This is a genomic window from Nitrospirota bacterium (assembly GCA_040757335.1).
GTDB lineage: Bacteria > Nitrospirota > Nitrospiria > 2-01-FULL-66-17 > 2-01-FULL-66-17 > JBFLXB01.
Genome location: JBFLXB010000027.1, coordinates 1 through 51323, shown reverse-complemented (window position 1 = coordinate 51323; position 51323 = coordinate 1). Strand labels below are relative to the sequence as shown.

At 65.1% G+C, this 51323-nt stretch carries 51 protein-coding genes, 3 tRNA genes and 1 other RNA gene; 16 read left to right on the top strand and 39 right to left on the bottom strand.

What is annotated here, in order from left to right:
- Window positions 1-972 (top strand): protein kinase (locus AB1451_13345; protein ID MEW6683883.1); only part of this gene is annotated, 972 nt, incomplete at its 5' end.
- A 306-nt stretch (window positions 973-1278) separates the two neighbouring features.
- Here the strand turns inward: AB1451_13345 and AB1451_13340 are convergent.
- Entirely contained in the window at window positions 1279-2061 is a 783-nt protein-coding gene (locus AB1451_13340) for a hypothetical protein (GenBank protein MEW6683882.1), read from the bottom strand.
- A gap of 107 nt (window positions 2062-2168) precedes the next feature.
- Here AB1451_13340 and AB1451_13335 point away from each other — a divergent pair, with 107 nt between their 5' ends.
- Window positions 2169-2441, top strand: coding sequence for a ribbon-helix-helix protein, CopG family (locus AB1451_13335; GenBank protein ID MEW6683881.1), 273 nt, complete (start codon window positions 2169-2171; stop codon window positions 2439-2441).
- Complete coding sequence (locus tag AB1451_13330) at window positions 2407-2772, top strand: type II toxin-antitoxin system VapC family toxin (protein ID MEW6683880.1); 366 nt, start codon at window positions 2407-2409, stop codon at window positions 2770-2772. The genes AB1451_13335 and AB1451_13330 overlap by 35 nt, the downstream gene beginning before the upstream one ends.
- A gap of 25 nt (window positions 2773-2797) precedes the next feature.
- Here AB1451_13330 and polX read toward each other — a convergent pair whose 3' ends face one another.
- Entirely contained in the window at window positions 2798-4525 is a 1728-nt protein-coding gene (polX, locus tag AB1451_13325; protein MEW6683879.1) for a DNA polymerase/3'-5' exonuclease PolX, read from the bottom strand.
- A gap of 44 nt (window positions 4526-4569) precedes the next feature.
- Entirely contained in the window at window positions 4570-5016 is a 447-nt protein-coding gene (locus AB1451_13320; GenBank protein MEW6683878.1) for a DCC1-like thiol-disulfide oxidoreductase family protein, read from the bottom strand.
- 71 nt (window positions 5017-5087) lie between these two features.
- Between AB1451_13320 and AB1451_13315 the strand changes: the two genes are divergently transcribed.
- Window positions 5088-6110: a hypothetical protein gene (locus tag AB1451_13315; protein ID MEW6683877.1), complete on the top strand. Its 1023-nt coding sequence runs from the start codon at window positions 5088-5090 to the stop codon at window positions 6108-6110.
- A 96-nt stretch (window positions 6111-6206) separates the two neighbouring features.
- Window positions 6207-7448 (top strand): FAD-dependent oxidoreductase, encoded by a 1242-nt coding sequence (locus AB1451_13310; protein MEW6683876.1) that lies wholly within the window; start codon window positions 6207-6209, stop codon window positions 7446-7448.
- 90 nt (window positions 7449-7538) lie between these two features.
- On the opposite strand, the gene AB1451_13305 is transcribed toward AB1451_13310, so the two are convergent.
- The 23 genes from AB1451_13305 to tadA all read right to left on the bottom strand — a co-directional run bounded on the left by AB1451_13305 (window position 7539) and on the right by tadA (window position 25445).
- Entirely contained in the window at window positions 7539-8447 is a 909-nt protein-coding gene (locus AB1451_13305) for an NAD-dependent epimerase/dehydratase family protein (GenBank protein MEW6683875.1), read from the bottom strand.
- Between the two features lie 74 nt (window positions 8448-8521).
- Window positions 8522-11611, bottom strand: coding sequence for an error-prone DNA polymerase (locus AB1451_13300; protein MEW6683874.1), 3090 nt, complete (start codon window positions 11609-11611; stop codon window positions 8522-8524).
- 6 nt (window positions 11612-11617) lie between these two features.
- Window positions 11618-13096 carry a DNA polymerase Y family protein gene (locus AB1451_13295; GenBank protein MEW6683873.1) on the bottom strand — a complete coding sequence of 493 codons (1479 nt, stop codon included), beginning with the start codon at window positions 13094-13096 and terminating at the stop codon, window positions 11618-11620.
- A 12-nt stretch (window positions 13097-13108) separates the two neighbouring features.
- Window positions 13109-13798: a hypothetical protein gene (locus tag AB1451_13290; protein ID MEW6683872.1), complete on the bottom strand. Its 690-nt coding sequence runs from the start codon at window positions 13796-13798 to the stop codon at window positions 13109-13111.
- 15 nt (window positions 13799-13813) lie between these two features.
- Window positions 13814-14446: a transcriptional repressor LexA gene (gene lexA, locus AB1451_13285; protein MEW6683871.1), complete on the bottom strand. Its 633-nt coding sequence runs from the start codon at window positions 14444-14446 to the stop codon at window positions 13814-13816.
- Window positions 14447-14546: 100 nt separating this feature from the next.
- Complete coding sequence (locus AB1451_13280; protein MEW6683870.1) at window positions 14547-15446, bottom strand: S1/P1 nuclease; 900 nt, start codon at window positions 15444-15446, stop codon at window positions 14547-14549.
- A 72-nt stretch (window positions 15447-15518) separates the two neighbouring features.
- Window positions 15519-15998: a universal stress protein gene (locus tag AB1451_13275; protein ID MEW6683869.1), complete on the bottom strand. Its 480-nt coding sequence runs from the start codon at window positions 15996-15998 to the stop codon at window positions 15519-15521.
- Between the two features lie 196 nt (window positions 15999-16194).
- Window positions 16195-16530: a GIY-YIG nuclease family protein gene (locus AB1451_13270; protein ID MEW6683868.1), complete on the bottom strand. Its 336-nt coding sequence runs from the start codon at window positions 16528-16530 to the stop codon at window positions 16195-16197.
- A 4-nt stretch (window positions 16531-16534) separates the two neighbouring features.
- Window positions 16535-16610 (bottom strand) — tRNA-Asn (locus AB1451_13265).
- 78 nt (window positions 16611-16688) lie between these two features.
- Window positions 16689-17276 (bottom strand): GTPase domain-containing protein, encoded by a 588-nt coding sequence (locus AB1451_13260; protein ID MEW6683867.1) that lies wholly within the window; start codon window positions 17274-17276, stop codon window positions 16689-16691.
- Window positions 17277-17291: 15 nt separating this feature from the next.
- Window positions 17292-17786: a roadblock/LC7 domain-containing protein gene (locus tag AB1451_13255; protein MEW6683866.1), complete on the bottom strand. Its 495-nt coding sequence runs from the start codon at window positions 17784-17786 to the stop codon at window positions 17292-17294.
- 98 nt (window positions 17787-17884) lie between these two features.
- A complete protein-coding gene (locus AB1451_13250) occupies window positions 17885-18148 on the bottom strand; it encodes a hypothetical protein (protein ID MEW6683865.1) in 264 nt (87 codons plus the stop codon).
- A 72-nt stretch (window positions 18149-18220) separates the two neighbouring features.
- On the bottom strand, window positions 18221-18505 hold the full coding sequence (locus tag AB1451_13245) for a pyruvate ferredoxin oxidoreductase (GenBank protein MEW6683864.1): 285 nt from the start codon (window positions 18503-18505) through the stop codon (window positions 18221-18223).
- 24 nt (window positions 18506-18529) lie between these two features.
- Complete coding sequence (locus AB1451_13240; GenBank protein ID MEW6683863.1) at window positions 18530-19210, bottom strand: 2-oxoacid:acceptor oxidoreductase family protein; 681 nt, start codon at window positions 19208-19210, stop codon at window positions 18530-18532.
- Window positions 19211-19219: 9 nt separating this feature from the next.
- A complete protein-coding gene (locus tag AB1451_13235) occupies window positions 19220-20116 on the bottom strand; it encodes a thiamine pyrophosphate-dependent enzyme (GenBank protein MEW6683862.1) in 897 nt (298 codons plus the stop codon).
- Window positions 20109-21311, bottom strand: a complete 1203-nt coding sequence (locus tag AB1451_13230; GenBank protein MEW6683861.1) for a transketolase C-terminal domain-containing protein — start codon at window positions 21309-21311, stop codon at window positions 20109-20111. The genes AB1451_13235 and AB1451_13230 overlap by 8 nt, the downstream gene beginning before the upstream one ends.
- A 295-nt stretch (window positions 21312-21606) precedes the next feature.
- A complete protein-coding gene (gene recR / locus AB1451_13225; GenBank protein MEW6683860.1) occupies window positions 21607-22200 on the bottom strand; it encodes a recombination mediator RecR in 594 nt (197 codons plus the stop codon).
- A gap of 130 nt (window positions 22201-22330) precedes the next feature.
- On the bottom strand, window positions 22331-22660 hold the full coding sequence (locus tag AB1451_13220; protein ID MEW6683859.1) for a YbaB/EbfC family nucleoid-associated protein: 330 nt from the start codon (window positions 22658-22660) through the stop codon (window positions 22331-22333).
- A 15-nt stretch (window positions 22661-22675) separates the two neighbouring features.
- Window positions 22676-24430 carry a DNA polymerase III subunit gamma/tau gene (gene dnaX / locus AB1451_13215; GenBank protein ID MEW6683858.1) on the bottom strand — a complete coding sequence of 585 codons (1755 nt, stop codon included), beginning with the start codon at window positions 24428-24430 and terminating at the stop codon, window positions 22676-22678.
- Between the two features lie 70 nt (window positions 24431-24500).
- Window positions 24501-24600: signal recognition particle sRNA small type (gene ffs, locus AB1451_13210), an RNA gene on the bottom strand.
- Between the two features lie 61 nt (window positions 24601-24661).
- Window positions 24662-24753, bottom strand: a tRNA-Ser gene (locus AB1451_13205).
- 130 nt (window positions 24754-24883) lie between these two features.
- Window positions 24884-24972, bottom strand: a tRNA-Ser gene (locus tag AB1451_13200).
- Complete coding sequence (gene tadA, locus AB1451_13195) at window positions 24939-25445, bottom strand: tRNA adenosine(34) deaminase TadA (protein MEW6683857.1); 507 nt, start codon at window positions 25443-25445, stop codon at window positions 24939-24941. The genes AB1451_13200 and tadA overlap by 34 nt, the downstream gene beginning before the upstream one ends.
- A gap of 116 nt (window positions 25446-25561) precedes the next feature.
- Between tadA and AB1451_13190 the strand changes: the two genes are divergently transcribed.
- Window positions 25562-26770 (top strand): MFS transporter, encoded by a 1209-nt coding sequence (locus tag AB1451_13190; GenBank protein ID MEW6683856.1) that lies wholly within the window; start codon window positions 25562-25564, stop codon window positions 26768-26770.
- Here the strand turns inward: AB1451_13190 and AB1451_13185 are convergent.
- Together AB1451_13185 and AB1451_13180 are read right to left on the bottom strand one after the other, a co-directional pair.
- Entirely contained in the window at window positions 26767-26952 is a 186-nt protein-coding gene (locus AB1451_13185) for a type II toxin-antitoxin system HicA family toxin (GenBank protein ID MEW6683855.1), read from the bottom strand. The two genes, AB1451_13190 and AB1451_13185, sit on opposite strands and share 4 nt — an antisense overlap.
- A complete protein-coding gene (locus tag AB1451_13180; protein ID MEW6683854.1) occupies window positions 26949-27173 on the bottom strand; it encodes a type II toxin-antitoxin system HicB family antitoxin in 225 nt (74 codons plus the stop codon). Before AB1451_13180 ends, AB1451_13185 begins: the two co-directional genes overlap by 4 nt.
- A 415-nt stretch (window positions 27174-27588) precedes the next feature.
- Here AB1451_13180 and rpsU point away from each other — a divergent pair, with 415 nt between their 5' ends.
- Genes rpsU through mutS form a run of 10 tightly spaced genes read left to right on the top strand, consistent with a single transcriptional unit; the run spans window position 27589 to window position 36146 of the window.
- The gene (rpsU, locus tag AB1451_13175) at window positions 27589-27780 is read left to right on the top strand and encodes a 30S ribosomal protein S21 (protein ID MEW6683853.1); all 192 of its coding nucleotides are present in this window, start codon (window positions 27589-27591) and stop codon (window positions 27778-27780) included.
- A gap of 7 nt (window positions 27781-27787) precedes the next feature.
- On the top strand, window positions 27788-28852 hold the full coding sequence (locus AB1451_13170) for a porin (protein ID MEW6683852.1): 1065 nt from the start codon (window positions 27788-27790) through the stop codon (window positions 28850-28852).
- Window positions 28853-28908: 56 nt separating this feature from the next.
- Entirely contained in the window at window positions 28909-29316 is a 408-nt protein-coding gene (gene acpS / locus AB1451_13165) for a holo-ACP synthase (protein ID MEW6683851.1), read from the top strand.
- A 2-nt stretch (window positions 29317-29318) separates the two neighbouring features.
- Entirely contained in the window at window positions 29319-30929 is a 1611-nt protein-coding gene (locus tag AB1451_13160; GenBank protein ID MEW6683850.1) for an NAD(P)H-hydrate dehydratase, read from the top strand.
- Complete coding sequence (locus AB1451_13155) at window positions 30926-31534, top strand: hypothetical protein (protein MEW6683849.1); 609 nt, start codon at window positions 30926-30928, stop codon at window positions 31532-31534. Before AB1451_13160 ends, AB1451_13155 begins: the two co-directional genes overlap by 4 nt.
- Before the next feature lie 2 nt (window positions 31535-31536).
- Window positions 31537-32034, top strand: a complete 498-nt coding sequence (tsaE, locus tag AB1451_13150) for a tRNA (adenosine(37)-N6)-threonylcarbamoyltransferase complex ATPase subunit type 1 TsaE (protein MEW6683848.1) — start codon at window positions 31537-31539, stop codon at window positions 32032-32034.
- Window positions 32024-32749 (top strand): uracil-DNA glycosylase, encoded by a 726-nt coding sequence (locus AB1451_13145; GenBank protein MEW6683847.1) that lies wholly within the window; start codon window positions 32024-32026, stop codon window positions 32747-32749. Before tsaE ends, AB1451_13145 begins: the two co-directional genes overlap by 11 nt.
- A gap of 14 nt (window positions 32750-32763) precedes the next feature.
- A complete protein-coding gene (locus tag AB1451_13140; GenBank protein MEW6683846.1) occupies window positions 32764-33252 on the top strand; it encodes an HIT domain-containing protein in 489 nt (162 codons plus the stop codon).
- Window positions 33249-33581 carry a LapA family protein gene (locus AB1451_13135; protein ID MEW6683845.1) on the top strand — a complete coding sequence of 111 codons (333 nt, stop codon included), beginning with the start codon at window positions 33249-33251 and terminating at the stop codon, window positions 33579-33581. The genes AB1451_13140 and AB1451_13135 overlap by 4 nt, the downstream gene beginning before the upstream one ends.
- Window positions 33582-33584: 3 nt before the next feature.
- Complete coding sequence (mutS, locus tag AB1451_13130) at window positions 33585-36146, top strand: DNA mismatch repair protein MutS (GenBank protein MEW6683844.1); 2562 nt, start codon at window positions 33585-33587, stop codon at window positions 36144-36146.
- A gap of 51 nt (window positions 36147-36197) precedes the next feature.
- Here the strand turns inward: mutS and AB1451_13125 are convergent, their stop codons facing one another.
- From AB1451_13125 to AB1451_13075, 11 genes are all read right to left on the bottom strand, one after another.
- Window positions 36198-36926, bottom strand: coding sequence for a DUF1499 domain-containing protein (locus tag AB1451_13125; GenBank protein ID MEW6683843.1), 729 nt, complete (start codon window positions 36924-36926; stop codon window positions 36198-36200).
- A 1-nt stretch (window position 36927) separates the two neighbouring features.
- Window positions 36928-37380 carry an EVE domain-containing protein gene (locus tag AB1451_13120; protein ID MEW6683842.1) on the bottom strand — a complete coding sequence of 151 codons (453 nt, stop codon included), beginning with the start codon at window positions 37378-37380 and terminating at the stop codon, window positions 36928-36930.
- 120 nt (window positions 37381-37500) lie between these two features.
- Window positions 37501-38268 (bottom strand): ABC transporter permease, encoded by a 768-nt coding sequence (locus tag AB1451_13115; protein MEW6683841.1) that lies wholly within the window; start codon window positions 38266-38268, stop codon window positions 37501-37503.
- Window positions 38261-39292, bottom strand: coding sequence for an ATP-binding cassette domain-containing protein (locus tag AB1451_13110; protein MEW6683840.1), 1032 nt, complete (start codon window positions 39290-39292; stop codon window positions 38261-38263). Before AB1451_13110 ends, AB1451_13115 begins: the two co-directional genes overlap by 8 nt.
- A gap of 149 nt (window positions 39293-39441) precedes the next feature.
- Window positions 39442-40098, bottom strand: a complete 657-nt coding sequence (gene msrA, locus AB1451_13105) for a peptide-methionine (S)-S-oxide reductase MsrA (GenBank protein ID MEW6683839.1) — start codon at window positions 40096-40098, stop codon at window positions 39442-39444.
- A gap of 10 nt (window positions 40099-40108) precedes the next feature.
- Window positions 40109-40483: a dihydroneopterin aldolase gene (gene folB / locus AB1451_13100; GenBank protein ID MEW6683838.1), complete on the bottom strand. Its 375-nt coding sequence runs from the start codon at window positions 40481-40483 to the stop codon at window positions 40109-40111.
- Window positions 40480-41148, bottom strand: coding sequence for a GTP cyclohydrolase I FolE (folE, locus tag AB1451_13095; GenBank protein MEW6683837.1), 669 nt, complete (start codon window positions 41146-41148; stop codon window positions 40480-40482). The genes folB and folE overlap by 4 nt, the downstream gene beginning before the upstream one ends.
- On the bottom strand, window positions 41145-41849 hold the full coding sequence (queC, locus tag AB1451_13090) for a 7-cyano-7-deazaguanine synthase QueC (GenBank protein ID MEW6683836.1): 705 nt from the start codon (window positions 41847-41849) through the stop codon (window positions 41145-41147). The genes folE and queC overlap by 4 nt, the downstream gene beginning before the upstream one ends.
- 91 nt (window positions 41850-41940) lie before the next feature.
- Window positions 41941-43392, bottom strand: coding sequence for a diguanylate cyclase (locus AB1451_13085; protein MEW6683835.1), 1452 nt, complete (start codon window positions 43390-43392; stop codon window positions 41941-41943).
- Window position 43393: 1 nt separating this feature from the next.
- On the bottom strand, window positions 43394-45130 hold the full coding sequence (locus tag AB1451_13080) for a hypothetical protein (protein MEW6683834.1): 1737 nt from the start codon (window positions 45128-45130) through the stop codon (window positions 43394-43396).
- Window positions 45121-51282: an invasin domain 3-containing protein gene (locus AB1451_13075; GenBank protein MEW6683833.1), complete on the bottom strand. Its 6162-nt coding sequence runs from the start codon at window positions 51280-51282 to the stop codon at window positions 45121-45123. The genes AB1451_13080 and AB1451_13075 overlap by 10 nt, the downstream gene beginning before the upstream one ends.
- Window positions 51283-51323: the final 41 nt, after the last annotated feature.

The window sequence follows — 51323 nt, the reverse complement described above, 5'->3', positions numbered from 1 at the left end:
GCGAAGCCCGCTGTTGGCCGTCGCTCATGTCAAACGTTCGGCTGCACAAAGGTAAAGCACGTGAGTAACGACCAACTCCCTCCCGTTCCGCCCCCTGTAAAGAGCGTCATTCCTCCGAGTCCAGGCGAAGTAATAACGAGCCTCGCGACGGGAACGACCTACACCATGGGCGAGAGCATCGGTGAGGGTTCCTTCGGGCTCGTCTTCGGGTGCACGGATAGATGGCGCAATGACCTTGCGGTCAAGGTGATGAAGCCGGTGCGCTCGTACGAAGAAGTCCAAGCGGCCACGATGGCCGAGGTCCAACGCCTCTTGCTGCTGCGGCACCCCCACATCACCTATGTGTACGATGCCTTTGAGTACCGTGACACCTTTTACATAGTTACGGAGCGCTGCTATTGTCCACTCACTCAGCTCTTTACCCTAGACAAATTCGATGGCTCAGTCTGGATCATGCCAATAGCCCGTTGTCTCTTACAGGCAGTCCAGTATCTCCATGTGAACCAGTATGCCCATCAGGACATTCACCTCAACAACGTCTTCGCGGCGTTTGCGCGAGACGAAATGAGTGCCGCGAATCCTGGGGCAATTAACTTTAAGCTCGGCGACTTGGGTGTCAGCAAGGTGTTTGGAGAACTGGACGCGGCGAATACTCTGGCCGAGTGGATGCGCCCACCAGAGGCTCTCGATCCCGAGGAGTACGGTCCGCTCGACCACCGAATCGACATCTATCACCTCGGCCTGTTGTTTCTACAGCTTGCGCACAGCAAGGAACTCCGATTCACCCGAGAGGAGATTCTCGCTGGCCGTCCTCGTGAGATGGCGCTGCAATTGTCGCCTCCTCTGAACTTCGCGCTAGAAAAGGCCCTCCGCCGACACGCCGCGTTCCGGGCGGGCAGCGCAGAGGAACTTTGGAGAGACTTGCAGTCCCCACCCGGTCTTCCTAACGCGACAGCACCAGGTGCGGGGTAACAAGCGTTTGCAGCCGACGGCGGCTAGCGAGAGAATGAGCCGCCGCGGCTGAAACGAAGTTCGGTCTCCAGCGTATAGGGGTCTTGGAGGCGAATTCTAACGAATTGTGCTCGGAATGTGCTCACGCCCACCGCTTTCCAGCCTATTCAGGCCTACTCAGGCCAAAATTGCCGGAAAGGGAAAACCCTTTGCCGGAGTTGGGCTTCCTGAGTTGGAGTGCTGTGGAGGAGGGTGCGTTCTGCCGAGTGTGAAGCAAGTGCTCTATCCGACTGATGCCACGCTTCCCGTTTCCTGTCTCTGCTTGGATTAGAACTCGTACGCGACGATCGTCTTCACCAGCAGATCGTCGCTGGCCTGGGTGAGGCCCACGCCGACGCCGAAATCCACGTCGGTGGGGCCGAGGGGGAATTTCGCGGCTGGAAATAGGTAGTGGGTTTGCGCATCCCACGGCTTCCAGTCGCTGAACTGGCCCAGCGAGCCGTAGAATTCCAGGCCGAGGCGGACCGGGCCCATTGGCGTGTACACCCCCGCGGCGTATTCGAACTCCACGCCCTCCTCCACGTCGGCGGTGCTGAAGGTCTTCTCGAAAATCGGGTTGATTCGCACGTTTACCGGCGCGAAGGTCTTTTCGAAGATCAGGCGCGTTTCCAGTTTCTCCGGTTGGTCGTACGCGGTATTGGGCATGTAGTACTCGAAGTACAAGGCGGTGTCCCAAAGCCGCTCGCCGGCTTCGAAAAGCCGGTAACGCGACACCACGGTGCGGAACTGCACGTACTCGAAACTCTCGTTCGGCGCGTCTTCGAAGTCCGCGTACGCTGCGATGGTCCAGCGGTCGGTCACGCCGTATTCCAACTCAACGGAGTGGCGGGACAGGCCCTCCTTGTCCACAGTCGTCGGCGGGCGACCCGCGAACTCGTACGACGCGCTGGACTGCAGCACGTGGTCGAACCAGTAGACGAGTTCAACGTCGCCCTGCGAAGGGGTCGCGTACCCGTAGACCTTGAAGCCGCGGGCCTCCGCGTCTGCCACACCGATAAACGGGAGCAGACCAATGAGCAACGAACCGCCGAGCCGATGATGTGCCTTCATAGATCCCCTTTCGTGGTGTCCGCGCGCGGGTCCACGCTGCGTATTGGCGCCGATGCAGACGGGCTCCGTCTTGACCTTTTGAGTCTCCTGGCTTGACTTAACATCTGATGACGATATATGATGACGCCATGCGGACGATCATTGAACTGTCTGAGAAGGCGCTGAAAGCGCTTTCGGAGATCTGCCTGCGAGAGAAGATCTCGCGCGCCGAGGCAATTCGGCGAGCGGTTGAGGCGTATACGAGCCGGAAGGCGCCACCCAGCGAAGAAGCCTTCGGCATCTGGCGCTCGCGCGATGTCGATAGTCTGGAATACCAGGACACTCTGAGGGCGGAATGGGTCGTCAGTGAACGCCGTCATCGATACAAACGTCCTCGTTGACTATCTCCGCGGCGTCGAGGCCGCACGGGCCGAACTGCAGCGTTATCGGGCGCCAGCGATCAGTGTGATCACCTGGATGGAGGTCTTGGTCGGCGCTCAGAGCGACGACGAGGACCGCCTCCTCCGAAGTTTTCTCGGTCGGTTCGAAATCCTACCCATCACGCAGGCCGTGGCGGATCAAGCCGTGCACATCCGACGCACCGACCGCCTTCGGCTTCCCGACGCGATCATCTGGGCGACGGCTCGAAGCCACGATGCCCTGCTTGTCACTCGCAACACCCGGGACTTCCCTCCCGACCACCCGAGCATTCGTATTCCCTATCAAGCCTAACCGCGGAGGAACGGGCATGCTCGCCCTACGCCCTGCCGCGGCCCTTCAGGCCTTTCAGGAACTCCCCGACCGACCGCGTGTTGAGCACGTCTGATTTCTTGACCCATCCCCGTCTCGCCACCGCAATGCCGTAGTGCAACACGCCAAAGTGGCTGGTGTGGTGAGCGTCGGAGTCAATGACGAGTTTCACGCCGGCTTCCACGGCTTTGCGCGCGTGTTCGTCCTTGAGGTCCATTCGATCCGGGAACGCGTCGATCTCCAGCACCGTGCCGGTGCGCTTGGCGGTCTTGATGACCTCGTCGATGTCGAGGTCGTAGGCCTCGCGCTTGCCGATGAGGCGGCCGGTGGGATGGAACAGGATGTCGGCGTTGGGGTTTTCCATGGCGCGGATCACGCGGCGGGTCTGCTCCTCCCTGGAGAGATTGAAGTGCGCGTGCACGGCCACGCCCACCACGTCGAGCATCGCCAGTGTCTCGTCGTCGATGTCGAGCGTGCCGTCCTTGTTGATGTTGACCTCCGCGCCTTTGAGGATCTTGATGCCGAGCCCCTTGGTGTTCGACTCGTCGATGGCAGCCATCTGCTTTCGCAGTTTCTTCTCGTCCGAGCCCTTGGTCATGGCGAGGCTCTTGGTGTGGTCGGTGATGGCGATGTATTCCAGGCCGTGCCGTTTGGCTTCGCGCGCCATGTCTTCGATCGAATTCGCGCCGTCGGTCCAGTTCGTCTGGGTCTGCACATCGCCGCGCAAGTCATCGTAGCCGATCACCTCCGGCAAGGTGCCGGCCAAGGCCGCGTCGATTTCTCCGGTGTCCTCGCGCAGCTCCGGGGGAATGTACGGCACCCCCAGCGCGGCGTAGACCTCTTCCTCGGTGCGCCCCGCGATCGACCGCTCGCCGTGGAACACGCCGTACTCCGACAGTTTGAGGTCCTTCGCGAGCGCCATTTTCCGCAACACGATGTTGTGCGCCTTACTGCCCGTGAAGTACAGCAGCGCAGCCCCAAAGCTCTCCGCCGGCACCACGCGCATGTCCACGTCCATGCCCGAACGCAGCTTCACGCTGGTTTTGGTCGGGCCGTGCGCGATCACGTCCGCGACCTCCGGCAGGCCGGCCAACGCGTCCATCACTCGCTGGGGCTCGCTGGACACCACCAGCAGATCGCCGTCCCCGATGGTCTCCTTGCGTCGCCGGATCGACCCGGCGACCTCCAGCCGCTCGACGCCGGGCACCGCGCGAAGTCGCTCAGCCAGCTCGCTCATCAGGGGCAGCGCCTCGCCCAACGGCACCCGACCTCCGCTCTGTTTGAGGAACGCGATGCCCCTGAGGATCTTCTGCTCGCTCTTCTCCCCGAAATGAGGGAGGTGCCTGACCTTTCCGGCTTTGGCCGCGGCTTCGAGATCGTCGATCGTCCTCACGCCCAGTTGGTCGTACAACGCTTTGATCATCTTCGGGCCCAGCCCTTCTATCCCGGACAGCGCTGTGACGTCGACCGGAGTTTTTGCGCGGAGCTCTTCGTAGTACGGGAGGCTGCCGGTGTCGATGAGGGTCGCAATTTTCTCGGCGGTGCTCTTTCCGACGCCGGGAATCTCCGCAACCGCCTTGAGCCCGCCGCGGTGGTAGACGTCGGCCAGCGGCTCGTCGAGCGATTCGATCGCGTGCGCAATCTTCTCGTACGCCCGCGGTCGAAACCTGTCGCCCTCCATGTCCAGGAACATGGAGATCTCCAACATGATCCGGGCGATGTCAGCGTTGGTCACGGCACATCCCTCGTCGGATTCATACCCCGATCGCCCGCAACGAGTCAACGTTCATCAACGAACCGATCCAGCACATCCGGCACCGGCACCAGACACTGGTCCAATCTGCCGAACCATCGATACCGGTTCCTCGCGACCCAGTCGTACACCCCGTCTCGGATGGGTCCGGGAATCACCCTCAGCAGAGAAACCGCCCGCCACAGGCCGCCCAGGTCCGCGGCCACGCGCAGCGCGGCCTCGGACTTGGTGAAATGGCGGCTCTCGTCCACCAACACAAAGGTTTTCAGCTCGTCCGGAGACAGCCCGACGCTCCGCAAGAGCCGCTGCCCCAATGGAGACTGCATGGACGCGAAGCGAAAGCGCTTGCGGCGATCGCGCTTGATGACGAAGAGGACCGTACCTGTGCACAATCGGCACACGCCATCGTATAGAATAAGCGGGGTCGGGACGCCCACTTGGACTTCCGACATCGCGCGTGGTGTGTTGGACACGTCGTCCTCCGGGCGGACAGCGGCAGCATAGCACAGCAGTCAGCGCGGACGCATGGAGGCCCAAAATCGCATTGCGTGACACAATCGAGGTCCCGGTATCCGTGACCACGTTCGCAAGCGGTCCGTCGGATCGCCCGAGTCGCGGGTTCGACTGGTGGCTGACCTCGTGCTCGTCCTGGATGGTCGTCGGTCTGTACCTGGACGGCTGGGCGCACCGCCATCTGCACGACCTCGACACGTTCTTCACCCCGTGGCACGGCGTGCTGTACTCGGGATTTGTGGCCTGTGCCGGCCTGCTCACGTGGCGACGCCTCCGATCCGGCACCCTCCCGCCCGGCTATGGCCCGTCGTTCCTTGGCGTCGGGATCTTTACGCTGGGCGGCGTCGGGGACCTCATCTGGCACACCCTCTTGGGGGTTGAGGTCGACCTCGACGCCCTCCTGAGCCCCACCCACCTGGCCCTGGCCGCCGGCGGGGCACTCATCATTTCAGGACCGTTCCGCGCGGAATGGCTTCGTCAGCGACGCGGGGCCCTCACGTTCAGCCAGGCCGTTCCGATGCTGGTCTCCCTGACGCTCGTGTGGTCCGTGTTCACGTTTTTCACGCAGTTCGCGCACCCGCTCGTGCACTTGTGGTCGGCAGGGCCGCCTCCCAGCGGTCCGTTTATGCCCCAGGCGCTGGGCATCGCCTCGATCCTGCTCCAGGCCGCGTTGATGGCCGGTGCGGTCTTGCTCGCGGTCCGCCGCTGGGACCTCCCGTTTGGCAGCCTCTCGTTGGTGATCGTGCTCAACGCCGCGCTGGTCGGCGGGCTGGAGAACCATCTCGGCTTTGTGTGGCTCGGTCTCGTCTCCGGCCTCATCGCCGACGCGTTATTGTGGACGCTCAAACCGTCGATCAGTCGCCCCACTGCGTTTCGCGTGTTCGCCTGCCTGGTTCCGGCGACGTTCTACGCTTTGTACTTCGCCGCGCTGGCCAGGGCCGCCGGCGTATGGTGGGCGGTCCCCATGTGGACGGGCTCGATCGTCCTGGCCGGCGCTGTCGGCTGGATGCTGAGTCTGTTGATTCTTCCGTCGACCGGCTCCCACCAAGCATGACACCGACCTGATCCGGTCGGGCTGCGGTATACTCACGCCTTGATGTTCACCAGCAGATGCTGACGTCACGAGATGTTTTCACGGGGCTGAGCGACCATGTCCGACACTCACGCGGTTGACTATCTGATCATCGGCGGCGGAATCGCCGGGACCACGGCGGCGGAGAGCATCCGCAAAAGAACTGCGGGGTCCGTCATGATCGTCACCAGCGAGGCGCATACGCTGTACTCCCGGGTGCGCCTGCCCGACTACGTGGCAGGGCAAATCACCCGCGAACGCGTGTTCATGAAGGATGAGCCCTGGTATCGCGAGCGGGGCATCTCGCTGGTGCGGGAACGCACGGTGCAGTCGTTGTCTCGGGCCGACCGATCCGTCCGCCTGAGCGACGGCTCGACCGTGCGCTACGGTACGCTGTTGTTGGCGATGGGCGGCGCGGCCCGCCATCTCTCGTGCCCGGGCGCGGACTGGGCCGGGGTGCACTATCTGCGGACCATCGATGACGCGGACCGACTGGTGTCTTCCATCTCGGCTGCGACCCGCGCCGTGGTCGTTGGCGGAGGGTTCATCGGCCTGGAACTGGCGCGAGGCTTCGCACAACGGGGGCGAGAGACCACGCTCGTCCTCATGGAGCCGCGCTTCTGGCCCCAGTTTTTCGACAATGAAGCCAACTCGATGGTCGAGAGCACCCTTCGGAACCACGGCGTCGACGTGCGCTATTCCGAGCAGCTTCAAGCGATCCGGGGCAATGGTTCCCTCCACGAGGCCGTGATGGCGACCGGCGCTTCCTTTTCGTGCGATATCATGGGCGTGGGGATCGGCATCGGCACGCTGCACCCGTTCATCAAAGACGCGGGGTTGGACATCCGGAAGGGCATCGTGACCGACGAGTACCTTCGGACAAGTGATCCGTACATCTTCGCTGCCGGCGACGTAGCCGAGTTCTTCGATGTGACTCGCGGCCAGAGCAACCAGATCGGAAACTGGTCCAACGCGATGGAGCAGGGAAAGGTGGCGGCATTGAACATGACGGGAGACGCCACGCCGTACCGGTTCGTCGGCAACTACGTGATCACCGTGTTCGGCCTCAGCGTGGGCCTCACCGGAGACCCCGCCGCGCCAGCGGGGACCGAAATCATCGCCCGTCGCTCACCCGAACGCGGAACCTACGCCCGCCTCTTCGTGCGCGACGGCGTCATCAAAGGCGCCGCGGTCCTCAACGCGCCCAAAGAAAACATCACGATCAGCCAGTTGATCAAACAGGAAATCCGCATCGACCACGTCCGTGCTCAACTCGCCGACCCGTCGTTCGACCTCAAGTCGCTGCTGACGACACCGTAGGACTCTGCTCTGAACGGCAAATCCCCCCTTGCCCCCCCTTTGGCAAAAGGGGGATGGGGGGATTTCGGGTTGATGGACAGGCTGCGGGCGCTATGCGCCAGCCTTATAAGAACGCCAGAGTGCTTCTGCTTCACCCACCAATGAACGATGTTTGGGCTCCCAGCCAAGCAAACGCTCCGCAAGCACCCCGGAAACTTGCTGGTCCAGTGCGAGCGCGTCCGCGAACGGGCCCATGCCTTTTCGGGCCTCGGCCAGGGGCGTAGCGATGACCTTGCCGCCGCATCCGGCGGCCCGACTCAACACCTCCGCGATCGATCGAACCGTGAGCCGCGACCCGTCGGTGGCGTTGAAGATGTGGCCCGCGGGCGCCTGCTCGACGACCCGAACGTAGAGATCGGCCAGATCGTCTCGGTGCACCATGGCCCAGTGGTTGCGTCCCTCACCGACGACGCGTACCGCGCCTTCTTTTTCAGCCGACGTGAACAGCATGGCCGTGATCCCCCCGGAGCCGCCGTATACGATGCCGGGACGAATGGTCCACGCCGTGATGCCACGCGCCATCCCGTTGTCGATCAGTTCTTCCACCGCGGGCCGCCACCCCACGATCTCAGCGGGGCGCTTGGTGGACCCGGACTCGTCCACGAACTTGCCCCCGGTATCGCCCAACACCCACACGCCGCTGGTGTAGACGAACCGCCGCAGCCCGTCCGACTGGGCCACCGCCTCCAACAGATACTCGACGAGTCGCCGGTCCACCACGCCCGCGTGCGCCGAGGCTTCGGCCGCAGTGTGGATGACCGCGTCGGTGTGTTTGATAACGACAGCGAGCGTCTCCGGGTGCGCGATGTCGCCCTGGACCGCCTTGGCCCCGAATCGCTCCACCAGCTTGGTCTTATCCGGACTGCGCGTGAGCGCACTCACGTCGTGTCCGGCCCGGCACAACGCCGCGACCACGGCATTGCCCACGTACCCGGTGCCCCCGGTGACGAAGATCTTCATGGACAGTCTCCTCGTGGGAAGGTACGCGCAGCATACTCGAACAGATCTGACGACTTCAATTCTGACAAGCCCTGCTAGTGAAAGTCATGAGAGGGGACTACCTCGTGGCCCACTGCCAGCGGTTTGACCCGGCGCGCCTTGATGGCCACCACGCCGTCCTGGTTCTGCAACACGCCCTCGACCCAAAGGAACGGTTCGGTGACCAGCACCACGCGGTCGCGCTCGAACAGGCGCGGCGTAAAAATGAGATTGGCGATGCCTGTCTCGTCCTCCAGGCTCACGAAGAAAAACCCCTTGGCCGTGCCCGGCCGTTGGCGAGCGATCACCATGCCCGCGGTCCGGACCCAGCGGCCGTCCGGGATCGCGGCCAGGTTCTTGGCCGCCACGACGCCATCAGTCGCAAGTTCCCTCCGGCAGAGACGCATGGGATGCGGGCCGATCGTGAGACCGGTGCCGCCATAATCAGCGCTCAATCGTTCGGCGGTCGTCATGGGAGCCAGCGGTGACGGATCGGCAGTGGGCTCGATCCCCTCCAACAGCGGCCCCGTGGACCGCGCCGCGCGCTCGGCCTCCCACAAGGCAGCGCGGCGCTCGGGGGCCAGGCCGTTGAGCGCGCCGATCTCCGCCAGCACCCGGAGCTCCGGGGGGCTCGCGCCGGTCCGACGCGCGAAATCCTCGATCGAAGCGAACGGCCGGCGCTGACGCTCCGTCTCGATCCTAGCACCGACCTCCGCCCGCAGGCCTTTGACGCACAAGAGCCCGAGCCGCACCCCGCCATGCTCCACGGTGCAGCGCCAGGCCGAGCATCGGACGTTCACCGGCAGCATGCGCACGCCGCGACGCTGCGCGTCTTTGACCACCGTGGACACGTGGTAGAACCCCAGGGGCTGGTTGTTGATCAGCGCGGCGTAGAACGCCGGGGCGTGATGCGTTCGGAGGTACGCGCTCGCATAAGCCAACAAGGCAAAGCTCGCGGCGTGGGATTCAGGAAATCCATACAATGCGAACGCGGTGATCGCGCGCACGATCTCGTCCTGCGCCTTCCCGGTGATCCCATTGCGGCTCATTCCGCTGCGCAGGGCGGTTTCGAGTTCCCGCATCCGGATCTCGGAGCGTTTGAATCCCATGGCCCGGCGCAGTTCTTCGGCCTGCCCGCCGGTGAAGCCCGCCGCCACCATGGCGATCCGCAACAGTTGTTCCTGAAACAGCGGCACGCCCAACGTGCGTTTAAGAATCGGCTCCAACGACGGGTGGGCATAGGTCACCGGCTCGCGTCCGGCGCGGCGATTGAAATACGGATGTGCCATCTGCCCCACGATCGGCCCGGGCCGGATGATGGCCACCTGCACCACCAGGTCGTAGAAGCGCTCGGGTTTCATCCGCGGCAGCGACGCCATCTGCGCCCGGCTTTCGACTTGAAACAGTCCGATCGTGTCGGCCTTCTGGAGCGCGGCATAGACCGTGGGATCGTCCGGCGGCAGGTGCGCCAGGTCCACGTCGCCGCCTTGTCGCCGGATCAATCCGAGGCTTTCTTCCAGCACGGCCATCATGCCCAACCCCAACAAATCGACTTTCAGGATGCCGAGGTCCGCACAATCTTCCTTGTCCCATTGGATGACGACCCGGCCGGGCATGGTGGCAGGCTCCAAGGGCACGACCGCGTCCAGCCGGCCCTGGCAGAGCACCATCCCGCCCGAGTGCTGGCCGATGTGGCGCGGCAGGTCCTGGATCTTGCGCCACAATGCCACGAAGTGTCGGACCCTGGGATGCGCGGGGTCCACGCCGGCCTGCGACAACCGGCGCGTCATCTCGACCGGCGCTTCAAAATCTCCCCATTGGCTCACCAGCTTGGAAAGCCGGTCCAGCGCATCCGGTGGAAACCCGAGCGCCTTGCCCACTTCACGCGCCGCACTGCGGCCGCGGTAGGTAATGACGTTCGCGGTCATGGCTGCGCCGCGCTCGCCGTAGCGGCGATACAGGTACTGGATCACACGCTCGCGCTGCTCCCCGCTGGGCAGATCCAAGTCGATATCCGGCCACTCGCCCCGCTCCTCGGACAAGAACCGTTCGAACAGCAGCTCCATCCCCACCGGATCCACCGCGGTGATGCCGAGGCTGTAACAGACCGCGCTATTGGCGGCCGACCCGCGGCCCTGGACCAGAATGTTCTCTTTCCGGCAAAAGTCCACCACGTCCCAGACGATCAAGAAGTACCCGGCCAGTTCCAGCTTGGTGATCAAGGCCAACTCGCGCTCGATCTGGCGACGGGCCTTTTCGTGCAGAGGACGATAGCGGTCCTTTGCTCCCGCCCACGCGAGCTGATGCAGGTGCGAATCCATGGTTTCGCCGGGCGGAACCGGATAGTCGGGAAAGCGATACCCCAGGTCCTCCAACGTGAAGCGCAGGCGGTCAGCCAGCGCCACGGTATTGGCCACGGCCTCGGGATGATCGGCGAACAGCCGAGCCATCTCGAGGGGGGATTTCAGCCTTCGCTCGTCATTGGCCGCCAGCAAGCGCCCCGCGCAATCGAGCGGGACGCCGTAGCGGATAGCGGTGAGCACGTCCAGCAGCGGCTTGCTCTCCGCGTCCTCGTGCGTCACGCCGTTGGTCGCCAGGAGCGGCAACCCCGCGGTCGCGGCCAAGTCGACCAGCGCGAGATTGCGGGCTTCCTGCTCTCGATCGTGATGGCGTTGCAGTTCGACGTACACATTGCCGCGGCCGAACACCCCGACCAGCTGATCGAGCAGCCTGGGCCAGGTCTCGGGATGCCGCTGCGCCAACGCGCCCTCATCCCCGCCGGTCAGGCACACCAACCCGGCGGCGTGCGCTTCCAGGTCAGCCGGCGTGACCGCGGCCCGGCCCTTGGGCGCGCGAAGCTTCGCAGCCGTGATCATGCGGCAGAGGTTTTGATAACCGGCTCGACTCTCCACCAAGAGCGGCAGACGACCCCCGCCTTCCAGCGCCACCTCGGCGCCCACGATCGCACGGAGCCCGCGGGCCTTGGCCGCCCGGTAGAACCTGGGCGCCCCGTACACGCCGTCCCGATCCACCACGGCCAACGCCGGATACTCCAATTGGGAGGCGCGGTCCGCGAGGGTCTCGGGCAGCGCGCTGCTTTCTAAAAAACTGAACGTGCTCTTGGCGTGCAGCTCCACATACATCATATCGACCTAGTCGTAGATCCCCTCGACACACCATGTTCGGTGCGCGAGATCCCACACCAGTCGGATCACCGGCCCGCTGGTCAACTCCGCGTCCCACTCCTCGCGTCGCCACGACGTTTCGCCCCACCACTCGCCGCAGGTGCGCCAGGGCCCGGAGGCCACGCGGACCACGCTCTTCCACGGCCCGCCGAGGATTTCACGCGGCGAGCCGTCCGTGGCCGTCTCGACGTCGATATCAATGGGCGGCCGGATTCGGCGGAGCGCAGGCGTCGCAAGGGGGGAGGGAGACATCGCAACATGAGGCTGCACTCCTTCAAAGGGCTTCATCACGAATGCGTCCGGTCGGTGACTGTCCACCAGCACGGGGCTTCCCACGTGTTCGCGCCCGACCAGCGCCTCCAAGCGCGCCAGCGTGGCGGCCAATTGATCGGGGCTGACCAACGAGGCCGAAAACAAGGCGGCCTGCGCCAGGCGCGGGGCCGCCGGCTCGGCCTGGATCACCACCCGCTCGATCGCTGCGGATACGGGAGCGGAGCGCACGGCCTGCACCAGCAGCGGGAGCACGGCCCGGCTGTCCGCAAGGGGCGCGGCCAACGACAAGGGGATGTCCCGACACGATCGATCGGTCGACCCCAATCTGAGATGGACCGCGCCGAGCAACCAGCCGCGGACCGTGAGCCGCGCGACCAGCCGATCAAGCATCCCGCTCAACACGAACCCGAGCGCTTCCAGGTTGTCGATCGGCCATTCGAGGTCCATGGTTTCTTCCACGACCGCAGGAGGCTGATACGGGACCAACGGGTCGAGGTCTTCGCCCCGAGCGCGTCGCTGCAGGCGCCGCCCCTCCACGCCCAACCGCTCGGTCAACGCGGCGTTGGGAAGCGCCGCCAATTCACCCAACGTGCGGATGCCCCACCGGGTCAGCACCGAAATGAGGTCATCCGATGCGGGGAGGAGAGCGAGCGGGAGACCGGACAAGACGTCCGCCTCGCGACCGGGCGGAATCACGATCAGGGAGTTCACGGCCGTTGCCAGTCGAGCGGCGGTCCGCGTGGAGGCAATCGCCGCCGACGCCTCGAGCCCCGCCTCCTCGGCGCGGGCCGCGAGATCCTCGGCCACGCGGCGCTCGTCCGGATGCAGCCTGGAGAGCCCCTCCAGATCGAGACACACGATGCCGGCGCCGACGTGTTCCACCCGCGGCGAGACGCCCAACGCCACGTCGAGGAGGGCCGCCTGCGCCGAGGCTTCACACGCGGGGCTTCGCGGTACAACCGTGAGTCCTGGCACCCGCGCCTGGGCCTCCGCGGCCGGCATTGCGGGCACGACCCCGGCTCGCCGAGTCGACGCGTCCGCGTCAACCACGGTCAGCGCGGGCGCGCGGCCGGCAACAACCGCGACCGAACGGTGACGAAGATCAGGACGGGTGCGACGAATCGCGGCAACGGGAAACGCCGGCACCACGAGGCAGGCATAGCGATGGGGCATGGCGTAATCCCGTCATCCCGCGCGTCGCGACGCCGCGTTTCGTCCAGCCACCACGGGAGGCGCAGATCGAAGATCGCGCAACACCCGACACGTCGGGTGGCGTCCGGACCAGACCGCCGCCGCGCGAGAGAGGCGGAGAGTGGCGCTCGCCGAGGTTCCGGCGAGCGGGTGATCGGCCAACACGAGCAGGGCGGCAGGCGTGTGCTCGACCGCGCGCCGCAGACGAATATAGGCCGCGGCGGGTATGCGCCACAGCCGAGAACCCGACGCCCCCGCAAGATCGAGCACCACGACGCGCGCCCCGCCTCCACGAACCGCCGCGTCCGCGGCTTTGAACGCGATGTCGATGCGACCGCGACATCGCACCCACAGCAGGCGCGACAGCTCGACGCCTCTTCGTGCCGCGGACCAAGGGTCGAACGCGTCCACCGCATCGATATACGCCGCGGTGGCATGGCGGTTCGTCACCTGCGCCAAGAGCGCCGCGACCACGCTGGTCCGGCCCGACGACGGCGCGCCCGTCACTTCGGTCAGAGCCCCCACCGGAATTCCGCCGCCCAATCGGTCATCCACCCTCGACATCCCGAACGACAGCCGTTCGGTGGCCGGAGATTCCAGGATGGTCCGCGGCGGCAGCGCCTGGGCAAAGCCCTCCGCGCGCAACAATGATTCGAGTTCAGCACGAATGGAGAGGGACGCCATGACCGTGCAACCACGCTAGTCCAAGCGCCGGTACACCGCGACCACTTTCCCCTGAATCATCGTCGGAGCCGTCACGGTAATGGGCTCGAAGTCCGGATTCTCAGGATCCAATCGCCATCCACCTTTCCGGCGTCGCAACCGTTTCACCGTGGCTTCGTCGCCGATCAAGGCGACCACGATATCGCCGTCGTCCGCCACTTGCTGCTGGCGCGCAATCACGTAATCTCCATCCAGGATGCCGGCGCCGATCATGCTCTGCCCGCTGACGCGAAGGGCAAAGAGCTCCGCGCCGCCGGCCAGGCGTCCATCCACCCACAGATGATCCTCGATCCGCTCCTCGGCCAGGATCGGCTGTCCCGCCGCCACGCGCCCCACCACCGGCACGGACACGCCGTCCCGGCTCTCCCCCGCGCTCCGCCCACCGCCTGACACGACCTCGATCGCCCGCGACCCGCGATCCGCTCGACGAATCTGTCCTTTGCGTTCGAGGGCCTTGAGGTGCCCGAACACCCCGGCCGGTCCGATCTCAAATCGCGCCCCGATCTCCCTCACCGTGGGCGGCACTTGCTGGGCGTGGATATGCTCTTGGATAAACCGCAGGATGGCTTCCTGCCGTCTAGTGAGGGGGATCCGGGTCGCGCGTTCCACAGCGCTACTATAGTGAACAGATGTTCTCCAGTCAAGACCCGATTGATACTACCCTGGATCGGGCCCAGGGCGACGAGACATGCCCCGCGGTCAACAGCGGTCAGTGGTCCAGCGCGTCGTTTAAGATCTTGGCGAGCCGGATCCCGGCCTTGGCCAGCATGTCGTCCACCACCGGAAGCGCTTGGGCGGCGTACTCGTCACCGAGCGCGCGGTCAGGCGGGAGACGATAACTCGTCTCCACCGCCGCGCGATGCGACTCCGCCACCCAGTCCACGACGGTGCCGCGCTCGAGCTCGGACTCCACGTCGCGACCGATCCGGCCCGTCAGCCGCCGCGCATAGTCCGACACGCTCAGCCCCCGTCGCTCGATCAGTCCCGCGTCCCACACCGCGTGCAGGTTCCAGGGTTTCCCGGAAAATGGATTCAGGACCTCGCCGAAGAACACCACCTCCACATCGTTTCCTCCGCGGTCTCGGTTATCCGCGCAGTGCAGCGGCTGATGCAGATCTGCGACAAAATGCGCGACGAACCGAAGCGCCTCGGCCCGCTCGGCGCGAGCCCGTCGAGCGTCCGCCAGCACGCGCTGGAAGCGCTCCAGCGCGCCGACGATGCAGTCGCCGTTCCGGGGATGGGCACAATCGCGGGCAGGGTCATAGTCGGCGCGATCGAGCGGAATGTCCACGTAGTGCCACGGAGCCGTCTCCGGGCGGTCACGGCGGATGTCATCCGCCCACGTGGCGACATCGCGCAGCGTAGACGGTCCGATGAGGGACCGAACCGCCTCGTGCGTCGCGGGGTCCAGCCGCCCCTCCGCGACGATCGCCACCACGCGGTGGCCCTTGTCGCCCCACGCAAAGATCGGCTGCGCACCGAACAGGGTGACCGCGGTGGCGAGCGCTGCCTGGAGGACGAACCGGGGCGACGCAACACGCGCGAGTGCGGGACGGACAACCGATGGATGAGGGTATGGCAGACTGGGGCGGGTGAGCCGGCGGCTCATGAAAACGAACGGGAAATCTTCACGGTGACTGAGCGGACGGTGGGGCCTTTCACTCAGGCCGCAGCCCACTCGTCACGTGGTCGCGTGCTCCAAGCCGGCGGTCGCTTCGTCCAACCGGTGTTCCGAGCGCCGCTCCTTGACGGTGAGCACCGGGCACGGCGCGCGGCGCACCACCCGCTCGGTCGTTCCCCCTAGCAGCACGTGGCCCCAGCCGGACCGGCCGTGTGTGCCCATCACGATGAGGTCCGCGCCGGAGCGGTCCACCATGCCGAGGACCTCGTCTTCGACCGATCCCACCGCGACGTGCACTTCGGTCTTGACGCCACGCGCGCGGACCGACGTCGTCAAACGATTCAGGCGCTCCTGAAATTGCGCCAACACCCCGGTTCCCACGGCCGCCCCGTCGCCCAGGCCGCTGGCGATCGGGTCCACGACGTGGAGGAGGTGGACGGTGCCCCGTCTGGGCGCAGCCAGCGAGACCGCGTGTTGGAGCGCGGCGAGCGAACAGGAGCTGAAATCAACCGGGACCAGGACGGTTCGGACATCGAACATGGGCGGGCTCCTTTCCGAGGTGAGAAAGCCATCATGACTCTGACCACCGGGAGAAGGATCGACAACGGCGAGACGCTACCATATAGGGGGAGAAAAGCGCAACGGCACAAAAGTCGCTCGGGTGGGCGCCGCACGAGACTCGAACTAGGCTGGACCAGCTTGCCTGCTCCTTGCCCTCGTACCGGGCCTCAGGCGTTTATATCCGCCGTTTCGACAAGTACTTCAGAGTCTCAAGATCGCCAGAAATTAAGGCTTCTTTCTTCGCGCGCGTCCACGACTTGACCTGCACTTCCCGGCGCCTTGCTTCGACGAACGTTCCAAACTCCTCTTTGTAGACGACATCCGATGGTGGGTCCAAGATGGTCGTGCGGCACCCACGCCCGGAGAAATGATCTGCAAGTCGCTGTTCCAGGTAGGTGGTCGAGCCCGAATATAGCGCACCGGATTTGAGCCGAAGGATGTAGGACCATTCGATGCGACTTATGGCCAGCCATGAGTAAGCCCCGCCCTCTATGTAGAGGGCGGGGCGCATCGAATGGCTCCCCGGGCCGGATTCGAACCAGCGACCAATCGGTTAACAGCCGACCGCTCTGCCAGCTGAGCTACCGGGGAAAGACGGATTGTGGCGGGGATTATATCTGAAAGTGCCTTGCAAGTGTATCCCCTGCAGCACGCTGCGGGGAGCTTCGCTCAACCTTGTTTCTTGAGTTCCAAAATCACTTGTTTGGAAATTTCTTTGAGGGTCTCGAACACGCCGGTGCCGCTCATGGCGACGGCCTCGAACGACGGCACCTTCCGGGGATTCAGCGCCTTTTCCATTTCGGCGGTGGGCACCACATTGGGGAGATCGCGCTTATTGAACTGCACCACGAACGGAATCGTCTCGGGATTGAATCCCTGTTCCTGCAGGTTCTTGCGAAGATTCTCGATGCTCTCGACGTTGGCTTCCATCCGCTCAACCTGCGAATCGCCGACAAACACCACGCCGTCGACGCCGCGGAGAATCAACTTGCGGCTGGCATCGTAGAAGACCTGACCGGGTACGGTGTACAGGTGGAAACGAACCTTGAATCCGCGGATGCTGCCGAGGGACAGCGGCAAGAAGTCGAAGAACAACGTCCGCTCGGTTTCAGTGGCCAGCGAAATCATCTTGCCCTTACTGTCGGGATTCGTCTTCTTATAGATGTAGAGGAGGTTGGTGGTCTTCCCGCACAACCCAGGACCGTAATAAACGATCTTGCAGTTGATCTCGCGAGCCGAATAGTTGATAAAGGACATCGCCGATCACTCTCCTCAGCCGAACAGTTTCTCGATATCCTCTTCGGTGATCTCGGCGAACGGCGACTTCACCACCTGCTTGACGCCGCGCTCCTTCTCGACCTTCGCGAAGATCTGCTCGAAGAGCTTCACCAACACATCGGAAGACTTTTTCGCCCGGAGGCGCACCAGCCCCAGCGAGGACCGCTGGTCGAAGATCACGACCAGGATCACGCGCTGCCCGATCACCGAAATATGAATGTTGTCTCGCTCACCCTCATGGAAGAGGATGGAGAACTCCTTCTCCCCCAAGAGTTTGGCCATCCCCCCGGTGGCTGCGATGTTGCCGGCGGTCAGCGAAGCGAGCGAGGTCGTGTCGACCCCTTTGGTTTCGCCCACGCTGGTGATTAATTGACCGTTCTTGTCGACGAGGAAGGTGAGTTTGGCGTTGGCCTGCTCATGAAGCTTGGCAAGTTCGGCGTCGATGAGTTTGAACTCCTCTTCATACATCACCAGGCCGGAATCGGGCATGCCAAACCTCCAAAATCGGTGCTAGGTATAGCACACGATCAGTGATTGATCAAGAAAACCGGATGAGGACTCGGAGAATACTCTCTGATGGGATCATGTCAGCCGTCGAGCGCTTCCTCGTCGGCCAGGTCGTCGGGGGCCTCCGACTCGCCGCCGGTCGCCCGTTTGGCGTAGTGGTTGGCCCAGGTGAGATAGATGGCGCCGCTGTCCTTGACGGCTTGAACCCCGTTGACCGCCTCCCGGATCTGTTCCTCGGACTCCCCCAGCGCCCGGAGTTCGGCGATGCGGTGTTCAAATACTCGGGCCAGGGCGTCCATCGCGCGCGCAACCTGCAACAACGCCTGTTGGAAATCCTCGGTCATCCCTGCCTCCTGCCCTGAAAGCACAAACCCCCATGACGAACCGCCATGGGGGTCGCGGGAACTCCTGCCTCGCTACTGGTAGGCCTGGCCGAGGGCGGCCGCTTCCCCGGCTCTGCGGCTCAGATCGATCTCGCCGGTCGCGCCGTTGACGGGCGCCATCAGGATCGCGCTGTGCTTCGCGGCGTCGCATACGACCTTGCACAATTCGCAGCCCTTGCACCGGTTCACGACTACGTAGGCCTTCATTTTGGTCTGATCGAGTTTGATGCAGTCGGCCTCGGGGCAGTACATGATACACAACCGGCACCCCTTCTGGGCCACGCACTTCTCGTCTTCGACAAACGCGACGTTATACATTCACCCGTTCTCCGTTGTTCCTCGTCAGGCTGCGACCACGCTGTGCGCTTCCGCCCAGGCCGTCCCGAGTTCGTAGGCCTTGGTCATCGTCGCAAGATTCTTGGCCAGCAACTGCTCTTTTTTGGCAAACTTCTTCTTGATCGCTTCGTCGAGCGTCGCGGTTCCGCCGGACGCGACGTATTTCTTGCCAAACCGGTCCTGCAGCGCTTGATCGAGCGCCTGCATGGTCACGACTTTGGTGATGCCGGCCAGCGCGCCGATCATCGCCATATTGGTCGACAATTCCGTCCCCGCGATGTCCAGCGCCAATTTGGTGGCGTCGATGTAAAAGACCTTGACGTTCTGATCGTTGAGCGTCTTGACGTCGTCGTCGGACAGCAACGGCTCGATCGAGTTGATGATGATCAGCCCGTTGCGCCTGATCCCGGAGTAGAACGGCATGGTGTAGCTCTTACCCATGGTGATCACCTGCGGGTGGTACACCATGATGACCTCGGGGTAGACGATCTCGCCGCGGTCGTAGATCCGCTCATCCCCGATCCGCGCATAACTCTCGGCCGGTGCCATTCGTTTTTCCGCGCCGAAGAAGGGGTTAGAGATCGCAAATTTACCGTCCTTGTTGGCCGCCATGGCGAGCAGATGTGCCGACGTCACGGCGCCCTGTCCGCCGAGCCCGGAAATCCGGATGTTCAACCGCTTGGCCATGGTCGCTCCTCAGCTCTTGGCGGCCACTTGCGAAGCAGCCGCGGCTTTGCGTTTCGCCTCGAGGTCGGCCAAGTAGGCCTTGGCCTCGTCACTGATATATTCCTTAAATGCGAACCGCTGCGTGGGTTTCTCCGAGTCGCGCATCTCCTGGAGCCCTTCCATGCTCTGCTTGCCGATTTCCAGGATGCACGGCGTGTAGAGTTGGACGTAGGTCGGGCCAATCTCGCGTGCGATGTGGACCGCGTTCTTGATGACTTTCTCCACCCGGCCCGGTTGGCTCACCGTCATGTTCACAACATACGCGCATCCGGACTCCCGCGCGATTTCCGGCAGTCGCACCTTGTCGAACTTCTTGCCCACCGGCGCCATCTTGGCCACGAAGCCCTTCTGCATCAAGCCCGACTCCTGGCCGCCGGTATTGGCATACAGCTCGTTGTCGAAACAGATCGTAGTGAACTTCTCCTGCCGGAACCACGCCTGCAGCGTCATGTCCAATCCGATGTCCACGGTCGCTCCGTCGCCTGCGAGGACCACCACGTCCTTGACTCTGTTGGGGAAGCGCACGGTCAGCGCGCGCTTGAGGCCCGTGGCGATCGCGTTCTGGTTGCCGAACAGCGAGTGGATATTGTGCACCGCCACCATCGGAAACACCAGGCTGGTGCAACCAGTGGAGCCCACCATCACCGTATCTTCGGGAGCGGGCAGCGATGCCAGGATGTATCGGAAGGCCATGGACTCGGGGCAACCCGCGCAGAGCGAGTGCTCCTCGATCAATTCCTTGTGGACTCCGATGTCCTTCCAGCCGCGGTCTTCCTTGCCGTACGTGGCATCTTCCACCATGTCCCGATACTCCACGGGCATGATGTCGTAGAACTCTTCGTTGATGCGGATTTTGTCCTTACCCATGGACGAGTTCCCCCTTCCCGAGTTTGATCACCTTGTGGATCTCTTCCACGATCACTTCGGGCGGCATGGTCATGCCACCCGCCACGTGCGGTTTGGCAATCACGCGATCGTTACGCTCGATGACGGCCGAGACTTCGCGGGCCAGCCAGCCCACCACGTTGAACTCCGGCACGAAAATCCACTTGGCGTGTTTGGTGGCCTGGCGGATCTCCTCGGTCGGGAACGGGCGCAGGCTCTTGACCTTGACCAACCCCACCTTCAGGCCCTCGGCTTCCAGGAGGCGGATCGCCTCCCGTCCTTGCGAGACCGCGGTTCCAGAGGCCACGATCACGATGTCGTTGTTCACATTTTCGGTCTCGATCAAACCGCCCAGGAGCGAGGTGATGTGTTTACGCGACCGTTCGCACGCCGCGCGGATCTCCTGCTGCCACGACGCGTGCGTGGCATAGCTGATGTAGTTGGACTTCATGACGAACGGATCACGCATCATGCGCACCGGCGGACATTCCATATCCATACACGGCACCGGCGAGCGGTAGGGATCGTAGGGCGGCAGAGCCATGTCCGCAGGCGTCAGATTCACGGTGTCTTTGGTATGGGTCACGAAGAACCCGTCACAACACACCGCAAGAGGCAGGTGCACGTCGGGTTGCTCCGACACGATGTACCCCATCAAAATCCAGTCGAAGAAATCCTGCGCGGTTTCGGCGTGCCACACCAACATGCCGGTGTCCAGGATCATCCCGATCTCGAGCGTATCGGGCTGAATATTCAGCGGGGAGTTGATGCCACGGCAGGTCACGATCACCTGGATGGGAAGACGCGCGCCGGCCCACATCGGAAAGTTCTCGTACGCGCGCAGCGTACCTGGTCCCGCGGTAGTCGTGAAAACCCGCGCCCCCCCGAACGCCGCACCCGCACACTGCGACATCACGGCGAACTCGCTCTCGCCGCGCATGTAGTCGCCCACGTACCCTTCGGCGAAGAGTTCGCCGATCAACGCGGCGGCTTCGCTCTGCGGGGTGATTGGGTACGCCACCATGACGTCCACGCTGGCGCGTCGGATCGCCTCTTTGATTACCTCACTGCCGGTGAGAAACGCCGGGGTCCGTTGCGCTTCGAAGAAGAGGCGTTTGGGATCCGTATAGATCTGACCCTTCTTATTAGCGGTTCCGATGAGTGTCGGTGACTCCATGGCCCCCTCCCTATGGTGATGGACAACGCGCCCAGGCCGTGTGGTCTCGTGAGCGGGGAAAAAACTACCTAATCATAGTGCAGCCCCGACGAGATTGTCAATTGAATTCGGGGATTTGGAACGTTCGTGCGCGGCTCCCCGACCGCGCGATCACCTTACCGCGGATGCGCAAACCAAGTCAACGCGGCAAAAGCCCCTTCGCACCGAGAAAAAGACCCACCCGCCCACGTGCTCCTAGGGCTCCAGGCCCACCGGAGCGTGTTCAGGAAGGTGCATGGTCTTCCCGCGCACACTTTCAGAAGTCCCTCCTGCCCTCCAACGACTTGATGAGCGTCACATCGTCGGCAAACTCGAGGTCGATCCCGACCGGAATCCCGTAGGCCAGGCGGGTGACCTTGATGCCCAACGGCTTGATCAAACGGGTCAGGTAGAGCGCCGTGGCTTCGCCCTCGATGTTGGGGTCCGTGGCCATGATCACTTCCTGAACCTCGCCCCCGTTGAGGCGGTCCAGCAGTTCTTTGGCCTTGATGTCTTCCGGTCTGACGCCGTCCAGCGGAGAAATCGCCCCCAGCAACACGTGATACAGCCCGTGGTACTCGCCCGTGCGTTCGATCGCATAGACCGTGCTGGGCTCCTCCACCACCAAGATCCGCGTGCGGTCCCGTCCGGGGTCGGAACAGAGCTCACAGAGCGCGGCCTCGGTCATGTTTTGGCACACCGGGCAAAAGCGCATCCGCGCCTTCAGATCGAGAATGGCCTGGGCGATCGCCTCGGCCTCACCCTCGGGCATTTTCAGGAGGTAGAAGCCGAGACGCTGCGCGGTTTTTTGCCCGATGCCTGGCAACCGCTTAAACGAATCCACTACCCGTTGAAAGACACCGTTGACCATCAGCCGTCCACAGTGCTCAGAAGACGCGAAAGGCCACCCCCTCCCTTGCCCTCCCCCCTTGAGGGGGAGGGGAGGGGAGGGTGGGGGGTGCATTGTCACGCCGCAGGATGAACCACCGGCTCATGGCTGTTCACATCAACCCTGGAATGTTGAGCCCCAACCCCCCGGTGATCCCCTTCATCTCCTCCGCCATCATCGCCTGCGCTTTCTTCAACGCGTCGTTGACACCCGCCACGATCAGGTCTTGCAGCATCTCCTGATCCTGGGCCTTCACCACTTCGGGGTCCAATTTGATGGACAGCACCTCCTGACGGCCGTTGGCCACGACCGTGACCATTCCCCCGCCGGCCGACCCCTCGACGGTTTTCCGCCCGACTTCTTCCTGTAGCTTCGCCATCCGCTCTTGAAGCGCCTGAGCCTGGCGCAAGAGATCACCCATCATTCGTTTGTTCCCCAACATGGTCCCGCCTCCGCGTCACGCCTCGTCTTCACGTCGATCCCCGCGCCGTCCCAGATCCCGGATCTCCATCACCTCGCCGCCGAATATCGTCAACGCGTCTTTGACCACGGGATGCGCCATCACCTCGGAGAGCGCCGATTGGCGCGACTCGGTGCCGCGATCATCAGGAGGGGTCCGGCCGATGGGCGCCCGCGTGTCGGTGCGTTCGGAGGAGGCGCGCCGTCCGGGCGCGCCGTCGCGCGGGGCGTCCGCAGCGCGACGGATACGAAACGCGACGTCACGGCCCACGAGTTCCTTCAGGAGTCGACCGACATACGCCTGGTTATCATCCCGAGACGCCAAGTCAGCGGCCCAGGCGTCCTGTTGCACATACTCCACCGCCAATTCACTCTCCCCACCGGCGATCGGCCGACCGCTGCGAAGGTACGACTCCAAATGGGGCTTTTCTTCCGCGACCCGTTGCATGACCAGGCGCCACAGGTGGTCCGCGTCCGGCATCGGTCCCACGATCGGTTGATTCGCCGCCTGTTCCGGTGCAGCAGTGGGTTTCGGTGGGGGAGCGGCGGCCACCGGCTGCGCGGAAGGCGGTCGTGCCGACGGTGGCTGCGGCGTCCCCGGCTCGATCCCTGAACCGATCGCCTCGACCCGCGCGATGAGGCGTTCGATGGGTTCCAACGCCACCACCCGCGTGGCCTTCACCAACGCCATTTCCAAGGTGAAGGGCGGATACATCGCAAACCGGATGTCCTCTTGGGCTTGCGAAAACACGCTGAAGAGTCGAACCAGCTCATCCAACTCGAATGACGCCGCGGCGGTCCGCAACTCGTCGACTTCCTCTCGCGGGAGATCGATCGCTTCCGCCGCCTTGCCCCCCAGCTTGAGGACGGTCAGATGACGGACGTACTCGACCAGGTCCGCACACAGCAACTTGACGTCGTGCCCGTGGTCGAACAACGCGCGTGCCGCCGTCAGCGCCGCCGCCGCGTCTTTGTCGCAGATCGCCCGCGTCAACGCCGAAAACCCCTCGCGATCCACCACGCCCAGCATGGCCACGACATCGCCTTCTCGGACCGTGGACCCGCTGGCCGCCACGACCTGGTCCACCACGCTCAGCGCGTCGCGCACGCTGCCCTCCGATACCTTGGCGATCAGCGCCAACGCGCGCTCTTCGATGTCCAGCCCCTCGGCAGCCGCGATCTTGCCGAGTTGCGCCATCATATCCAGCCGCCCCACCCGCTTGAAATGAAAGTGCTGGCAACGCGACAGGATCGTGGGCAGGATCTTGTGGGATTCGGTGGTGGCGAAGAGGAAAATCAAATGCGGAGGGGGTTCCTCGAGCGTCTTGAGCAACGCATTGAACGCCGCGTTGGACAACATGTGCACTTCATCGATGATGTAGATCTTGTAACGCCCCTGAAACGGCACGTACTTGACCTGCTCGCGCAGCTCGCGCACGTCGTCGACGCCGGTGTTGGACGCGCCGTCGATTTCGAGCACGTCGACCGACGCTCCGGCCGCGATGTCGCGACACGACGGACACTGCCCGCACGGAGTCGGTGTCGGCTGCGCGGCGGCGGAGCAGTTGAGCGCCTTGGCGAGGATTCTGGCGGTCGTGGTCTTGCCCACGCCGCGCGGCCCGGAAAACAAGTAGGCTTGCGCGAGGCGGTTCGAGGTGATCGCGTTGATCAGCGTGCGGGTCACGTGCTCCTGCCCGACCACTTCCGCAAAACCTTGCGGCCGCCACTTACGCGAGAGAATTTGGTACGTCATCGGTTTGGCACAGCGCGATGCGGCCGGACGCTCGGATCGAGCCGTCCGGCCGCCGTCGCGATCAGAGAAAGAAGACCAGGCTGGTCTGCGGCACCCAGGAGGATCTCCTTACCGTTGCTTCCTTCCGGACCTGGCGGGGTTCGAAGTCTCCTGTCGCACAGGGCCCGGTCTTCTTTTGCGAGAGTGATCGAGGCAACATCACGCCCATTGTACACAACATACGGCACTCAGCGGAGAGAGGGGGATTTGAACCCCCGAGGAAGCTTTTGGCCCCCTACACGATTTCCAGTCGTGCTCCTTCAGCCGGGCTCGGACATCTCTCCCTACCCTACCGAGCGTGCTCCATTGTGACATCGGAGTCAGCGTTCCAACTACACTGCTCAACACCAAATGATCTCGCAGCCTCGGCCCTGGGACTGCGGGCCTACGTTGCGCTACGCAAGCGAGGATGGGCGGAGAGAGAGGGATTTGAACCCCCGGTGGAGTTACCCCCACATCTGATTTCGAGTCAGACGCCTTCAACCGGACTCGGCCATCTCTCCTTTCCTCGCTTGCCCACAAAAAAATCGCTGAGCACCCGCCCGCACGCCTCGGCCATGACGCCGCCGATGATCTCCGGGCGATGGTTGAACCGTCTTGGTTCGAACAGATCCACGACCGACCCGCACGCTCCGGCCTTGGGATCAGCCGCACCGTACACGACGCGATCGACGCGCGCCAGAATCATCGCGCCCGCGCACATCGGGCACGGCTCCAGGGTCACGTACACCGTCGCGCCGGACAGACGCCAGCGGCCGAGGGTTGTGGCCGCGTCGCGCAACGCGATCAACTCCGCGTGGGCGGTGGGATCGCGGTCGCTTTCGCGGCGGTTGCGGGCGCGGGCAACGACTTCTCCGTCCAGCACCACGATCGCGCCCACCGGCGCTTCATCTTCCTGCGCCGCAGCCTTGGCTTCTTGCAGCGCGAGCCCCATCCACTGCTCGTCCACGGCCGCCGCGGTCATCTCAACGTTCATCGAAACCGGTTCCGCAAAGCACGACATTCTAGACAGCCACCTGGGCAAAGTCAAGAAAATCGACGGTATTTCAGGCGTTTGACGGCCTCACTCCGCATTCGTATACTCGCCTCCTCATGAGCGACACCCGCTCCATGTTCTCGCTGCCGCGAACCGTGGTGATGCTCGGGGTGGTCAGTCTGTTGACCGACGCCAGCAGCGAGATGATCTACCCGTTGCTGCCCCTGTTCCTGGTCACCACGCTCGGGACCAGCGCCACGTTCATCGGATTGATCGAAGGCGTGGCGGAGAGCACGGCCAGCTTGCTCAAGCTCGCGTCGGGATGGTGGTCGGACCGTCTGGGACGACGCAAGCCGATCGTGGTCGCGGGATATACCCTTTCGGCGTGCGCGCGACCCTTGGTCGCGCTCGCCGGCGCGGGCTGGCACGTGTTGGTGATTCGCTTTACCGACCGCGTGGGCAAAGGCGTGCGCACGGCTCCGCGCGACGCGTTACTGGCCGTCTCCACCCAACCGGACTCCTGGGGCAAAGCCTTCGGATTCCACCGCGCCATGGACCACACCGGCGCCATCATCGGCCCGCTCATTGCCTCGGCGTTGCTGGCCTGGGTGCTGACGGATCTGCGAGTCCTCTTCGCGCTGGCTGCCATTCCCGGCATCCTGGCGGTCGCACTGTTGGTGACGGCCGTGAAGGAACCGTCGGTAGCCTCTCCCTCCGCCGACCCACCGATCCGTCTCAGCCTTGCCCCGTTCTCGCCGCGGTTCAAGGCCGTGCTCGGCGTGGTGACCTTGTTCACCCTGGGCAACTCCAGCGACGCGTTCTTGTTGCTCAAAGCCAACGCAGCCGGCATCGGCGCTGCCTCGATTCCGCTGCTGTGGATTGTCCTGCACCTGAGCAAGGCCGTCAGTTCAACACCTGCTGGGGCGCTATCCGATCGAGTCGGCAGACCCCGACTCATCATTGCGGGATGGCTGGTCTATGCCGCGGTGTATGCGGGCTTTGCGATGGCGGATGCCGCCTGGCAAATCTGGCTATTGTTCGCCGTTTACGGGCTGTTCTTCGGCTTGACCGAGGGCGTGGAAAAGGCCTACGTCGCGGACCTCGCCCCCGCTGAACATCGCGGAACCGCCTACGGCCTGTACCACGCCGCCGTGGGCGTGGCCGCCCTGCCCTCAAGCCTGCTCATGGGGCTGATTTGGGAGCAGGTGAGTCCCGCCGCAGCATTTTCGTTCGGCGCCACCCTGGCCCTGCTCGCCTCGGTCCTGTTCTTGACCGCGCTTCGCGCCCCTGAGCGCACAAACGAGAATCAGGCTTCGCCAGTTTAAGGCTCTGGAATCTGGAGATCTCGGCAGATTTTGCGTGCCAGAAAGTCGTTGATCTCGCGATGGCGAGGAACCGTCGAGGTCTTTTGCGCGGCCCGGTTCACATAGACGCTGTGGCTACCGCCTTCACGCAACAGCACACAACCGTGCACTTCCAAATGGCGGATAAGGTCACGCCGTTTCACGCAGCGGTGATGGACAGCGGCTCGCGGATCACATCTTGACCCCGCAGGGATTCTTCAGCAAGTGTCCGATTGGCTTCCAAGACTAACGCCACCGCTTCCTGCAAGTTGGCCCGTGCTTCTTCGAGGGTGGCGCCCTGCGTGTTAGCCCCGGGCAGCTCTTCCACAAACCCGATATACCCTTCCGGAACAGTTCTAAATACAGCCGTCAGTCGTATCTGCATCGCAATCACCCCTATCTACGGAGAAATTTATCACGGAAACCCGGGAAATTGATAGCGATGGGACAACGATCGCCATTCCCGAATTCACCCCGCAATCTTTCTAGCCCCAGAAGATTCAAGATATATTCCGATTCCTCTTTGGAGTCAATCGGGTACGGATACGATTGATACCCGGACGTGTTTAAATACGTCTCCTGGCTTGGTGGGACCGAGACCACGGTCCTCGACCAATTTCGGCGGGCAATCCGGTTTTGCCAGCATCGCACTTACCCTTTGGGGCTAGACACCCCCATACTGGCGCGTATCAAAGAAAATACCAAAGAAAATCCTTGACATCTCAAGGGAGCTTCCGGTACTGTGCGCCGTTATCGTTGTGGGCGTTTTGAGCCACCGGCGGGAGATGTGATTCTGCGTCATGAAAATCGTTGTCAGCGATAATCAGGTCGATAAGGCCCTTCGGGTCCTCAAGAAGAAACTCATCAAAGAGGGCCTGCTCAAGGAAATGAAGAAGCGCGAGTACTACGAAAAGCCGAGCGTGAAACGTAAACGCAAGGAAAAGGAATCGCGCAAACGCCTCCGCAAGCTCCAAGCCAAGAAAACCCCGTAAGTATCCGATGATTCGGCGGGTCGCCGCCGCGTTACTCGGGCTCCTGATCCTGGGCGCCCCCGGATCACTCCTCGCCACCTCGTTTTCTCCCTATCCCGACAACGCATCCCCCATCACGAGCGGGATGATCGAAGTTCATCTGCGCGCACTTCAGATCCAGGCCTTTCGCGACGAAGGCACCCAGCTCATGGACGGAACACCCATCGGCTCGGGAACCGCCACCGGATCCAGCGGGGCGCTGCTTCGGCGCGCCGAGTTATCAGCTTCGGGCCGCGTCGCCCCGATGGTCCGCTATCTGGTGGTCGCCGACCTGGCGGCTGAGTCATCACCGATCATTCGGGACGCGCTGATCGACCTCGGCTCAACGCCCATGTTCACTCTGCGCGTCGGGCAGTTCCGCATCCCGTTCGGGATCGAGACGCAACTCCCGTCCTACGCCTTGCCCTTTGTGAACCGGATGGTGGCCACGTTCCTCAGCGAGCAGCCCGACGAAATCCCCGGCTTCCTCCAGGAGTGGGACCAGGGCGTCGAACTCTACGGCGAACCGATCAGCGGACCGCTCAACCTGGCGTATGCCCTCGCTGTCATCAACGGCAACGGACTGAACGAGGACGACACGAACAGCGCAAAGGATGTCGTGGGCCGTATCGGTTTGCGCCTGGCCGGGTTTCAACTCGGTGCGTCGTGGTACCGCGGCAAGCAGCAGGACGTTTCGCTGGTTGATCAGACGCGCAACCGCGCCGGGTGGGACATTGAGTTCAACCCTAACCCGCTCAAAGCCCTGCTCATCCGCGGCGAGCTGATCTCCGGCGACGACGGCTCGATCGGTCACCGCGGCTGGTACCTTCTCGCCGCATATACGATCGCGGACCGCTGGACCCCCGCCGCCCGCGTCGAGCGCTGGGACCCCGACCGATCCGCAGCCTCTGACGCCATCACCCGCACCACTCTTGGTGTGACCTACGCCCTCGCCGACCACACCGCGCTGTCCGCAAACTACGAATTTCGCTCCGACGACGCCCACCCCGGCGTAGACAATCTGGCGGTGGCACAACTTCAAGTTACGTTCTGATCCGCATTTACGGTTAACTTGATTTGATCGTCGTTACGCTGCCATAATCCTCGCCGATGAACTCAGCGGTCATCGGCGTCGGCATTGATCTGGTTCGCATTTCTCGGGTGCGGGGCATCCTCGGACGGTGGGCGGATCGTTTCTTCCAGCGCGTGCTCAGTCCGCAGGAGACGGCCTACTGCCGCGCTCGCCGCGATCCCGCGCCGCACGTGGCGGCGCGGTTCGCGGCCAAAGAAGCCGCGATGAAAGCCCTGGGCCTCGGGTGGGTCGGCGCGTCCTGGCGCGAGGTGGAGATCGTGAACGCGCCCTCGGGCCAGCCCCAGTTGCGCGTGTCAGGCCGCGCCGCGGCGCGCATGGCGTCTCTGGGCGCGGACAATGCATTGGTCAGCCTGACCCACGACGGCGATTATGCCGCGGCCCACGTGATCTTGAGTCGCAGCTCACCGGCGGCGGAACACGCCTGAACATGCATATCGTCACCGCAGAGGAAATGCGCCGGCTCGACGCCGACGCCCAGAGCACGTACGGCATCCCGGTCACGATCCTCATGGAGCAAGCCGGCATGGGGGTCGTGCGCGAGCTGGAGCGGCGCTTTGGGGACCCGGCGGGGCGCTCGGTCGTGGTGCTGGCCGGCAAGGGCCACAACGGGGGCGACGGCCTGGTCGCGGCCAGGCATCTCATCCAACGCGGGGCGCACGTCCGCGTGTTCTTGACCTTTCCTTTTGACGCCAGTCGCGGTGAAGCACGAGTCCAGAGCCAGATCGTCCGCGCAATCGGCGGACTCATGTTCGATCCCTCGGGATACGATCGGGACCGGTTTCGCGCCGCGTTGCAGGAGGCCGACCTGATCATCGACGCCCTAGTCGGGACCGGGCTGTCCGCGCCCATCACCGGTCTCGCCGCCGACCTGATCGCGGATCTCAACTCGTCCGGCAAACCCGTGACCGCGGTGGACATCCCCTCCGGAATCAGCGCCGACACCGGGGAACCGCTCGGCACCGCGGTGCGCGCTGCGCTCACCGTGACGTTCGCTCTGCCCAAGCGCGGGCATTTCTTGCCGCCAGGATCCGATCACACCGGCGAGCTGCGGGTGGTGGACATCGGCATCCCGCGCCGAGCCATCGAACGCGCCGCACTCCCGCTGTCGGTCTTCACCAAAGAAGACGCCGCGGCCGTGGTTCCCACCCGCCCGCGCGAGGGGCACAAGGGCACGTTCGGTCACGTCCTGGTGGTGGCGGGGTCGGTCGGCAAGAGCGGCGCCGCGATTCTCACGTCCCGAGCCGCGCTGCGCACCGGCGCGGGGTTGACCACGCTCGCCTGCCCGGAAAGCGTCCTGCGCTCCGGGGAGGAGAAGCCCGCGGAAATCATGACCCTTCCTCTGCCCGAGACCCCGGAACACGCGCTCTCGGCGCGCAGCCTCGACCTCTTGCTCACCGCGCCGAAGAATGCCACGGTCGCTGCGATCGGACCGGGGCTTTCCACCCATCCCGAGACGCAAGCCACGATCCGCGAGTTGGTGGCGCGCCTGTCGATACCGATGGTCATCGACGCCGATGGGCTCAACGCGCTCGCCGATCATCTGGATCCCCTGAAACGCCCGCACGCGCCCATGGTCCTGACCCCACACCCCGGGGAAATGGGACGACTGACCCGCCTGGGCGCGCGCGAGGTGCAACGCCGAAGGATCGACCTGGCCATGGAATTCGCCAAGGCGCACCAAGTCGTGTTGGTGCTCAAAGGCGCGCGAACCGTGGTAGCGAGTCCGGACGGGCGCGTCACGCTCAACCCCACCGGCAACTCCGGGATGGCCACGGCCGGAACCGGCGACGTGCTGACCGGGATGATCGCGGCGCTGCTCGCTCAGGGCCTGGCGCCGGCGGATGCCGCGCGGCTCGGGGTGTATCTCCACGGGGCGGCCGGCGACGCGGTGGCCGGGGAGCGCGGAGAGCGCGGCATGATGGCCGGAGATTTGATCGACCGTATTCCGTCCGTTCTGAATCATCTGGTTCCGCCGCCGGCGACCTCGGGGCAACGGCTGTTCAAACGTCCACCATCCAGCACCAGGAGTGACGAATGACTCTTTTCGGAATCACCCTCGCGTTCGCGATCTTGCTTGCCGCGCTCGGCGCGGCCATGATCATCCATTCCATCGTCGGGAAACGACGCATCGTCACCGACTTTCGTCGGCTCTCCGAACGGATCGGCGGGCAGGTTTCCCAGCCCACGCTCTTCTCGTTCCCGCGAGTGGACGGTCGCTATGACGGACGGAACGCCTCGGTCTCGTTCCATCTCGCCAAAGGGGAAAAGGCCAGCATCATCTATCTCGTCTACACGCTGTCGGTCAAAGCCGCGACCGCGTTGTTCCTGTCCAAACAGAAATACTATAAGCCGCTGAACGATCCCACCAAGCTCTCCCGCGAGGTGGGCGACGTGGTTCCCGGCGTTGACGGTCGGTTCGAAGTGCGCTCCACCGACCCCGAACGCGCGAACCGCCTGTTCACGCAAGGCAACCTGCGCGAGCATCTGGACGGCCTGGACACGTTTCCCAGCCTCGTGTTCGGCCCGGATCTGCTGGTCGCGGGCAAGCCGTTCGAGAACCTCTCGGATACCGATCCGGACGCGGCCCTCAAACACTTCCGCGCGCTCGGGAAGATCGCGGCGGAGATGGAAGCCCCCGCGTGACTATGGCGGCTGTGATGGGACCGGGCACCGCGTGGCGCTGCGTGTCGGCCTCGGAGGACGACACGCGGGAGTTGGGCCGGACGTTGGGCACCCGTGCGACCGGAGGTGAAGTGCTGGCGTTGATCGGCGAACTCGGCGCCGGCAAGACGCGTTTCGTGCAGGGGCTCGCCGAGGGATTGGGCGTGGAGCCGCGGCGCGTGTCCAGCCCGACCTTCGCCATCCGACACGATCACGTCGGGCGGTTCGCGTTGCTCCATTTGGACTTTTACCGACTGCACGACGCCGACGAGATCGATTGGCTCGGCGTCCTGGACGCGCCCGAGCAGGCCGTGATTGCCATCGAGTGGGCCGATCGCCTGCCGGATGCCTTGCCCGCCGACCGGCTGGACATCGTGTTCACCGCGGCCCAGGGCGCTGGGGACCGGATCCTTTCGTGGACCGCTCGGGGCCCGCGCCACGAACGCGCGCTCGCCGCGGTTCGCGCCGTTCATGGCGGCTGACCATCCCGTTCGAGACTCCCGGCCCTTCGGCGACATCGTGCGCCAGGCGAAGCTCCACCTCGCGTACGCGCGCGAGGTGGGCGTGCGGGACGTCCCTGCGCCGTCGCGAAGCGCCGCTCCCGGTGTGGAACGTGATCCCGCTGTGGATTTGGAGCGGCTGCGCCGCGAGACGATCGGCGATTGCCGTCGGTGCAAGCTGGCGCCGGGCCGGACGCACCTCGTGTTCGGCGTCGGCAACCCCCGGGCCGAACTGGTCTTCGTGGGGGAGGCCCCGGGAGCGGAGGAAGACGCCCAAGGCATCCCGTTCGTCGGCGCGGCCGGTCAACTCTTGACCAAGATCATCGAAGCGATGGGGTTGCGGCGAGACAACGTGTACATCGCCAATATCATCAAGTGCCGCCCTCCCGGCAACCGCAACCCTCAGCCCGACGAGATCGCGTCGTGCGAGCCGTTTCTGATCGCGCAATTGGACATCATCCGTCCCAGGGTCATCTGCGCGCTCGGCACGTTCGCCTCACAGACGCTGCTGAGGACCAAAGAACCCATTTCGCGCCTGCGCGGTCGGTGGCACGCCTACCAGGGGATCCCGCTGATGCCGACCTTCCATCCCGCCTACCTGTTGCGCAACCCCGGGGACAAGAAGACGGTGTGGGCGGACGTCAGGTTGGTCATGGCGCAGCTCGGCCTTCCCTCGTCCGCACCCGGACGCCGTTAGAGGAGGTCTCGCCGGTGCGACCGCTCTGGGCCCCGTGGCGAATGGAGTACATCACGAGCGACAAGTCCGGGCCGTGCATCCTGTGCGCAAAACCTTCGGCGTCACAAGACCGGGAGAACTTCATCCTCGAGCGCACCGCACACAGCTTTGTGATGATGAACCTCTACCCGTACTCGAACGGCCACCTGATGGTTTCGCCGTACGCGCACGTCGATCGCCTGTTCGCGCTGGATGACGCGGCGGCGCTCGACCTCACCGCCACGCTCGGTCGCGCCTTGGAACGCCTGCGCGCCGCGCTCTCCCCGGAAGGATTCAACGTGGGATTGAACCTCGGAAGGGCGGCGGGCGCCGGTATCGAGACCCACCTGCACTTTCACATCGTGCCGCGCTGGAGCGGCGATACGAACTACATGACGCTGTTTGCGGAAGTCCGCGTGATCCCGGAACACCTGGTCGCCACATATGACCGGTTGCTCCCCTATTTCCAAGGGAAACGACCGTGATCCGTTGGGGGCTGATCGTGGTCCTGACGGCCGCGGTGCTGGTGGTGGCCAGCGAAAACCGCGCCGACCTGGTGATGCTGCAAATGCTCTTCGGGTTCCGGACGCCTCCGTTCTCGCTTGGACTCCTCATCCTCGTGTGCTTCACGGCGGGCGCGGTCATCACGGCCTTGTGGCTGGTGCCGGCATGGGTACACGCATCACTCCTGGCGCGGCGTCAGCGAAAACAGATCGAGTCTCTGGAAGCGCAAGTGGTCGCGGCGCCCCCCCAGCCAGGAAGCGCCCCTTCAACAGGGAATATACCCCCTCCGGACATTTGGACGGGCTCATAGTCCATGGCCGATTTGACCCCGTTGATGCGCCAGTACGAGGCGCTCAAAGCCGAGCACCCCGGCGCGCTGCTGTTGTTTCGCGTGGGCGACTTCTACGAGCTGTTCGGAGACGACGCGGCCGTCGCCGCGCCGATCCTGCAGATCGCCCTGACCACCCGCGACAAAAATAAGGACAATGCGGTCCCGCTGTGCGGCGTGCCGTATCACGCCGCGCCCGGCTACGTCGCCAAACTGCTCGCCGCGGGCAGGACCGTGGCGCTGGCCGAGCAGATGGAGGAACCCACGCCCGGCGCGTTGGTGCGTCGCGACGTGGTGCGCGTGCTCACCCCCGGCACGGTGCTGGACGACGCGTTGTTGTCGGGAGCCGACCACGCGTATTTGGCCGCGGTGATCCAAGACGGGGATGAGGCGTCCTTGGCGCGCGCCGATCTCTCGACCGGGGCCTTCCACGTGATCGCCGCGCGCGGGAGCGAATGCGCGGCGCTGCTCGCCGACGAACTGGCGCGCACCGATCCGCGGGAAGTGCTGGTGGGGCCCGGATGGACGTGGCCCCCGCGACACGACGCGGTCTACCAGGCGTGTGGACCCGAGGCGTTCGACCTCCATCACGCCGAGCAGGCGCTGCGCGAACAATTTTCTTCCTCCGAAGCGTGGGAGTCGCTTCGCCCCATCGAACGCCGCGCGGCGGGTGCGCTGCTCCGCTACGTGCGGCACGCGCTCAAGGGCCGGACCGCCGCGTTGTCCCCGCCCACCCGCGCGGCGTTCGGAGACTTTCTCGACATCGACGAAGCGGCCCAGCGGACCCTCGAACTGATCCGCGGCGCAGACGGGTCCGCCAACGGCTCGCTGCTCAAGACGCTCGACGAGACGCTGACCCCAATGGGCTCGCGGCTGCTTCGCGAGCGGCTCGTGCGCCCCCTGTGCTCCCGCGCCGTCATCAACAGCCGCCTGGATGCGGTGGCGGCGTTCGTCGCCGATCCCTCGACGCGCGCCGCGGTTCGCACTCATCTCCGCGAGATCGGAGACATCGACCGCGCGCTCGCGCGGGCCGCAATCGGCTCCTGCTCGCCCAGGGATTTGGCCCAGCTCGGCCGGTCGCTCGAAGCCGCGTCCTTGGCGGCCAAAGCGTTGACCGCGAGTCCGGACCCCGGCCTGTCGGCATTGGCCGATCGATGGGAAGACTTTGGATCCGTGACCGATCAACTGGCCGCGGCCGTCGCGCCGTCTCCGCCTCCCACCGTGCGCGACGGCGGCGTCATCCGCGACGGGTACCACGCCGAGTTGGATGCGCTCCGCGCGCTGCGCCGAAACGGCGCGGGAGGGCTCGCCGAACTCGAAGCGCGCGAACGCGCCCGTACCGGCATCGACTCGCTGAAGATCAGACACAATCAGGTGTTCGGGTATTACATCGAAGTCACCAAGGCCAATGCCGGCCGGGTCCCGGCCGACTACCAGCGCCGTCAAACCCTGGTGAACGCGGAGCGCTACGTCACGCCCGAACTGGCCGAGATCGAATCCAAAGTCATGACTGCGGACGAAAAAATCCGGGCGCTCGAAGCCCAGCTATTCGATGACCTGCGCGGGGCCGTGGTGAGACACACCACCCGGCTCCGGACTCACGCGCTTCGGATCGCCGAGATCGACGTGACCGCGGCACTCGCGGAGGGAGCGCATCGCCACCGATGGGTCCGGCCCGTGGTCGTGGACGAACCCGTGCTGAACATTCGAGCCGGGCGGCACCCGGTGGTCGAACGCCTGCTGCCCGCGCAACGATTTGTGCCCAACGACGCCGAAATGGACGGCGCCGCGACCCGGCTGATCCTGCTCACCGGCCCGAACATGGCGGGAAAATCCACCTACATGCGGCAGGTGGCGCTGATCGTGATCATGGCGCAGATGGGGTCGTTCGTGCCCGCGGAAGCCGCTACCGTGGGACTCGCTGACCGTCTGTTCGCGCGCGTGGGCGCGCACGACGATATCGCGAGCGGACGCAGCACGTTCATGGTGGAGATGAGCGAAACCGCGTCGATCCTGGCGCGGGCCACTCCCCGCAGCCTGATCCTGCTCGATGAGATCGGTCGAGGGACCAGCACGTTCGACGGGATCAGTATCGCGTGGGCGGTAGCGGAAGACGTGCACACCCGGATCGGAGCGCGGACCCTGTTCGCCACGCACTACCACGAGTTGACCGCGCTCGCGGAGTCGTTGCCCGGGCTGAAAAACTACAAAGCCGCGGTCCGGGAGTGGAACGACGAAATCGTGTTCATGCGGAAAATCGTAGAAGGCGGCGCCGATCGCAGCTACGGCATCCAGGTGGCGCGTCTGGCCGGCTTGCCCGACGCCGTGGTCCGCCGGGCCCGCGAACTCCTACACGAACTAGAACAACGCGGGGCCCGTCCACCGGGGCCCGCGCGCGAAACGCCCCCTCAACCCGACCTGTTCACCGCGCCGACGCATCCGGTGGTCGAAGAGATCGTCGAACTCGACGTGCTCAATCTCACGCCGCTGGAAGCGCTGACCGTGTTGGATCGACTGAAGAAGCGCGCGACCGGATCGCCGGATTGAAAATCGTCCGTCTGAAGTCGGCTCGATTACTGCCGCCACAGGCCTGACGGATTAGGACAGTTTCGTAAGATACGCTCGTATCCGAGCGGCGTTGGTGCCGACGTCGCTGCGGCCCACGCGCGAGAGCGACCGGACGTCGATCCGGCTGCCGGTTTCCGTGGGGGACACGAGGACGACCACGTCGTCCTTGAACCCGAACCAGAACGTCGTCGCGGTGGCTTCGATTCGGCCCTGCGCGGGGTTCGCGTCCACGATCTCCCATCCCATCTCCCGAGCCGCTTCCAGCGCGCGGTCGCACGCGCGCGCCGGGGGAGTCTCCAGCCTCAGGGGCTGGATGTCGGCGTACGCGCGGCGCTGCTGCTCGGCCACCGCGGGGCCGCCGTACTCCACCGGGTTGGGCGCGCCCCGCCGCAACGGCGCGACCGCCGAGAACGCGGGGGGATTCTCCGGATCGGTCGTGATGTCGTGAATCGCGGGCAGGGTGCTGGCCTTCCGCATGTACATCGCGGGGATCCCCGCGACAACGACTGCGAGCAGCACCCCCAGCACCGCCCGCCATCTCCCTCGTTTTTTACCGCCGCGGGTTCGCCACACACCGATCAGACCGAGCAACCCTCCCGCCGCAGCCCCGATCACCGCTCCCTGCAGGAGCAGAAAGCCGACCCTGAACGACCACAGGTCGGCTCGGGTGCCCCATCCGGCAAGGACCGCGGCCGCAGCGCCCGCCACCACCATGACGAAACCCCATCGTGCGAACCACGATGTTTTTCGCTCGCTCACGTCATCCCCACTCGGGAAGCGCCACAATCACGTCCCACTCGGGCGGCGTGACCGGCTGGACCGACAACCGTATCCCTCGCCGTACCACCAGCATGTTTCGCAGCGCGGGAATCGCTCTCAGGCGATCGAGCGGAATCAGCGTCCGGCACGCGCGGACGAACCGTACGTCGACCACGAACCACGTCGGGCGTTGCGGATCACTCTTGGGATCGTAGTGCGGATCGCTCGGGTCGAACGCGGTAGGATCGGGGTACCCCTCGCGAGCTACGACGGCTTCGCCCGCGATCCCGGGAGGCTCCACGCTGCTGTGGTAGAACAAGACGCCGTCGCCGCGCCGGATCTCGTCCCGAAGCAGGTTGCGGGCCTGGTAGTTTCGGACGCCGTCCCAATACGTGGTTTGGTTCGGCGCGCGACGAAGGTCGTCGATTGAAAACACGTCCGGCTCCGATTTCATCAGCCAGAACCTTCGCGCAACAGCCACGGGTCCTCCGATTTTACGAGGTTCCGACCTGGTATATAGCAGGACCGCTTCGACGCGTCAACGCGACGTCGCCCCTTGATGCAGACGATGGGCCTACGCCCTCTCCAGTCCCCAGCGACGGCGGACGCGATGCTCCAACGGCGAGAAGACCAACCGTTCCATGGCCAGACCGATCGCAATGATGACCAACATGACGGCCATCACCTGCGCCATGTCCGACAACTCGCGGCCCATCACGAGCAGGTGCCCCAGGCCCAGGCTCACGAACAACATCTCACCCGCGATCAACGCGTGCCAGCCGAACGTCCAACCGAGCTTGACCCCGGTCATGATCGACGGCAGCGCGGCGGGCAGCACGACGTTCAGGTAGAGGGTGACGCCTTGGGCGCCCATGGTGCGCGCGGCGCGGCGGTAGATGGGCGGCACGTTGCGGATACCGTCGGCCGTGGACATGGCCACCGAGTTGATGACCCCCATGACGATCACGAACAGGATCGCCCCGTCGTTGAGTCCGAACCACAGCAATCCCATCGGGAGCCACGCGATGTTCGGCAGACTCTGGAGTCCGATGAGCAGGGGTCCCAGGGTTTCGCGCACGAGGCGCAAACTCCCGATCGCGAGCCCCAATCCGATGCCGATGGCCAGCGCCACGCTGAATCCGATGACAAACCGGCGGAGACTCGTCGCAATCGCGTACAGGAAGGTCAGGTCCTCGACGCCGAGTCGCAGCGCCTCGAACACTTGGATCGGACCAGGGAACAGGTAGTCGGGCCAGATCTCGATCCAGACTACCGCCTCCCACAGTCCCAGCAACAGCGCGAAGAAGCCGACGCGGATCGCGGCGTTGCGGGCATTATGCATCGCCGAGCTCGGCTTTGACCGCTTTGTCAACCTCGGCGCGGAGGGTTTTGAGAATCAGCGCCGACATATCGATCAGACCGGGGTCCTCCAGATGTCGGGGGCGGTGGTGGGTCAGCGTGAAGGTCTCTTTGATGCGACCCGGACGGTACGTCATCACGGCGATACGGCTGGCCAGACACACCGCTTCCCGCACGTTGTGGGTGATGAACAGGATCGTCTTGTTGGTCGCGGTCCAGATCTCCTGCAGTTCGACGTGGAGCAGGTCGCGCGTTTGCGCGTCGAGCGCGGCGAACGGCTCATCCATCAGCAAGATGTCGGGATCCATCGCGAGAGCGCGCGCGATGGCCACGCGTTGTCGCATCCCGCCGGAGAGTTCGTGCACCAGCGAGTCCGCGAAGCGGGGCAGATGCACCATTTTGAGGTAATCCATCGCGAGGTCTCGACGGACCTGGGATTCTACCCCATTGATCTTCAGTCCGAACTCCACGTTCTGTCGGACCGTCAACCACGGGAACAACGCGCCCTCCTGGAAGATCACCACACGGTCCGCGCCCGCGCCCGTCACCGCGTGTCCCTTGATCTTCACCGCCCCGCGATCGGGAAACTCCAGCCCCGCAATCAGGTTCAACAGCGTGGACTTCCCGCATCCCGACGGCCCGACGATGCAGAAAAATTCACCCTCCGGGATCTGGAGATTGATGCCTTCCAGAGCGGTCACCCGGCCACCGCTCGACGGGTAGGACTTTCCAACCCCTTCGAGCGTGAGGCTCACGGGCTTGGGAGCTTCATTGCCTTTGGTGATGATGAGTCGCCACAACCCGGGTTCCTCAATGACGTGAAGGCCGTAGCCCATGTCGCGACAGAACCGCGGGGTGGTCTCGCGAGCGGTCGGCAGATGGTCGGTCTGCGCCTCCAACACGTCGCCTTCGCGCAGCCCGTCGAGCGCCTTTTTGATCATGAGCAGCGGATACGGACACTGCTGGCGCCTGACGTCGACCACGGCGTGCGGGGTCGGCTGACTCACGGCATGCGCCTTTGGGCGGACTCCCGCGCCAGCGGCCCGCTCACGTCACCGACCCCGACAGGGAGACTTCGCATGGGAGTCAGAATAAAGGATGGATCGAAATGCCGTCAAGAACGCGCGTTCGCCACGCGCGCGGTGAGCGAACGCGTTCAGCCCGCAACCAGGCCGACCGGACACGATACTCCGGTGCCGCCCAGTCCGCAGTACCCTCCGGGGTTCTTGGCCAGGTACTGTTGATGATAGGCCTCGGCGTAGTAGAAGGGAGGGGCGTCCACGATTTCGGTGGTGATCCGTCCGTGACCCGCCGCCCGCAGCGCCTCCTGATAGGTGTCCCGCGACGCCAGCGCCGCGGCCTGTTGAATGGCCCCATAGCAGTAGATACCCGATCGGTACTGAGTACCCACATCGTTGCCCTGGCGCATGCCTTGCGTCGGATCGTGGGATTCCCAGAAGACCTTGAGCAGGTGCTCGTAACTGACCACGGCGGGATCAAAGACCACGCGGACGACCTCGTTGTGGCCGGTCAACCCCGTACACACTTCTTCGTAGGTGGGATTGGGCGTCAACCCGCCCGCATACCCTACCGCCGTCGTGTGGACGCCGTGAAGTTGCCAGAACCTTCGCTCCGCCCCCCAGAAGCAGCCCATACCGAACATTGCCATTTCAAGACCGTCCGCAAACGGCGGCTGGAGCGGCCGCCCGTGTACGAAGTGTTTCTGCGGGACCCGCATCGCCTCCGCCCTCCCGGGCAACGCCTCGCCCGGTTTCGGCATCCGGAGCTTTCCTTCCATTCCCCAAAACGACATCGAACGTCCTTTACGCCGCTCCCCGCGTCCGGCTGCGGACCAACTCGACGATGAACGCCTCGACCGCGGGCACGATGGGCGGGGTGGGTTTGATGATTCGGACGCGCACCTCACGGACTCGAGGCCTCGAGAGCACCGCCTCGGCGACGTCTATGGCCAGGGACTCCAACAAGGTATGCCGTGCCTTCTCCCCGACCTCGATGACCTGCCGACAGAGGTCGGCGTAGTCCACGGTGGCCTCAAGACCGCCTCGACGAGCCGCCTCCCCGAGCTCAACGGTCATGTCGACGTCCACGACGATGCGCTGTCCCACCGCGCGCTCTTCGGGTGTGACTCCGCAATGCGTGAACAGCGCGAGACCCGACACGATCAACCGGTCCGTCACGACGGCCGGCGGTGAATCAGGTTGAGAAACTCGGCCCGCGCTTTGTAGTCGGCCTTGAAGGTGCCCAGCATCGCGCTGGTCACCGCCAGGGCGTTCTGTTTCTCAACGCCCCGCATCATGGTACAGAGGTGCTGTCCTTCGATCACGACCGCGACCCCGAATGGATCGATGCGATCCTGGATCGTGTCGGCGATTTGTTGCGTCAACCGCTCCTGCACTTGAAGACGGCGACTGAACATCTCCACCAGTCGGGGCAGCTTGGACAAGCCGATGATCTTCTTATTGGGCAAATACGCGACGTGGCACTTTCCGAAGAACGGCAACAGGTGGTGCTCGCACAACGAGTAGAAATCGATGTCGCGGACGATGACCATCTCGTTGTATTCGATAGGAAAGAGCGCGCCGTTGAGCACGTCGTCGACGTCTTGATGGTATCCCGACGTGAAGTATCTGAGAGCCCGTTCCACCCGAGCCGGGGTGTTCACCAACCCCTCCCGCCTCGGGTCCTCCCCCAGAAGGGCCAGGAGTCGGAAGACCAGGTCCTCGATCTGCCGCGAGTCTTCGCGCTCACCGTTGTTTTCGGCTGGTCCACGCTCGCCATTGCTGCTGACCGCGGACCCACCTGGCGGTCGCTTGCCGACTATCGATCGTTTGGGGTTGTTCACAGACCGACCGCAGCCTGGGACGCCGCGTACCGCGTGGGATCCGGAACTCCGGCGGCCTCAAACCCGTTGCGCCGTATCCGGCAACTGTCGCAGCGGCCGCAGGCCAAATCACCGACCGGGTCATAGCAGCTATGTGTGAGGGCCAACGGCACTCCCAGCGCCACGCCTCGTCTGATGATTTCCGCCTTATTGAGTCCGCTCAACGGTGCGATCACGTCCACGCCCGAGCCGGTCTCGACGCCCATCCGCGTGGCAAGGCGCGTCAGCTGCCGAAACGCCGTGAGGTACTCGGGGCGACAGTCGGGATAACCCGAGTAGTCCACGGCGTTGACCCCGATGGCGATCGCCCCTGCGTTCACCACCTCAGCCCAGGCCAACGCCAACGACAACAGGATGGTATTGCGAGCCGGAACGTAAGTCGCCGGAATGCCGCCGGCGCCGGGCTGGCGATCCTTGGGCACGTCGATCTCGTCGGTCAACGCGGATCCCCCCAGCGCCCGTAAGTCCACGGTGACGGTCCGGTGGGCCACGCCGTAGTGCGAGGCTAGAGCTCGCGCGCGCGCCAATTCAACGGCGTGCCGTTGCCCGTACTCCACGGTGAGGGCATGCACCGTTCGCCCTTCGGCGTGGAGCATCCCCAACGTCACGGCGGAGTCGAGCCCTCCGCTCAACAACAACACGGTCTGCGACGACGTCGGCATCGGTTCCTACGGAAAAGGAGCCGTAGTATATCACCGCCGCGTGACGGGCGGCAAGGCAACGCCGCAGTGGGTGGAACCGACTCAGCTCTGGTTACGCGGCCTTGGAGATGACCACCCGATTCTTCCCGGATTCTTTGGCGCGGTAGAGGGCGATGTCGGCTTTCTGGATGAGCGCGTCGGCGGACGGCTCTGCGCTGGATGAGGCCACCCCCACGCTGATGGTCAGGGATTTCGGCAACTCGCCGGCGGCCAGCGCGAACGGGTGCTCCTCAACGACCTGCCGGATCTTCTCTCCCACGCTGTGCGCCTGTTCTTCACCCGTCTCAGGTAAGAGCACCGCGAATTCTTCGCCGCCGTAGCGGGCCACCAAATCCGAGGCGCGCGTGTGCGCCAGCAACAACGCGGCGACCTCCCTCAAGATCATATCGCCCCTGAGATGGCCGTACGAGTCGTTGTACGTCTTGAAGTTGTCCAGATCGATCATCAACATCGACAGGGGCGAGCCGTAGCGACGCGCCTGTTGCACGATCCGCTCGATCTGCTGTCGGAAATGCCGGTAGTTGTACAAACCGGTGAGACCGTCCCGCACCGCGAGTTGTTGGATTTCTTGATAATAACTCTGGTTGGCCACGGCGATCGACGTATGATTGGCGAACACCGACAGCAACCTCGCGTCTTCATGCGTCAGCCACCGCGGCTTGTTCGCCACCACGATGAGCCCAGTGACGCGTTGCTGGAAATAGAACGGCACCACGATGAGGTTGTAAAATCCTAGCGGGCGGATGAGTTCGCGGACGATCCGCTGGTCCGACTGAGGATCGTTGCACAACAGGGCGCCTTGGGTTTTGAAGTCCCACGCCGACCGGATCTCCGGCGTCACCTGGTACTTGATCGCGATGAGTTGCTCGTCGCCAAGGCCGAAACCTGGGATCTGCGCGACCATCTCGTTTGAGTTCTTCTCATACCGCAAGATGAAACAGACCTCGGCGTTCACCGCCTGGGCGATATGCGTCGTGAGGTGCCGGTACAGCTCATCCCCGTCCTGGAATTGGGCGCACCCTTCCACGAACCGGGAGATCATGCCCAGTTCATTGAGTTGTCGCTCGCGTTCCCTCAGCGTCTGTTGAAGCGCGGCATCGCGTTCGCCGAGCGCGTAGGCCATCTGGTCGAACGCCTGCGTCAGCTCCCACAAGTCGCGGTCGCGGGTCACCACCGGGGGCAAGGGGATGTGCGCCGCGCCCGGTTTGGTCTCCCGGACCGCCCGCGCCAGCGCGGCCACGGGGTGCAGAATATAGCGGGCGACCACCACCGAAAAGATCACGGTGGCCACCGACAGGGCGCCCGCCAGCCACAACAGGGCCCCCAGAACGTCTTGGCTTTGCATCAGCCGCGCAGGGGACAACCCTTCGGTCAACGCGCCGAACCGTATCACCACGTACCCGGCCGTGAGCAGCAGAACGAAGATGGTCCACGTGGCGAACGCCGCGACCAGCTTGCTCCGCAGCGTCATCTCGCGCACCCAGGTCAACCCCGCGCGAGACATGTCACTCCGCCCGCGTCATGAACGCCTGCGACGACCCGTTCCGGTCATCGGTCCAGATCGCGTACGCTCGGCCCACGTCATCGAGCGCCACCGACGGGCGGCCGTGCGGGCTCGAGGTCTGATCATTGTTGAGCCGTACGCTCGGGAAGAACGTCGCGCCGCCGTCGAGGCTCCGCACGACGTAGACATCCGTGGGCCCGGTGCCGTTCGGATCTTCCGGGCAGGGAGTCTGGGGGTCTCCCGTGCATTTCCGATTGTCGGCGAAGGCAATCGTGACCTCGGCGCCATCGACCGCCAGGCTGGGGAAGTTCTGGTCGGCAACGGTCGTCGAATCGATCACTTCGCGGTTGGATGCGACGGCGAGGTTCTCCTGCAGGCTCGTGGCAAAGAACAGGCGGCGACGGCCCAGCAGACCCTTCTGCTGGCTCCACGCGATATGAGCGCCGCCGTCCTGACTCCACGCGACGCTGGGCGAGGTTTGATCGCCGTCAACCCCCAGGTTGACTCGAACCTCTGGCGATGTGGTCCACGCCACCCCACCTGCTGGCAGAAACCGCCCCCGCCGCCAGTACACATCTTGGTCTCCGGATCGGCGATCGTTCCACGCCACCAGGAGGCTCTCGGCAGCGTCGACGGCCACTGTCGGGCGCGACTGATCCGAGAACGTGTTGTCGTTGGCACGGGTTGGCGGCTGCGCGATATCGAATCCGCCACTCGCATTCCGCGTACCCTTCGCCACCAAGATATCGGTGTCCCCGCCGGAGCCGTCCCCCCACGCCAGGTAGAGATTCCCGGATGGGGCGAGTGCCAGCGCGACCGACGGATCGCGCTCTTCGGGCGTTCCCGCGATGGTGACGCGCTGGTTGCCGCCCACCGTGACCGGCCCGCTGCCGCTGGCGTTGACGGTCGCGATGTACACGTCGAACAACAACTCCGCATCATTGGGCGTGGGATCATGCCGTCCGTCGAGCCACGCGATGACTGCGCGACCCATCCCATCGACCGCCACCGAGGGAGCCCGCTGGGGGGCGGTTCCATTGTCGTCGTTGACTCGCAGGGCCGGACCCGTGAAGGTCTGGCCGCGGTCACGGCTTACCGCGAGGTACACGTCCTCATTGCCCTGGCCCTCCCGGTCATCGTTCCAGACCAGATACACCGTCGATCCGAACACCGCGACGCTGCGTTGTCCGCCGGAGAACGTGTTGGCCCGCGTACCCGCTGGACTGAGAGCCTGATTCTGGTTCACCGTCAGGGCCCCGCCCACGACGAGCCGCACGGACGCGGTCGCGGTCCCCCGTGAATCGCTTGCGCTGGTCGCTCGAACGATCACAGGCTGGTCGGAGACGGTCGGCGGTGCGGTGTACGTCCCGAGCGAATCCACCGTCCCCTGAGCGGCTCCGCCCTCAACCGACCACACCACCGGGCCCGCCGAGCCGTCCACGGTGGCCGCAAACGTGACGGTTTGTCCCTTGGCAACCGTGACCTGAGAGGGGAAGACCGCCACGACCGGTACCGGCGACTCCGAGGGGCCGTTTTCATCCACCGTCCCGTTTCCAATCCCGTTCCCGCCCCCATTCTTATCCCCACATCCGACGAGCCCTCCCAGGATCACCGCGAGCCCCACACCGACAGCAGCCCGTCGCCACCGTCCCACATCCCACAGGGATGTGGGGGTTGATTGAAGCCTAGCGGCGGGTGGCGGACCTGTCAACCGACGCGCGGCCGCGGCTACGGCCATGGCACCACCATCCTGGAATCATTGAACCCGTCGAGCGTCCCTTCCACGCCGAGCGACACGGTTGCCGACGTGGTGGGCGCGGTTCCGATCTGGACCCCGACCTCTAGATACAGGCGATCGGCCGGCACCAGGGTCAGCCCGGCTGCGCCGACCGGGCAGGTCAGCGTGTACGCGGTCAGCGTGCTGGTGAGCGGCGTTGATCCGGTCGCGCTGCAAATGAGGTTGGACGCGGTCGGCGTGTTGCGGTACACCGCGGCGTATGGGACTAGGGTGCCGTCGGTTCCTGTGCGCTGCTGGTAGAGGATGACCGTGAACGTCGCGCCCGCGGCCAGGGTCCGGGCGGCGTTGGGGTCACCGACCTGGGTCTCGAGCTCCCACAAGACCACCACCCCGGATCGTCCCACCAGATCGGGGCTGGTGATCGTCGTCGCCGGCTGGTCCGGCCCCTCCTGTGAGAGCTTGCGAGGCCCAAGCGGCACCGCGCTGGCGACGTTCGAATTGGCAGACTCAACCCCCGCGCTGTTGGCCGCTCGCACCACGTAGAAGTACGTCACCCCGTTGGTCAGGCCCGTCCCGCCGTTGTCATCGGTATAACTCGACGTGGTGTTATTGGTGAAGCTCGTGACGAGCGTGTACGGCCCCCCGCTCGCCAGGCTCCGATACACCCGCTGACTCGTCGCGGTCGAGCTCGTCGACGGGACCCAGGTCAAGTCGATGGCGTTCCCGGCGTCGCCGGGGCGATCCGTCGCCAGGAGTCCGGTCGGCGGATTGGGAGCGACAAAGTTGACGGTCGCGGTCTGGGTCACCACGATCCCGTCGGCCGCATCGGTCGCCGTGATGACGCTAGCGCCCGCGGTGGTCGACCGCACGGTCCCCGTCGTCACACCGTTGGAGCCGGTAACCGCCGACGGCTGCGTCATCGTATCGCTCGCGCCCCGGGAGGAGGCGAGGGTCACCGCCTTGCCGCCGACCGGGTTGCTGTACGCGTCGAGAAGGGTGACCGTGATCGTCGAAGTCGCCACGCCATCCGCCGTCACCGTGGTCGGGCTCGCGGTGACGGTCGAGAGCGCTGCCGACACCGGGCCTGCCGCCCATGTCACGTTCGACGTGGGCGGATGCACGTTGTCATTGCTGTTCCCCGCCGCGCCGGTCACAGGATCCGTCACGGTGATCGTCACCGGCCCTTCCGCTCGCTGATCCGCCAGCGTCACGGTGGCCACACCGTTGGTGAAGTTCCCCGCCGCCAGGGTCCCGGTGGTCCCGCCATCCGTCACCCCTGCCCCACCCCAGACAATCTGCGCGGCGCTCCCCGTGCCGTTCTGGCTGAGGGTCAACCCGTTGGGGTTGGCGTAGCTGGTCACGATGTTGTGGTTGCTGTCGTGGGCGGTAATCGTGATGGTCGTGGGAGAACCCGCGGTCAGCGTCGTCGGGCTGGCGCTGACCACAAAGTGGCCCGCAGCCGCTGCCGCGAACGTCACCGTTGCCGTCTGGGTGACGACGATGGAGTCGGTGGTATCCGTGGCGGTGAGCGTGCTCGTCCCCGTCGTGGTGGACCGTACGGTCCCGGTCGTCTGCCCGCTCGCGTCGGTCGCCGTGGCCGGCTGCACCACCGTGTCCGTCGCCCCGCGCGAGGAGGCCAGCGTCACGGTCTTGCCGCTTACCGGGTTGTTGTTCGCATCGCGCAGCGTCACGGTGATCGTCGCCGTGGTCGTCCCGTCCGCCACCACCGTGCTCGGGCTCGCCGTCACCAAGGACGTGGCGGCCGACACCGCCCCTACCGTGAACGTCACGCCCGCGGTTTGCGTCAGCGTGATCGTATCGGTGGTATCGGTCGCGGTCAGCGTGCTGCTCCCCGCTGTGGTGGAGCGCACCGTCCCCGTGGTCTGCCCGTTCGCGTCGGTCGCGGTCGCGGGCTGCACAATGGTATCCGTCGCGCCCCGCGAGGAGGCCAAGGTCACCGTCTTCCCGCTCACTGGGTTGTTGTTGGCATCGCGCAGGGTCACCGTAATCGTCGCCGTGGTCGTGCCGTCCGCCACCACCGTGGGGGGGCTGGCCGTCACCGTGGAAGTGGTCGCGGAGACCGCCCCGGTCGCAAACGTCACCGAAGCCGTGGGCGTGAGGGTAATCGTATCCGTGGTATCGGTCGCGGTCAGCGTTGCGGTCCCCGCCGTGGTCGAGCGCACGGTCCCGGTGGTCTGCCCGCTCGCGTCGGTCACCGCCGTGGGCTGCGTGATCGTATCGGTCGCGCCCCGCGAGGAGGCCAAGGTCACGCTCTTGCCGCTGACCGGGTTGCCATTGGCGTCCCGCAACGTCACCGTGATCGTGGACGTCGCCACTCCGTCCGCCGTCACGGTGCCCGGCGCCGCCACCGCGCTCGAAACGGTCGCCGACACCGCCCCGGCCGTAAACGTCACGGCCGCGGTCTGCGTGAGCGTGATCGCATCGCTGGTATCGATCGCGGTCATCGTACTCGTGCCTGCCGTGCTCGAACGCACGGTCCCGGTGGTCTGCCCATTGGCATCCGTGACCGTCGCCGGCTGCCCGATCGTGTCGGTCGCGCCCCGGGACGACGCGAGGGTCACGCTCTTGCCCGCCACCGGGTTGTTGTTCGCATCCCGCAGCGTCACCGTGATCGTCGAGGTCGCCACCCCGTCCGCGGTGACCGTCGCCGGGCTCGCACTCACGGTCGAGGTCGTCGCGGAGACTGCCCCCACCGTAAACGTCACGGTGGCGGTTTGCGTGATGGTAATGGTATCCGTGGTATCGGTCGCGGTCAGCGTCGCCGTCCCCGCCGTGCTCGAGCGCACGGTCCCGGTGGTCTGCCCGCTCGCGTCGGTCACCGCCGTGGGCTGCGTGATCGTGTCGGTCGCGCCCCGGGACGACGCCAGGCTCACGCTCTTGCCCGCCACCGGGTTGTTGTTCGCATCCCGCAACGTCACCGTGATGGTCGCCGTCGCCACCCCGTCCGCTGTCACCGTGCCCGGCGCCGCCACCACGCTCGAGACGGTTGCCGACACCGCCCCCGCCGTAAACGTCACGGCGGCGGTCTGCGTCAGCGTGATCCCATCCGTGGTATCGGTCGCGGTCAGCGTCGCGGTCCCCGCCGTGCTCGAGCGCACGGTCCCGGTGGTCTGCCCGCTCGCATTGGTCACGGCTGCGGGTTGCACGATTGTGTCGGTCGCACCCCGCGAGGAAACCAATGTCACGGTCTTCCCGCTGACCGGGTTGCCATTGCCGTCCCGCAACGTCACGGTCAGCGTCGCCGTGGTTGTCCCGTCCGCCGCCACCGTGCTCGGGCTCGCCGTCACCGTGGAGGTGCTGGCGGACACGCCCCCTGCCGTCCACGTCACGTTCGTGGTCGGCGGATGCGCCGCATCAGTGGTGCTGCCGGTCGTGCCTGCCACCGCGTCGGTCGCCGTGATGGTCACCGGCCCTTCGGCCACCTGATCGGTCAGCGTCACGGTAGCGAGGCCATTGCTGAAGTTGCCCGCGGCCAAGGTCCCCGTGGTCCCGGTATCCGTCACCCCGGTGCCTGCCCAGATGATTTGCGCCGCGCTCCCCGTCCCGTTCTGCGTCAGGGTCAGCCCGTTGGGATTGCTATACGTGGTCACCACGTTGTGATTGCTGTCGTGCGCCGTGATCGTCACCGCCGTCACACTGCCGGCGGTCAAGGTCGTCGGCGCCGCCCGCACCAGCAAGTGGGCCACTGCCCCCGGCGCAAACGTCACCGAGGCGGTGGGCGTGAGGGTAATCGTATCCGTGGTATCGGTCGCGGTCAGCGTCGCCGTCCCCGCCGTGCTCGACCGCACGGTCCCGGTGGTCTGGCCGCTGGCATCCGTGACCGCGGCCGGCTGCCCGATCGTGTCGGTCGCGCCCCGCGACGACGCCAAGCTCACGCTCTTGCCCGCCACCGGGTTGTTGTTCGCATCCCGCAGCGTCACGGTGATCGTCGCCGTGGTCGTGCCGTCCGCCACCACCGTGCTCGGGCTCGCCGTCACCGTCGAGGTCGTGGCCGACACCGCGCCAATGGCAAAGCTCACCGTGGCGGTTTGCGTCAGGGTGATGGTATCCGTGGTATCGGTCGCGGTCAGCGTCGCCGTCCCCGCCGTGCTCGACCGCACGGTCCCGGTGGTCTGCCCATTGGCATCCGTGACCGTGGCCGGCTGCCCGATCGTGTCGGTCGCGCCCCGCGAGGACGCCAAGCTCACGCTCTTGCCCGCCACCGGGTTGTTGTTCGCATCGCGCAACGTCACCGTAATGGTGGCGGTCGCCACCCCGTCCGCCGTCACCGTGCCCGGCGCCGCCACCACGCTCGAGGCCGTCGCCGAGACCGCCCCGGCCGTAAACGTCACGGCGGCGGTCTGCGTGATGGTGATGGTATCCGTGGTATCGGTCGCGGTCAGCGTGCTGCTCCCCGCCGTGCTCGACCGCACGGTCCCGGTGGTCTGGCCATTGGCATCCGTGACCGTGGCCGGCTGCACGATCGTATCCGTCGCACCCCGCGAGGAGGCCAAGGTCACGCTCTTGCCCGCCACCGGGTTGTTGTTCGCATCGCGCAACGTCACCGTGATCGTCGCCGTGGTCGTCCCGTCCGCCTCCACCGTGCTCGGGCTCGCCGTCACCGTGGAGGTCGTCGCGGACACGCCCCCCACGGTCCACGTCACGTTCGACGTCGGCGGGTGCGCCGCATCATTGGTGCTGCCGGTCGTGCCTGCCACCGCGTCGGTCACCGTGATGGTCACCGGGCCTTCGGCCTGCTGGTTGGTCAGCGTGACCGTGGCGCTCCCGTTGCTGAAGTTGCCCGCGGCCAAGGTCCCCGTGGTCCCGGTATCGGTCACCCCGGTGCCGCCCCAGAGGATCTGTGCCGCGGTGCCCGTCCCGGTCTGGGTCAGGGTCAGCCCGTTGGGATTGCTGTAGGTCGTCACCACGTTGTGATTGCCGTCGTGCGCGGTGATCGTCACCGAGGTGGGGGTGCTCACCGAGAGGCTCGTCGGACTGGCCGCGACCCGGAAGTGCGCCACTGCCCCCGGCGCAAACGTGACCGCGGCGGTCTGCGTGAGCGTGATGGTATCGGTGGTATCGGTCGCCGTCAGCGTGCTGGTTCCCGCCGTGCTCGACCGCACCGTCCCCGTGGTCTGCCCATTGGCATCCGTGACCGTGGCCGGCTGCCCGATCGTGTCGGTCGCGCCCCGCGACGACGCCAAGGTCACGCTCTTGCCCGCCACCGGGTTGTTGTTCGCATCGCGCAACGTCACCGTGATCGTCGCCGTGGTCGTCCCGTCCGCCGTCACCGTGCTCGGGCTCGCTGTCACCGTGGAGGCGCTCGCCGACACTGCCTCCGCCGTAAACGTCACGCTCGCGGTCTGAGTCACCGTGATCGCGTCGGTGGAGTCTGTCGCGGTTATCGTTGCGGTGCCTGTCGTGGTGGAGCGCACGGTCCCGGTGGTCTGCCCGTTGGCATCCGTGACCGTGGCCGGCTGCACGATCGTATCGGTCGCGCCCCGCGAGGAGACCAAGATCACGGTCTTGCCGCCCACCGGGTTGTTGTTCGCATCGCGCAGCGTCACCGTGATCGTCGCCGTGGTCGTCCCGTCCGCCACCACCGTGCTCGGACTCGCCGTCACGGTCGACACCGTGGCCGACACCGCCCCCGCGGTAAACGTCACGGCCGCGGTCTGCGTCAGCGTGACACTATCCGTGGTGTCCGTGGCCGTGAGCGTACTGGTCCCCGCCGTGGTGGAGCGCACGGTCCCCGTGGTCTGCCCCGCCGCATTGGTCACCGCCGCGGGCTGCACCAGCGTGTCCGTCGCCCCCCGCGAGGAGGCCAGGCTCACCGCCTTGCCGCTCACCGGGTTCCCATTCGCGTCCCGCAAGGTCACCGTGATCGTCGATGTCGCCACCCCGTCGGCCGCCACCGTGCCCGGGCTCGCCGTCACCGTGGACGTGGTCGCGGAGACCGCGCCCACCGTCCACGTCACGTTCGTGGTCGGCGGATGCGCCGCGTCATTGGTGGTGCCGGTCGTGCCTGTGACCGCATCGGTCACCGTCACGGTCACCGGCCCTTCCGCCACCTGATCGGTCAGCGTCACGGTAGCGAGGCCATTGCTGAAGTTGCCCGCGGCCAAGGTCCCCGTGGTCCCGGTATCCGTCACCCCGGTGCCTGCCCAGATGATTTGCGCCGCGCTCCCCGTCC

Excerpts from the sequence above, each read along its gene's own strand:
- AB1451_13340 (MEW6683882.1), bottom strand. The coding sequence starts at position 2,061 with ATGAAGGCACATCATCGGCTCGGCGGTTCGTTGCTCATTGGTCTGCTC.
- AB1451_13335 (MEW6683881.1), top strand. The coding sequence starts at position 2,169 with ATGACGATATATGATGACGCCATGCGGACGATCATTGAACTGTCTGAG.
- AB1451_13310 (MEW6683876.1), top strand. The coding sequence starts at position 6,207 with ATGTCCGACACTCACGCGGTTGACTATCTGATCATCGGCGGCGGAATC.
- AB1451_13305 (MEW6683875.1), bottom strand. The coding sequence starts at position 8,447 with ATGAAGATCTTCGTCACCGGGGGCACCGGGTACGTGGGCAATGCCGTG.
- AB1451_13300 (MEW6683874.1), bottom strand. The coding sequence starts at position 11,611 with ATGATGTATGTGGAGCTGCACGCCAAGAGCACGTTCAGTTTTTTAGAA.
- AB1451_13295 (MEW6683873.1), bottom strand. The coding sequence starts at position 13,096 with ATGCCCCATCGCTATGCCTGCCTCGTGGTGCCGGCGTTTCCCGTTGCC.
- AB1451_13290 (MEW6683872.1), bottom strand. The coding sequence starts at position 13,798 with ATGGCGTCCCTCTCCATTCGTGCTGAACTCGAATCATTGTTGCGCGCG.
- AB1451_13280 (MEW6683870.1), bottom strand. The coding sequence starts at position 15,446 with ATGAGCCGCCGGCTCACCCGCCCCAGTCTGCCATACCCTCATCCATCG.
- AB1451_13275 (MEW6683869.1), bottom strand. The coding sequence starts at position 15,998 with ATGTTCGATGTCCGAACCGTCCTGGTCCCGGTTGATTTCAGCTCCTGT.
- AB1451_13270 (MEW6683868.1), bottom strand. The coding sequence starts at position 16,530 with ATGCGCCCCGCCCTCTACATAGAGGGCGGGGCTTACTCATGGCTGGCC.
- AB1451_13260 (MEW6683867.1), bottom strand. The coding sequence starts at position 17,276 with ATGTCCTTTATCAACTATTCGGCTCGCGAGATCAACTGCAAGATCGTT.
- AB1451_13255 (MEW6683866.1), bottom strand. The coding sequence starts at position 17,786 with ATGCCCGATTCCGGCCTGGTGATGTATGAAGAGGAGTTCAAACTCATC.
- AB1451_13250 (MEW6683865.1), bottom strand. The coding sequence starts at position 18,148 with ATGACCGAGGATTTCCAACAGGCGTTGTTGCAGGTTGCGCGCGCGATG.
- AB1451_13245 (MEW6683864.1), bottom strand. The coding sequence starts at position 18,505 with ATGTATAACGTCGCGTTTGTCGAAGACGAGAAGTGCGTGGCCCAGAAG.
- AB1451_13240 (MEW6683863.1), bottom strand. The coding sequence starts at position 19,210 with ATGGCCAAGCGGTTGAACATCCGGATTTCCGGGCTCGGCGGACAGGGC.
- AB1451_13235 (MEW6683862.1), bottom strand. The coding sequence starts at position 20,116 with ATGGGTAAGGACAAAATCCGCATCAACGAAGAGTTCTACGACATCATG.
- AB1451_13230 (MEW6683861.1), bottom strand. The coding sequence starts at position 21,311 with ATGGAGTCACCGACACTCATCGGAACCGCTAATAAGAAGGGTCAGATC.
- recR (MEW6683860.1), bottom strand. The coding sequence starts at position 22,200 with ATGGTCAACGGTGTCTTTCAACGGGTAGTGGATTCGTTTAAGCGGTTG.
- AB1451_13220 (MEW6683859.1), bottom strand. The coding sequence starts at position 22,660 with ATGTTGGGGAACAAACGAATGATGGGTGATCTCTTGCGCCAGGCTCAG.
- dnaX (MEW6683858.1), bottom strand. The coding sequence starts at position 24,430 with ATGACGTACCAAATTCTCTCGCGTAAGTGGCGGCCGCAAGGTTTTGCG.
- tadA (MEW6683857.1), bottom strand. The coding sequence starts at position 25,445 with ATGAACGTTGAGATGACCGCGGCGGCCGTGGACGAGCAGTGGATGGGG.
- AB1451_13190 (MEW6683856.1), top strand. The coding sequence starts at position 25,562 with ATGAGCGACACCCGCTCCATGTTCTCGCTGCCGCGAACCGTGGTGATG.
- AB1451_13180 (MEW6683854.1), bottom strand. The coding sequence starts at position 27,173 with ATGCAGATACGACTGACGGCTGTATTTAGAACTGTTCCGGAAGGGTAT.
- rpsU (MEW6683853.1), top strand. The coding sequence starts at position 27,589 with ATGAAAATCGTTGTCAGCGATAATCAGGTCGATAAGGCCCTTCGGGTC.
- AB1451_13170 (MEW6683852.1), top strand. The coding sequence starts at position 27,788 with ATGATTCGGCGGGTCGCCGCCGCGTTACTCGGGCTCCTGATCCTGGGC.
- acpS (MEW6683851.1), top strand. The coding sequence starts at position 28,909 with ATGAACTCAGCGGTCATCGGCGTCGGCATTGATCTGGTTCGCATTTCT.
- AB1451_13160 (MEW6683850.1), top strand. The coding sequence starts at position 29,319 with ATGCATATCGTCACCGCAGAGGAAATGCGCCGGCTCGACGCCGACGCC.
- AB1451_13155 (MEW6683849.1), top strand. The coding sequence starts at position 30,926 with ATGACTCTTTTCGGAATCACCCTCGCGTTCGCGATCTTGCTTGCCGCG.
- tsaE (MEW6683848.1), top strand. The coding sequence starts at position 31,537 with ATGGCGGCTGTGATGGGACCGGGCACCGCGTGGCGCTGCGTGTCGGCC.
- AB1451_13145 (MEW6683847.1), top strand. The coding sequence starts at position 32,024 with ATGGCGGCTGACCATCCCGTTCGAGACTCCCGGCCCTTCGGCGACATC.
- mutS (MEW6683844.1), top strand. The coding sequence starts at position 33,585 with ATGGCCGATTTGACCCCGTTGATGCGCCAGTACGAGGCGCTCAAAGCC.
- AB1451_13120 (MEW6683842.1), bottom strand. The coding sequence starts at position 37,380 with ATGAAATCGGAGCCGGACGTGTTTTCAATCGACGACCTTCGTCGCGCG.
- AB1451_13115 (MEW6683841.1), bottom strand. The coding sequence starts at position 38,268 with ATGCATAATGCCCGCAACGCCGCGATCCGCGTCGGCTTCTTCGCGCTG.
- msrA (MEW6683839.1), bottom strand. The coding sequence starts at position 40,098 with ATGTCGTTTTGGGGAATGGAAGGAAAGCTCCGGATGCCGAAACCGGGC.
- queC (MEW6683836.1), bottom strand. The coding sequence starts at position 41,849 with ATGCCGACGTCGTCGCAGACCGTGTTGTTGTTGAGCGGAGGGCTCGAC.
- AB1451_13085 (MEW6683835.1), bottom strand. The coding sequence starts at position 43,392 with ATGTCTCGCGCGGGGTTGACCTGGGTGCGCGAGATGACGCTGCGGAGC.
- AB1451_13080 (MEW6683834.1), bottom strand. The coding sequence starts at position 45,130 with ATGGCCGTAGCCGCGGCCGCGCGTCGGTTGACAGGTCCGCCACCCGCC.